The following is a 57,671-nucleotide window of genomic DNA, read 5'->3' on the forward strand; positions in this document are numbered from 1 at the left end:
AATGCGTATTTTACACCTGGTTTATGGGAGAAAGAAGGGTTTTCTTTCCTTTTTGCCTTTTTATTTGAAACACCCTTTGCTATCGGGCGCTTTATCCCACCATGGCTATTTTTAGTAACTTGTAGTATTTACATCACACTGTATTATCGTTATCGTAAATCCATATAGCAATTTTTATAGCAAATAACAAGGAGCCTCTTACGTAGTGTAAGGAGGCTCCTCATAGTGTTGAAAAACAAAACAATCAATAGAATTTTTGTGAAAGGTGAAAATGGATTTCTGTTGCAGGCTACTTGCTTTCCTGTGGGCAATAAAGTGAAGGTGTTCATTACTCTTTATGAAGAGGTGTTGTCACGCATCACTTCTCCACCTTGGAAATAAGAACTTATCCCCTCTAAGAATACAGATAATGGGCTATTTGATCGCTATGCTAGTATGAAAAAGTAAAGACACTTTGCAGAATGGTTGATTGGAGTGGAGCCAGCGTCACGCCTAGGGGATTTAGCGTCACTGAGGAGACCCTGGAGCGAGCGCAAGTGAGTGAAGCGGCTCATCGGACGCCCCCTGGAAAGGACGCTGGCGGAACGGAAATCAACCTCTCACCTTGCTAAAAGGTCTTTTTCTGCTAGTGACATGATCTTTTTCAACAACAGGAGGAGCCCCTTACGTAGTAAGGAGGCTCATCTTTCCTTTATGCTTCTGGTTCAGCAGTATTTTGTCCTGTTGCTTCCATCACTTCTGGTGTATCGTCCACTGTATCATCTTCCTGTACGTTTTCAGCAGCAGGTGGTGTAATCGTCACGAGTGTGTAGTCATCCTCTTGTAAAATTTCAAACGAGAACTGTTGACGAATATCTCCGACGTATAGAGAAGTCCCAATTGCAACATTTGTAACATCTATTTCAATGGTTTCTGGAATGTCAGTTGGCTTCACTTTAATACGCACTTCACGATTAGGCTGGAGCAGGAATCCGCCATCAGCAACTCCTACTGCATCCCCAATTACAGTCACTGGAATATCCACTTCTAGCTCCTCTGACATATTGATGGATTTAAAATCCACATGCTTAACATTCCCTTTTAATGCACAACGTTGTACCTCTGTCAAAACTGCATTAATCCGTTTTCCTTCAACATCTAATTGGAAAACACTTTTTGTGCCGTGTGTAGCTAACATTTTTGCAAAGGCTCTCGCATCTAACATAATCGCCGTTGATTCCATTTGAAAGCCGTAAACTACACCTGGAATGCCCCCATTTTGTCGAAGCTGTGTTAAAGAAGATTGTTGTCCCTTTTGACGTTTACTGGCAGTTAAAACCATATTCATCGAATATTTCCCCTTTCATGGAAACTAGTCTCATAAAAGGTTTTGCCTTTTCTATTGTATTTTATACATAGCAAGCAAGCGATTATTTGGTCAGCCTGGTAGTAATAATTTAAATTTTATTAGCGAAAAAACATAAAAAAACACCTCCTCTGTTCATGGAACAAAGGAAGTGTCTTTCTGTCTTAATATAGTGCTATTTTTGTATGCAATAGCTCATGTAACTCATGCAATTTTTTAATTTCATAATGTGGTTCAATACCACTCGTATTTTCAACATTGCGGATGTTAAACCAGCATGTATCAATGCCTGACAGCAATCCGCCTTTAATGTCTGATGTCAAAGAATCGCCGATTATAAGCGTTTTAGCTTTATCAAAATGCTCAATCCGCTCAAATACATAATCAAAAAAGGCAGGCATTGGTTTTTGATAGCCCGTTTGCTCGGAGATAAAGATGCCTTTAAAATATTGTGCTAAATCGGCATCCACTAGTCGTTTATTTTGTGTCAACGTTACGCCATTTGATACGACATACAAATGATAGTGATTGGCTAGTTGAGCGATGACTTCATAAGCTCCCTCTACATAATGATGTGCTTCCTGTAAGTATTTTTGGAATAACGATTCAAAGTAGACACCATCGACCTCCATCCCAAATTCCTTTAAAGCAATCGCAAATCTTGTATTATGTAGTGTATTTTTGGTCACTTCCCCACGCTCAAAAGCTCGCCACATCGATTCATTAATTTCTTTGTAACGCGCTATCATCTCGGGCGTAGTGGCTATCTTTTCCTCGCTGAACATGCGGTCAAGTGCTGCATTTTCAGCTAAATCAAAATCTAGTAATGTATCATCTACGTCAAACAATAATATCTCATATTTCGTCATGTTCATTCCCACTTTCTTTAATGCATTATGACTTTTACTCTATATCATGATAACGTTTTTTATGAAAAATAACAGTAAAATGTCCTATGACAGAATATTAGAACATGTATGCGCTTTATACACATGCTTATCCGTCCATTGAAACGAGGGAACTTTTTCGATAATGGAAAAAAATGTTCGTCTAGCCCTAAAATAGCCCGTTCTGCAATTTCATATTTGAAATTATCGTTGAATATGAGACAATAGAATGCTAGAAAGGAAGATGTACGAAAGATGACGACCTTACAAAAACGAAAATGTTAGAGTAATTGCTTCCGTTGCAGGTTTTAGTATGAATGAACAATTAAGAGGTACTGGTGATTGGTATTTTAATACAAAGCCATATTAAGGAGGTTTATAGGTTTGCAAAAGTCTAGCATATTTAATAGAATTGCGTTAGTAGTGCTGTCTATTATGGTTATCGGGGTTCTTTATTCTTTCATTTGGCATAAAGAGCGTTTTGATAGACCAATTTGGATACAAGTTGTGATGACTTTTTGCTTTTTAATGTTGAGTATAAATAACTTCAGACTAAGGAAATACGCTATGGGTTGGGTTTTTGCTGGAGTAGTAGTAGCTTTTGGAATCAGTATATTTTGGGGCACTACTGCTGTTTAATCAAGCAACACCATGTCAGTAAACTTAGATCAGCCAACGATTTCTTGTTAATTTTTATGACAAAACTTCAAATTCAGATAAAGAGTAAAACGACTGTTTAAAAAGAATGGTCTTACAAAGACAAAGGCTCAAAGCTGTGAATAACAGGCTATAGGCCTTTTTCTTTGTATTAAGGTACAAGTAAATTGTGTTTTGACAAACTTTTAAATTTAAACTGAGTAGAAAAATTATATAGTATATATCGCTAAAAAACCTCCAATGGTTATTCCAATGGAGGTCTTCAATTCATTATTTAACTGAGCCACTAATAAATGTTTTATCAGGATAATACATATTCTTTACAATTACATTTGGTCCTAAACATTTGACTGCTGGACAGTGGCAATTAATTGATTTAGAAATATTGGAATCTAACCACCGTTCGTAAATTTGAGGTAATGATTCATTTTTTATATTTCCGAAAGCCGAACCGTCATCTGAGAAATCCGTAACCGATATATCCCCTGTGAAAATATTTAAATTCATTCTTGATCGTCCATCAACATCATTTCTGATTGTTATATTATGTTCACTATTGATTCGCTTGATTAACGCTAAATCTCGCTCATCTTGACTACAAGGGTAAAATGGCAATGTACCAAACAATACCCATATGTCTTTATTTCTATAATCAAGAATTTCATTCACAACTTTTCTGTATTCCTCCAAACTAATAACTTCTAAATTTTCAGCGAAGTCACTAGCATACATAGGATGAATTTCGTGTCGCTTACATAACATTTCGTTAGCCACTTCATTATGAATTTTCTCCATATAGGGTACAGTATTACGATTTAACATTGTTTCTGCTGATACAAACATCCCTCCTTTGGAAAGTTCCCTTGCATTGTCGAAAATATTACGATATAAATTGCCTCTATATTCAATTGAAGGTTGCTTTTCCATCATAGCGAAGCCTGTTTCAACAAATTCTTTTTCATCACACCAGTTATGTGATATGTGCATAACATCTAGATAAGGAGCAATTAATTCGTAATGAGACATAGGCAAAGTTAAATTCGAATTAATTTGCGTCTTAATTCCCCTACCCTTAGCGTATTTCAAAAGTGGTAACAAATTTTCCTTTATACCCTTTTTAGTCATTAAAGGTTCTCCACCTGTAAAACTCATTGTACGTAAAGTTTCCACCTCATCTAACTTGTGGATAATTTCTTCTGTAGGTAATGCTGGTAATTCTTTGGTTAATAATGTGTAGCCAACTGCACAATGCGAACATCTCATATTACATAAATGTGTTGTAGTAAATTCAATATTTGATAAAGTTAATTTCCCATACCTATCAATGTCATGGTAACTTTCCCATTCATCATGAGTTTTCTGTACTGTAAACATATAAAAAACTTCCTTTCCATGCTTATAATTTTCGCACAGATAAAATAATTTTTAAAGTGCATTTATTTATAAATTATCTCGGAATCGAACTTAATCTTTATTATAACTTTTTTATTATTTTGTTTACATCTGCTCTATTTCTGACAACTCTATCTTCGTATCCTCTTTTATCTTCTATACAATTAATTTTTCTTGCGCCACTGTAATTACAAGGAGTTTAAATTATATGCTTTTATTTTCGATTTACAGTAAACAGGCGATGTGATTGTTACCGACTTTGGTGACACACCAGCCCTCGGCACTATTGTACATGACGAACTACCATTGATTTTTGATAAATGGATGGCAACCGACTTGGCAAAATCACTTAACTGCCACTGTCCAGCAGTCAAATGCTTAGGGCCAAATGTACTTGTAAAAAATATGTATTATCAAGATGCCGCGTTTGTGAGTGGCTCTGCTCGTGTATACGTTCATCGATAAAGAAAGAAACTCCATGTTGAACAAAGACTGATCAACATGGAGTTTCTTTTATATATGGCGTTATAGATTGTAGGTTGTCCTTATACCTGTTCTTTAAGGCATTATATATAATTGTTCGATCGTAAGTGAGGAATCCGCCTCTTGATTTTTCTTGTCTTCGGAAATGATTTTCCCTTCATAAATCAATCCACCTGTACGTAAATCAACGATAGACAACCACTGTCCATCAGAAACACGATATATTAAATAAAATTTTCCCTCTGCTATACGTAAATATGGAGCATCATTCTCATTCGTAATGCTTGAATATTGAAGGGTTAAGGGGTCTTCCCACTGTTTCTTTTCAATATGATATCGATTCAGCGTTAAACCATTGGCTGAATATACAGGAATGTATATCGTTTCTTTATGAATAAGCATTGACTTCCGATAGGGTTTTAATTCTTCTGGCATAGTCCATTCCTCTGCTTCATTCTTGGCATTATTATAGAGATATATTTGACTAGAGATAATTTCTGGCTCAGTACCTTCTTTTCGATCACTATATTTTTCTACCATATATAAATAATAATTTTCGTTTTGAGTAGTAGTATTGTTTTCATTAAAAATACGGATACTGGAAGTGCCTCTTTCTTCTGACACTAATTCTGCAAGGATGTCGTCCTTTACTAATTCCTTCTTGTTCTCATCAATCGTATAGACATGCAACTCTTCCCTACCTTTTATAAGATAGTTGGCTGATAAATAGTTTGTTGTTAATATATTTATTTTTCCATTCCCTACGTAGACGTCATTTACATTAATCCAATCATAGCTTGCTTTGACTGGTATATCGATCTTAAAGGAAGAACTATCATTTGTTTTTTTATCAAGTGTATCAATTTGAAGCGTTATAACATTGCCTCTAGCTTCTTTTCGACCATCATCTAGAAATATTGTGTAAGTCAAATGTGATTTGTCTTCATAATATTTTCTTGGATCAAATTCTTTCCCACGCATAAAATTACGGTGTTCCTCAATATATTTTCGAAGAATCATAGGTTCATTCGGTGCCATCAAATCTCTAAAAAAAGACTGACTATTGGGATTCGTGGAACCATCCTTTGATATGTACAACATATGATAAAGATCATTACTTTGATAACTTGTTTGAAGAATAAGATTTTCGATTTCTTCCTTATTTCCGCTGATCGTTTCAATTTTATAGGTTCTATCATTTTTAGAAGCCATTGCTGTTTTTTGGATATAGTAAGAACTGATAAACACCACGATGAAGAAACTAATACTGATTGTTTTCCAATATTTTTTCATTGTTATACCTCCTCTAGACCCTGATTTTATATTTTAGTAAATGATTCGCAATCCAAATGGCACTGCCTAAAACAATCGTGCTCGTAACCAGTACCATTAAGAAAATTTCAAGTGGGTAAAAGTAATTTGTATAAACATTAACTAATAGGATTGGAGCAAAAAATACCCCAAGTGACAGTAAGCCATAAAAAATAGCGTAAAAAATCCCTTTTAAACCATAACTCCGCTCAATTAAAATCGCGGTAAATATTACTGCCACGAAAAGTAACCCAAGTGCATATACCAGAATAAACTCTGTAAAGCTAGTCGGATACAGCCACCTCCACATATTTAAAGTAGAACTAGCATAAATTGAGAAATTTGATTGGAGGTCTATTGGTATAATTTTATTCACTATTTGTTTTTCCATCAAAATTAGCAAGATTTGCAAAGCAATCAAGCCAAGAACTAAAAGCATAATCGTCGTTAATTTCGCAAAATAAATGGCGATTCTTTCAGTTGGTAACATGAATAATCTGTAAATAAATGTATTTTTACCAAACCAATCTCGATACCAAATAAAGAAAACATAGATCATCAACATGGCGATACAAAAAAAGATTGGCAGCAGAAACCATTCTGAATCAGTGAATCGATCGAAAGAAAAAGTCCCGTATTGCTCCACATACTGGTTCATGGATAACTGGTTTTCTGCCATCAACTGTTTAGCATTTTTCATATAGGTTTGTGAGATAATTCCCGCTCCTATAAGCTGGCTGAGCATGGTCAAGCCTATTAAAATCAAATACAATTTAAAAAATCTATTTACTTCAAAATTAACAAGTTTTAAATAGTTTTTCATGCTCGATATACCTCCCTCATCACATCAACCACTGATTTCCCTTCATTTTCACGTACTTCCTCCACGCTAAATTCCCTCAATACTGCACCGTCATCCATAAGGACTGCTTTATCAATCAAATGCTCAATATCACTAATTTCATGCGTTGTTATAATGACACCACGTTCTTCAATTAAATGGCTTGTAAACACCTCTGCAATCTGCTCACGAGAGAAAATATCAATGCCAGAGAATGGTTCATCCATCAGTAAATAATCGACATCAAGTGACAATCCCAGTAGCATATTCACTTTTGCTGTATTTCCTTTCGATAAGTTAGCAATACGTTCATTCGGATCAAGTTTAAAAAATTGTAATAATTCTTCTGCCCTCTGAGGATTCCAGCTTTTATAAAAATCAGCCATGAACGCAAAAGCTTCATTGATTTTCATTTGTGGCAACATCGTTATTGTGTCTGGGATGAAGGTTATTTTTTCAAAACTTTCTTTTGTGATTTTTTCTCCATCCATTAAAATTTCACCACTATTAATTGGGGTGAGCGCCATAATAGCTTTCATAATGGTCGTCTTACCTACACCATTTATTCCTATTAAACAAGTAATCTCTCCTTTTTCTGCAGTAAAAGAAATGTCTTTTAAAACCTGTTTCCTGCCGTATTTCTTGTTAACATTTTTTACTTCTATCATTTCGATTCCTCCGCTTCTCCGCTTTCGGCATCATGTTTTTTCTTTACAAGTTCCAATACTTCGGCTAAAGGCACATCGATAGATTTAATAGAGCCTAAAAATAAGTCAACCGCTTCGATAATCAATTCCTCACGGACATTTTTAAGGACTGCTTCATCTTTCGTAATGCAGCTAGGCATATTCCCCTCTGTAAAAATCAATCCTTGTTCCTCCATTTCCTTATAAGCTCGTTGTGCAGTATTTGGGTTAATCTTTAACTGATTGGCTAATTCCCTTCTGGATGGAATCTCCTGACCTGGCTCATAAAATCCCTTGGCAATTTGTTCTTTCAAATGCCGAATCACTTGGACATACACCGGGTCCCGATTATTAAAATTTATAGTCAAATAACTCAACTCCTCAAAAATTAATTCCGCGTATTAAACACTTAATACACAGTATGTAGAATGATGGGTTGCACCTATCAACATGGACATATTTTTTCTCACGTTAACACCTCATCGTATTAAGCACTTAATACACCGACAATAAAAAAATGTATTAAGCATATAATACACTTCTTGAAATGTATTATATGCTTAATACACATTTTAAGTCAACCACATTTATGGAAATATCTATCAATAATTAAAATCACAGCCAGTTCTAGCATGTACATCATGGATGCAAATATACTTTTCTTCAAACAGACGAGTGTTTTTATTTTCATTGTTAGTTAGTAATAAATGTATGTTTTCTTGTATTTACTTCTTTAGCACAAAAAATTAAATTTTATGGTCACTAGAGGTATAAGAAATAGAGGTAGGGCTATACTATTAAAGATTTCACTTCAAATCCAATGACTAGGAGGGTTAACCCGATGAGTGCGATTGATCGATAACTCAGAAGGACCATCAAAACTGAATAAGCTAAAGTACAGATTTCTTAGGAATATCTTAAGATCCTATGCGGAAGCGAGGCAGTGTGTCATGGAGCAGAAAATGTAAGTGGTAATCAGACCCGGAAGTAAATTTCCGGGTTTTTCTAATTGTAAAATCGCTATTCTATTTCAGCTAAATACATAAAAGCCATATTCAGATGAATATGGCTTTTCCTCTTATCTGATTAATTCCTTCGCAAGGAATCTATAGGTATTTAAACGACTTTCTAATGCATATTGATTGCAATTTAGCATCACTTCATCAAAGCCATAGCGTTCTTGCTCAGCGCTTAAAAAAGCAGCAATATCTTGGGGTGTCCCGACAAGATTCGCCTTGCGATTATTGTCAATCGTCAATTTATCCATTTCAGTTAATGGATAATCTTTCGCTTCTTCGGGTGACATTGTTTGAATGATTTGCCCTTTCATTAATTGAAGACGAGAAATATCAATCGGTTTAGCTAAATATTCCGCTTCTTCTAGGGTTGGGGCAACTGTTGCTGCATATGTCACAATGATTTGTGGTTTATCCATATAATAAGAAGGCGTAAAATAGGCTTTATAGGCATCAAAGATATCCTTTGACATATTGCCCGTGAAAAATTGTGCATACGAATAGCCTACTCCCAGCTGGCCAGCCTGCATTGCGCTCTGACCACTAGAACCTAGTAACCAAGCCTCTGGTAATGAAATATGAGCAGGAGCTGCAACGACTTGATCATAGACATGTTCACCTGTTTTTTGATTATTCATTAGCTTTAATATGATTTCTAGCTTATCATACTGTTCTGTGAAGCGTTGTCGTCTTCCCTCTGCCAAGGCATAGATAGCGGCATGATCACCACCAGGAGCTCTCCCCACACCAAAATCAATACGATTGGGTGCCAGCCCCGATAATGTTTTAAAGACCTCTGCTAGCTTATAGGGTGAATAATGCATCATCATGACACCACCCGTACCAATGCGAAGCCGCTGTGTTTTAGCAGCTAAAAAAGCAGCAGTTACTTCAGGAGCTGAACTCGCCAATGACTGGCTATTATGGTGTTCAGCAAGCCACATACGGTGATAGCCAAGCTCTTCACCTAGCAATGCCAGCTGTTCTGTACGTTGGAAGGCCTCTTCTGCAGAATGACCTTTTGGAATCGGCATTTGATCTAAAATACTTAATCTCATGTAAAACATCCTCTCTGTCTCTAGCTCCCCCTTTTACTGTAATACAGTTTGGATGATTTACAAAATAAAAAACCTTACTCATAAGCTAGTTGTTTCTTTTCCCAAGTGTGATAGACCATGCCAACAAGCTTTTGTTGTTGTTGCTGGTTTAATACGACTTCTTTAAATTTCATTGCCTCTAGGGAAAATTGCTGCGTTTGTTCGTTCACGACAAATTGGAGAATAGCATGTCCTTTTTCGTCTTGAAACGTAATATCACCTGACAATTCTACAACTTGCTCCCCAGTTTTTGCTTCATAATAGCGCCAGTAAGGTTCATAAAAAGCGTAATTAAACGCATTTCGAACTGTGACATCTGAAAAATTCTCCAAATAGCCTTCCTTTACGGTATCAATATACTCATGATCTGTTATATCTTTTTTTGCATTAAAGACATACCCTACAAGTACGCCCATAAACACAACACAGAGAAATACACGTATATGATTTCCTAAACTCATGTCATCACGTCCCCTTTACGTAAAAACACCATTATCTACATAATACATCAAAATAATGACTCCAAGTAGAATTTTTTTGAGTTATGTAGAAATTGTCGTCATTTTCTATCGGATCACTTCACTTATTTCTATTAAAAAATAGCAGCTAGAGTATTTACAGCCTATCCTCAGTTCGCTACTATCAGATTATTATGATAGAAAAGAGATGACCTTTTGTGCCTTTTGATTTAGATGTAAATATTTTATTAATTTTAATCCTCTTCGGTTTTTTAGCAGCCTTTATTGATTCAGTGGTTGGAGGAGGTGGGCTTATCTCATTACCAGCTCTTATGTTCGTTGGTCTTCCTCCCTCTGCTGCAGTAGCAACCAATAAATTGGCAGGTACAATGGGTTCCCTTACTAGCACAGTGACATTTTATCGCTCTGGTAAACTAGATATAAAAGCCGTCTATAAGCTATTCCCCTTCGTCTTTTTTGGCTCTATGCTGGGTGCTTGGATTGTCCACTTAATGGACCCAAGTGTACTGAAGCCATTAATGCTGATTATGCTTGCAGTCGTTGCCATTTATACCATCTTTAAAAAAGACTGGGGCAGTATGACCACCTTTAAACAATTAACCCCTAAGCGTTCTATTATTTTTGTTTTCGTGATTACACTTATTGGCTTTTATGATGGCTTTTTAGGTCCTGGGACAGGCTCGTTTCTACTCTTTGCTTTTCTCATAGTTGGCTATGATTTTTTACAATCAGCAGGAAACGCCAAATTTTTAAATTTCGGCAGTAATGTAGCTGCCCTCCTTATGTTTATATACTTAGGACAAATAAATTATGCCTATGGACTACCAATGGGTCTTGCGCAAATTGCAGGAGCTATTGTTGGTTCAAAATTTGCCATTAAACGCGGCAGTGGCTATGTACGTAAATTATTTATCGTTGTGACCATTCTATTACTCTTGAAAAATACATATGACTATTTTTCATGATCAGCCGTTATACTAACGTATGCCAATACTATAGAAGGATCAAACTTATCTCAATTGGGGTAAGTTTTTTCATGGTATCAACTTTTTCCCTCTCCTCGTACGTCTAGTAAATGTATACAATTTGACAATGTTAAAAAAGGAGCTTCTTTGGACATGAGAACAAGAAATGCATTTCAACATGAAGAGGTGTTTGTCCAATTCATTCGAGAACAAAAAGAGCGTTTTTATTTGCTCGCGTATAGCTATACAAAAAATGAACAGGACGCACTAGATGTTGTACAAGACAGTATCCAAAAAGCCATGCTTTCATTAGATCGACTTGAGAATGTGACCTATATGAAAAGCTGGTTTTATAAAATAGTTGTCCGTACAGCCATAGATTTTTTACGTAAGCATAAACGCTTACAAGTGACAGATGATGATACATTACAATATTTAACACCTGCTCAAGAGGATGTTTATGAGAATGTTGACTTGGAGCATGCGTTGGATGAACTCCCGCAAATGTATCGAGAGGTTGTCATTCTCCATTATTTCGAGGATTTAAAACTCGCTGACGTGGCGAACATCCTCGACATTAAATTGAGTACAGCCAAATCGCGTCTTTATAAAGCATTAAAACTATTGAAAATCCAATTGGAAGATGTGAAGGGAGAAACTGCACATGGATAAAAAATTACAGGAGTTAGAAAAACAATATATGAAAGTCCCGATTCCAAAAGAGCTAGACTTCGTGGTTGAAAAAGCACTTAAGCAAGGTCGAAAAAAGAAAAAAAATCGTACACCTCAATGGGTCCTTGGATCTGCCGCTGCAGCCATGCTATTTACAGCTGGTTTAAATGTAAGTCCTGCAATGGCACGCACACTCTCAGAAATTCCCGTGGTTGGTAGTGTGATAAAAGTATTGACTTGGACAGAATATGAAGTGGCTGAAGATAATTATGATGCCAACATTAAAGTACCTTCTATTGAAAACTTAGAAAATCAAGATCTGGCGAATACATTAAATGAAAAATATCGTGCAGAAGGTAAGACACTTTACGATGAATTTATGGCAGAAGTGGGCGATTTAAAATTAAATGGCGGTGGTCATTTAGGTATTGATAGTGGCTACGAAATCAAAACTGATAACGAACAAATTTTGTCGATTGGCCGCTATGTAGTGAATACCGTTGCTTCTTCTTCAACGGTGATGGAATACGATACGATCGATAAAGAAAACGAAATTTTAATTACTTTACCTATGCTCTTTAAAGATCAACACTATATTGAAACAATTAGTGAAAATATTAAAGAACAAATGCGTACACAAATAGCTGAATCGAATCAAGATAAAGTTTATTGGGTAAAGGGTGCTGGCCTTGCCGATGAAGAGTTAATGGAGGAATTTACAACTATTAAACCTGATCAGCAATTCTACATTTCTGATAAAGGCAAGCTTGTGATTTCCTTTGATAAATATGAAGTGGCACCTGGCTATATGGGCGTTGTAGAGTTTGAAATCCCAACAGATGTCTTAAAAGAAGATCTTGTAAGCACAAAATATATTCATTAATTTAGCTTACTTTTCCTATGACGAGGTATTGGATGATGGTGTCATCCAATACCTCGTTTTTTCATGAAACCATACCATTTTCTGCTTATAAAGCCGACTTTTTTTGTCAAAGCTAATATGTATCAATCAATGTTAGAGGGTTTTCAACATGAAAAGTGTAGGATCAATCAGTATTTTACATGTCATCTTCCTATCAATGACTGTTATTGGCTTAAAAAATCATGTAACCATTATTCCTCCACTACTAGATGTGGCCAAAAGAGATGGCTGGCTATCGGTATTGTTTGCTGGAGGAATTATTTTCTTTTGGCTATTTTTATTAGTATATATTCAATCAAAATCTAATCAAGAGCCCATCCGAGATTGGCTCGATTCAAAAATCGGGAAAATTGGCTCTACTATTGTTATTTATACAGTTGCTATTTTTTTAATGATTATCGCAGCTTTTACAATGGTTGAAACACTGCAATGGATTAATACTACATTTTTACCGCAAACCCCTGTAATTATCTTACTATTTATCTACGTCATTCTGTGTATTCTTCTTGTGACGACTAGCTTACAGACGCTCGTCATTTTAAACGTTTTCGTATTATTCGGAGTAGTTATCTTTGGCTTTTTCGTGGCCTTTACGAACATGCAGGTAAAAGATTATGAATTATTACGTCCATTTTTTGAACATGGACTCCAGCCTGTCTTGCGAGGCATGATTTTTCCTGCATCAGGGTTTATTGAGCTTTTAATGTTGCTATTTTTACAGCATCAATTTAAGGAACGTATTCGCTGGTACCACTTTGCTATTATGCTGGCTATTTTAGTAGGACTGACATTAGGACCTTTAATTGGAGCCATTACAGAATTTGGACCGAATGAAGCGGCTAAGCAACGCTATCCCGCCTACGAAGAATGGGGATTAGTGACAATCGGTCGCTATATCGAGCATCTTGACTTTTTCTCCATTTATCAATGGCTGACAGGAACCTTTATTCGTGTTAGCTTCCTTTTGTACATTGTGGCAGATTTATTGAAGATGACAGGAGATCCCAAGCGTATATGGCAAATGCTTGCTCCTCCCTTCTTTATTCTTTGTTTACCATTAATCATGCTAAATGAAAGCCTATTTTTAAAAGTAAAAGGAAATTATATTCTGGCAGCCACTTTTATTTTTTTCTTTTTACTGTCAATATTTTTCGTAGTCGTAGCTTTCTTGTCGGATAAATCTTCTAAAAAGGGGAAAACTGAAAAACAAGATAAGAAAAGTGGTGAATCATAATGCCTCAGCAAGAACAAGCGCTAGATCTTAGTACGCTCAGAAAATTATTTCAAAAATCAGCAGATATTCAATTTCAGGAATATATGTTTAATCAGCAGAAAGTACACTTTATTACGTGTGATGCTATGATTGATCAACAAATGCTTAATGAAGTGATTATTCAACGTATTCAATATTTATATGATCATTTGGATGAGGTTCCCTTTGAAGAGAATATCGCAAGGCATCTTCATGTTCCAAGTATTCAAAAAGTACAAGACAAGGAACAGCTGATAACTTTTGTCTATAGTGGCTTCTTGTTGTTGTATTTTGACGAAGACAATCTTTTATATGCAAGCAATATTGCCCAAAAGCCGAATCGCCAGCCTGAAGAAACGCGCATGGAGGTTCTTGTTAAAGGGCCCAGAGATAATTTCATTGAAGATATTCGCGTCAATATCGCACTCATAAGAAAACGCTTGCCGACCAATTCATTTTGTGTGGAAAAAGTGGAGCTTGGGAAACGATCAAAAACTACGATAGCCATTCTTTATTTTGATGATATTGTGGATATGGATATTTTACATGGCATCAAAAAGCAGCTTGCTGCTGTGGATACAGATATTGTTTTTAGTGGCGATTTATTGATGGAACGGGTGAATAAAAATTCCAAGCTTTTTCCGAAGTTTGATTATACTGGACGACCTGATTATGCGGTTCAGGCCTTAGCGAGAGGACGTTTTATTATTTTTGTAGATGGCGTCGCCTATGCTATCGTTACCCCTGTCAATTTGTTTCTCTTACTGAAATCAGCTGAGGATAATGAATATCCTATTATTTTCAGTTCACTCGAACGATTATTAAGAATATTTGGTATTTTAATCGGCTTACTACTTCCTGCATTCTGGCTTGCCTTGACAACCTATCACCAAAACCAATTGCCGCTTCAACTACTCGCAACCGTCGTGCAAGCGAAGGCTGGCTTACCGCTCCCCTCTTCACTTGAAATGTTGCTGATGCTGCTGATGTTTGAATTATTTCGTGAAGCAGGCTTGCGTCTCCCTTCCGTTATTGGTGGGACCATCAGTGTTGTAGGTGGATTAATTATTGGGGATGCAGCCATTCGAGCAGGTGTAACGAGTCCTGAAATGATCGTTGTCATCGCTATTTCTACCATTGCTTCCTTTACATTAGTGAATCAGTCACTTGTTACTTCAGTTAGCATATTACGCGTTGCCTTTATCTTTGCTAGTGCCTTTTTCGGGTTATTTGGCTTCTTTGTTTCTTTATACCTGACACTGCTTTATTTAAGTAATATTCGAATTTACGGCTACTCTTACATGAACCTAGCAACAGATCTAAATTGGGCAACCATTAAAAAATCCATCTTTCGATTATCACCCAAAGGCTATACAGAGCGGAACAAAGCGCTTGCTCCTCAGGATTATACACGAACTTCAAAAGGGCATGAGAACAAAGATTCTCCACATAAAAACAAATAGCATCCTTATCCATTGTGAAGGGATGCTATTTTTATTCGCTCAACTATTTTGGACTCTTTCTTTTATAAGGTTCAGTACACTTTCCCAATGACCTTTCATTTCTTCTCGTACTGTCTGATCAGAAAGATGTTCTTGATGAAAGCTAATGGTTGTTTTATTACGCTCTTTGGGTAAAATACGGATTTGTACGGTAGATGGTTTTGACCACTCTTCCTTTTGCCAAGTCAATCGAAGCTGCTCTAATGGTTTAACAATCCTGATTTCGCCTGTCCCTGTCTTTGAATGGTATTTGTACCCAGGTTCGAATATAACTGAAGTGTCTTCCCCCAGCCATGTACGTACTCCTTCTGTTGTCGTAATCAATGCCCATGCTTGCTCCTGCGAAATTGGAAATGTCCTTCTAACCCCGATTTGAAAACCCACACTTTTCGTTTGACCGATAATTTTTTCGTTATCCATTGCTTCACCTCTATTTTATGACCTTTATTGTGAACTGTAATGTTCTATTCGATTTACCTGCTAAACATTCCTTCTATGATTCATAAATGAATGTTCCATTTTCCATATTAAAGATTTGACCTGTTACCCTATGCATATTCGATGGCATTACCTTCAATCGATTCCCTCTTTCCACATAAACCTTCACTATGCATGTCAGTGTCCTTTGGCTACCACATAAGCAGTAGGACAAGTAACTAAGGGAAGCAATCAAAAAAGGGAAATTGTTTAAAAAAACAATCTCCCCCTCCTTCATTTACGTCAATTCCACAAACTCTTTCTGAACGCTTTGTTCTGTTTGTCCCTTGCGAAATTGAATATGATGAAGCTTTGCAAAAATCCCATTTTGAGCCACTAGCTCATCATAGGTACCATCCTCTTCAATGCCCTTCGGTGTCACAACTAATACACGATCAGCATTGCGAATAGTTGCCAGTCGATGGGCAATAACTAGTGTTGTACGATTTTCAGCAAGCTCTGTTAACGATTGCTGAATAATCATTTCTGTTTCTGTATCTAAGGCAGAGGTTGCCTCGTCTAAAATTAAGATAGGCGGGTTCTTTAGGAACATACGAGCAATCGCTAGTCGTTGCTTTTGTCCTCCTGATATTTTTAAGCCACGTTCACCTATTTGTGTATCATAGCCATCGGGCAGCTCTGCAATAAATGCCTCTAGATGTGCTTTTTTCGCTGCCTCTCGAATTTCCGCTTCACTTGCATCTAATTTTCCATAGGCAATGTTTTCACGAATCGTACCTGTAAATAAAAAGACGTCCTGCTGTACGATACCAATTTGAGCACGTAATGACGCTTGTGTCATATTACGTATATCGATACCATCAATCGTAATAGCGCCTTTTGTCACCTCATAAAATCGAGGAATCAATGAGCAGATTGTAGTTTTACCAGCACCCGAAGGCCCTACAAAGGCAATGGTTTGGCCAGCTTTTACATCAAATGATATATCATGTAAAACCTGTTTGGATGCATCATAATTAAAATGAACGTGATTGAAGGCAATATTTCCATCTAAATGTTTAATAACCTTTGCATCCTCACGATCTTGAATTTCTGGCTCCTGTTCAATTAATTCACGGAAGCGCTTAAAGCCAGCCATTCCTTTCGGATAAAGCTCTAATAAAGCACTAATTTTATCAATTGGTTTAATCAGGACATTCGTATATAAAACAAAGCTCACTAGCTCCCCATAAGATAATTTCCCATTAAAGCTTAGCCAAGCCCCGACCACTAACACCATTAATGTAAGGAGGCGCGTCATCATGTAAATACTGGAGTGTGTCCCTGCCATAATTTTATAGGCATATAATTTAGCCGTACGGAAAAATCCATTTTGCTCCTTAAAGCGTTTAATTTCAAAATCTTCATTTGTAAAGGATTTCACAACACGGACACCAGACACACTATCCTCTACACGTCCGTTCACATCAGCAATTTTGCCATACATCGTTTTCCAAGCATTGTTCATTTTTATATTACTAAATGTCACAAGCCATGTTAAAAATGGCACCATAATCGCTGCAATCAAAGCGAGTGTTGGATTGACATTAAACATAATGGCAAAGGCCCCAACAAAGGTCATGATTGCAATGAAGAGATCCTCTGGTCCATGATGGGCAAACTCGCCTATATCAAACAAATCATTGGTAATGCGACTCATAATATGACCTGTTTTCGTATTATCAAAGAATCGGAAAGATTGCCTTTGTACATGCGTAAATAATTCCTGACGCATATCCGTTTCGATATTTATGCCTAGTTTATGCCCTAAATAGTTAACGATAAAGTTCAATAATGTACTAATAGCATAAACAAGCAGTAATAGGACACTTATTTTCACGATCATGCCCCAATCCCCTGTTGGCAATAACTCATCGATAAACCATTGAACAGCCAATGGAAACGCAAGCTCTAAGATTGCTACAATAATGGCACTCGAAAAATCGATGACAAACAATCGTTTATGTGGCTTGTAGTAGGAAAAAAATTTTCTATACATGTTTGTCTCCTCTCTAAGTTGTAAAAATTTTGCCTATCTTTTAATAGTACCATTTGTGCAAACGTAACGGAAAAGTATTTTTTCTCCATAGCAGTATATTTTTATTTACTTTTAAAATGTTGCATGTTACTATGTTAGTAAGAATTGAATAGCTTTTGACTTTATTGTCAAAGGGGAGTAGCTAGCAGATGCGATCGAAGCATCTGATTCACATTCGTCATTACATGGTATATTACCATCGGGTGTGATGGCATTTCTTGTCACACAGAACACTTTCTGTGCAACGAACAGTTAATTGCTTAGCAAGACCTTTGCCTATTTTTTAGGCAGGGGTCTTTTTCTTTTGCTTAAAATAGGGAAAGAATAAGTTAGCAAGCCATTCATTTCTGTTCAACAATTAAAGGAGGCAATAAATTTGGAGGCAATATTTTTAGAATACGCATGGGTACTTGTCGTATTAATTGTACTAGAAGGTTTGTTAGCAGCAGACAACGCCGTCGTAATGGCTGTTATGGTTAAGCATTTACCAAAGGCACAACAACAAAAAGCTTTATTGTATGGATTGGTGGGGGCATTTGTTTTCCGTTTTGCCGCATTATTCCTTATTACAACGCTCGTTAATTTCTGGCAGATTCAAGCAATAGGTGCCGCTTATCTACTGTTTATGTCTATTAAGCATATTTATGATTCGCGGAAAGCATCTCAAAACTCCGAAGAAATTCAAGAGCCTAAAAAACAATCTGGCTTCTGGATGACGGTTGTAAAAGTAGAACTTGCTGATATCGCATTTGCTGTGGATTCTATTCTTGCGGCGGTTGCCATTGCTGTCACACTTCCACATATCGGTGATTTTGATATTGGCGGTATTAACGCAGGTCAGTTCGCAGTAATGTTCTTAGGTGGTATTATTGGTGTCATCATGATGCGTTTCGCAGCTCGTTGGTTTGTAAAGGTTCTCGACAAATTCCCATCACTTGAAACAGCTGCTTTCCTAATTGTCGGCTGGGTTGGTGTAAAATTAGCTGTATTAACATTAGCACATGAAAAATTGGGTGTGATTCCACACGAATTCCCCCACTCCACTCTTTGGAAAGCTATTTTCTGGATTGTCTTAATTGCTATCGCATTAGGTGGCTACCTAATCGGTGTCAAAAATCAAAAGAAACAAGAACAATAATAATGAAAAATCGCTTCGATTATGATCGGGGTGATTTTTTTATTTTCTTAAAAATATAAAAGAAGTTATTTTCTAATTGAGAACGAATATCAATTATTTTTTTGCATGAATTGCTTTAAAAATTAAATTTTTTGTATGTTACTGCCTCTACGCTGTATACTAGTAAAGAAGTCATTTACTGCAAAAGGAGGAAAACTTTTATGTTATCTGAAAAACTACACACAGCTCTTAATGAACAAATGAATTTTGAATTCTACTCTGCGCATGCCTATATGGCAATGGCAGCCTATTGCACAGATCAAGATTATGATGGCTTCGCTAACTTCTTTTTAGTACAAGCAGAAGAAGAACGCTTCCATGCCATGAAATTTTATAATTTCTTAAGTGATATGGGCTACCGCGCAACAATTCAAGGTTTTGAAAGCCCAAGCAATCATTTCGAATCCATTTTAGATGCCTTTAAAACGGCTCTATCACACGAAAAAGAAGTAACACGCCGTATTTACAATTTATCAGACATTGCTTTAGATGAACGTGAGCATGCGACAATGGCCTTCTTAAAATGGTTTATCGACGAGCAAGTAGAAGAAGAATCTACATTTGATACATTAATTCGTAAAATCGAGCGTATCGAAACTGACTCAAACGCAATCTTTATGCTAGATGCAGAGTTGGCTACACGTACATTTACACCAGATACAGAAGCATAATATTTCTTATAAAAAAATCTGCCATGAAGGCAGATTTTTTTAGGTATCTATCTTGCTTGTGGAATTTTCAAAAGATGCAATAAAAGAGAAACGTTGAAAAATCAACGTTTCTCAGGTTCTTTATGGTTCTCTTACCACTCCATCAAAGGCAGCTTGATAGATTTGATAGATATCTTCGCGCTCTAATGGCATTGGACTTCGCGCTAAAATACGCGTTTGTTTTGTAGCATCCTCTGTTAGCTGTTCAAGTGCTGATGCAGGGATATTGAATCCTTGTAATGTTGAGGGAATTTTCACATCTTGAACGAGTTGTTGTAAGGCATCAACACATTTATAGGAAGCCTCTTCTTGCGATAAATAGGATGATGATATTCCCATGGCATCTAAAATATCTTTCATTCGTTTTTCACAGCTTTGACGAATATACCCCATGACATATGGTAATAGTACTGCATTGGAATCACCATGAGCTATATGGAACTGACCTCCCAGGGGATAGGCTAAAGCATGGACGCCTGCTACACCGGCATTGAAAAAGGCTAATCCTGCTAAATAGCTGCCATAACTCATATCTGTGCGCGCTTGCTTGTCTTGTCCATTATGGACAGCTGTTCGGATTGACTGGCTAATTAATCGGATAGCTTGTAGTGCAAGTGCATCCGTTACTGCATTCGCATTTACTGATACGTAGGCTTCTATCGCATGAGTTAACGCGTCTACCCCAGTCGCCGCTGTCACCTTCGATGGTAAGGAAATCGTTAAGGCAGGATCTACAATCGCTACATCCGCTAATAAATAATCATGTGTCACAACATCCTTGGTTGTATCCAGTGATAGCACAGAAATATTTGTTACCTCCGAGCCTGTCCCAGAAGTGGTAGGAATTAAGATTTTAGGTAACCCTTTATTATCTAATGTTTTCGTTCCTGTTAGGTTTAAATAATCTGCAACTTTTCCATCATGTTTTGCTAATACGGCGGCAAGCTTTGCTAAATCCAGTGCACTGCCCCCACCTACACCAATCACCAAATCAAATGGATGCTTTCTCGTAAAATCAACCAGTTTTTCGCCAATTGCAAGCGGAGGCTCTGGTGCAATATCCGTATAAATGGTTGTTGTATAGCCTTTCTCAATCAAAGGCTTTTCAACATTGTCCGTTAGACCTATTTCTTTTAATAATGGATCTGTCACGATCAAAATATTGTGAGCGTTAAACTTCTTTACCTCTAGCAGAAGCTGACTCAAACAGCCCCAGCCAGTATAGCTAGCAGGCGTAAAGGTTAATTTATGCATGGTTTCTCTACTCCTATCTATTCATAATAGCCTTCCGTTGATTTCCTAAATGATTTAAATTGAATAGGATCATGGCCAAACCATACCTGTGAATTTGTTTCATTTGCTAGTCTTCGAATCCGTTCCACTGTTGTATTATAACCTACAGAATCGTAGATAATGCCTGGTGGCTTGACAGGAGGCCCAAAGCTTTCTGCCGTATAAATGGCATCTGAAGCTAAAATAATACCACCTGTGTCAGGCATTTGAATATGCAAACCTAGCATTCCCCAAGCATGACCACTACCAAAATTTAATACTTGTATCCCTTCAGCTAGTTTTACATGATCCTCGCCACGTTTGATTAAGCGCCATTGTAGATTGTTTTTAATCCACATATCAATGTCACCCCAAACATAGGCACCGTCTTTCACGTTTCTAGCATATGTTTGTAATGTGCCATTAAACTCATCTTCCTGTACAATAATTGTGGCATTTGTAAAGAGTTCTAAGCACCCTGCATGGTCGAGATGCAAATGGGAAGCAACAACATATTTGATATCCTCTGGACGAACATTTAATTCTTCTAGACGATGATGTAAATAGCATTCTTCTGGCATATTAATAGGAAATGCTTTTTGCGTAAATTCACCCCATCGCCCTTCTGGACCCATCGAGTTTGGATTGCATGCAGTATCAAATAGAATTTTGCCTTCTGGATGATCAATCAATACTGTATAAACAGGGAATTCAACAAATTCATTTGGCTGATTTGGATGATCGATGGTTGCGGGATTGTGCATCGCAATCATATAATTTTTATCCATTCGCATCGTACCATTGTCCATCACATACAATTTTGGATGTTGTTTAATCATTTTCATTTTCCCATCTCCATTCGTGATTATTAGTTATTGGTTATTCCAAATTACTAGCTTCATTTCCGTCATTTCTTCTAACGCATATTTAATGCCTTCACGGCCAGTGCCGCTTTCCTTTACACCACCATATGGCATGTGATCTACTCGATAAGTAGGTACATCATTAATGATGACTCCACCAACGTGCAGTGCTTTTGTAGCCTGAAAAGCTGTCTGAATAGAAGGAGTGAAGATGCCTGCCTGTAGGCCATAGTGAGAATTATTGATAGCCGCTATCCCTTCATCAATGGTGGATACCGTATTGACGATAACAACAGGTGCAAAAATTTCTTCACAGGATACACGACTCTGTGGCTGAACATTATATAAAACAGTAGGCAATAAAATATGATTGTCAATGTGACCACCTGTAATTACTTGTGCCCCTTCAGCTACTGCCTCTTCAATCCATTGATAAGCACGCTGTTGTTCAGCTTGTGAAATCATCATAGCAAGATCTGTTTGATTATCCATTGGATCACCAATTGTAAGCTGCTCTATTTTTTCCTTCAGCCGTATTAAAAATTCCTCCACCATACTTTCCATGACATAGATACGTTGTAAAGAAATACAGACTTGACCTTGGTTGGAAAAGGCCCCCATCACAATGCGATCCATAATACGCTCTAGCTGTACCCCTTCATCGATAATTACGCCTGCATTGGAACCTAATTCTAAGGTTACTTTCTTCAAGCCTGCACGATTGCGTAGAGAAATCCCTACCGCTGGACTTCCTGTAAACGTTATCATCTTAACATTTGGATGTGCTAAAAATGCATCGCCTACTAATTTACCTTGTCCAGTTACAAGATTAAAGGCACCTGCTGGTAAATTTGTTTGCGCCAATAATTTTGCCAAAAAATGGGCGGATAGCGCTGTTTGTGTGGCAGGTTTCAATACAATCGTATTGCCTGCGGCTAATGCTGGCCCAACTTTGTGTGCTACTAGATTTTGCGGAAAGTTAAATGGTGTAATCGCTGCCACAACACCGATTGGCTCTCTTAATGTATAAGCAAAGCGCCCCTCTCCATTTTTTGATGCATCCATTGGAACCATTTCACCAGTAAGTCGCTTTGCTTCTTCTGCCGCAAATTTATAGGTTTCAACTGTGCGATCAATTTCAGCGTAAGCATACTTTAACGGTTTAGCTGATTCCATTGCAATGATACTTGCTGCTTCATCTCTATTTTCTGCAAAAAGGGTGGATAACTGCTCTAATATCTCTGCTCGTTGAAAAGCAGTTAATGCAGCCATTTGAGGAGCTGCAGCATGCGCACTTTCAATGGCCTCCTGTACATCTTTTTCAGTGGCCATCGCAAAGTGTGCCAATACCTCTTGTGAATAGGGAGCATGGATCTCCATCCATTCAGCAGTCATCTTCCATTCTCCATTAATCCATAAGCCCTTTTTCAATCGTAATTCACTCCTTTCTTTTTATGGTTACGTATTCATTTCAGAAAATAAAGAAATGAATACGTAACCATTTTGGTGTAAAAAATAAACTGATGGTCTATCAGTTTATTTTACACGTTGTATTTCTTGGGAAAATCTTAACAGACTCTGTTTGTCTAATGCAAGTACTTTTTTTCTCCATTACCTCAAATAATTTTTCGATAGCAATAAAACCTAAGTTCTCTTCTGATGTTAAACCTACTGTTGTTAAGGCAATAGAGTGATGTTTACTAAGCTCTACATTATCAATACCAATGATATTAAAATCTCTCGGAACCTGAAAACCTCTCTCTAAACAAAGATTCAATATTTCAATGGCAATGGCATCCGTAGCAGCACAAATAGCTGTTGGTCTTTTTTCGAGTTGTAAAAGCTCTGCAAACGCATGTTCAATATCCATTTTATTGGTGTTCGTTAAAAAAGTAGGCACTAATTTTGCATCTAGCCCATAATCCTGTAAAGCTTGTTCAAATCCCAGATAGCGTCCATAGAAGGTACTCATTTGATGTGGACCCCCTATCCAACATAAAGAGTCATGCCCTAATGATAGGACATGCTTGGTCGCAAGGTAACCTGCTTGAACATTATCAATTTCTACAAAATGTCTATTCTCTTTATGCTTACGGTTAAACATAATAAATGGAATAGCTAGTTTTTCTAGTTTATAAAATAAATCATCTTGATACAACATAGAAGACAATATAATTGCGTCTGCTTTCGTTTCTAAAACTGCATTGTAGATTGAATTAAGATTATCCTCTGTGCCAAAATAGACATTAACTTTATAGCCACGTGCATTAACATAATTCACGATGGCTGTAGTTGTATCAACAAAAAAAGGGTTGTGTAAGGGCCCCGAAATCAATGTAATAATACCTGTTTTTTTCTGAACAAGCGATCTTGCTATATCATTTGGCACATAGTTTAGTTCCTCTATCGCCTGCATTACTTTTTCAATTGTTTTTGGCTTTACAAGCTCTGGTGTATTCAATACTCTAGATACAGTTGTTTGTGAGACACCAGCATGCTTCGCCACATCTTTTGAAGATACCAAAAAAACCACCCATTTCATCATTGTGAAGCTATATTATATCATCTATAGAATAATGATTATAGTGATGATTCCTTCTCGACCTTAACGCTTTCGCTCATATGGCTTTGTAGCTTCACTCGCTTTAAAGTTATAAACAGGTTTAATAACTTTGACAATATCTACAGTTTCCCCAATCGCAGAAGTAATTTCTGTCATCGGCTTATAGGCCATTGGTGCCTCATCCAATGTTTCTTCATTGACTGATGTTGTCCAAATCCCCTGCATCGTATCTTTAAAATCGGCCATATTCAAAGCTTTTTTCGCTGCGCGTCGTGAAAACATGCGTCCTGCTCCATGGGGGGCTGAATAATTCCATTCCGCATTGCCTTTCCCTATACAAATCAGAGATCCATCCCGCATATTCATTGGAATAACTAGCTTTTCATCTTTATTTGCACGAACAGCCCCTTTGCGAAGCGTCATCGTTTCTGTATCGATATAGTTATGAATCGTATCAAACGTATCTGTAAAATGCCAATCCATCTGTTTAGCAATGGTTTCTGCAATGGTCCAACGATTCATCCGTGCAAATTGCTGTGCAATCTTCATATCATGGATATAATCATGGAAAGCTTCACCCTCTAAATATGACAAGTCTTTCGGAACGAACGGTGTTTGTTCTTTATAGGCTTGTATCATGGATTGAATCTCTTGTTGTCGTCCTTGCTGTTTCATTGCCTCTATTTTTTCTGTCAAATCTTCTCGACGTAAATTTTCATAAGCTCTTTTTTGATGCCAATTAGCAACCTTTGCCCCTACATAGCGTGACCCCGTATGGATGAGCAAATAGTGCTGATCATCTTCATCTTTGGCAAGCTCAATAAAATGGTTGCCTCCCCCAAGTGTACCTAATGACAAGTTCGTATAGTCGTCTTTCAAGCCGCTTGCTCGAAATTGTTTACCTTCAAACTCTACAAAATGTCGGCTTGGCGATACTTCTTTATGAATATCCTGCCCACTTGGTACATATGTGCGAATGATGGCATCGAGTTGAGCAAAATCAACTGTTGTTACGTCAAGTTGTGCTACAAATACACCACACCCCACATCAATGCCGACAAGATTGGGTACAACACGGTCTTGCAATTGGATGGTCGTGCCAATGACACATCCTTTACCCGCATGATAATCTGGCATAATACGTACTTTAGTGCCTGCCATAAAAGCCTGGTCTGTTAATTCTTGAATCTGATCAACAGCTGTTTGTAATGCTGTTTGCGCAAAGATTTTTGCATTCGTGAAGCGTCCATTTATTTCAATCAAGTGTATCCCTCCTTACTACTTATACGTAAAACTGGAATGATTTGTTTCATATCATAAAGAAAACGTTCTAAAAGCATGCTACTTTTAGAACGTTTGGTGAAAACCTAATCTTCATATTGTACAACTAATTTTTTAGGTATTTCGGGTATATCATTTGATTTTACATCTTCTTCCCTTAAGTCAAGCATTTGCAGGGGATATTTTTCTTGCACCTCAAAAGGTATTGCAATACTTTCCATTTTATTATTCATTTGACTTCTTGCGAGTAAGCCATTGTTTGATAAATCAATGGCTAAAATAGCCTGCACAGTTTCCTCAAGCATGGCAATATCCTTCGATTTCAACGGCATTTGCTCATTCATTAAAAATGGTTGAAGATGCTCTTTTATATAACCCTGTGCTTCGATTAAGCAAGAAAATTCATTTAATTTTTCAGCATAGCGCTTTAACTGACGCTTATCTTTTGCACGCTGTTGATTTAGTTTCTGTACTTTTTGTTCAATACGGCTCATGCGTACTTTCACTAAATCAATCAAAAAAGGCTGTGTATCTCGAATCGCCTGTAGCATTGAAACCTCTGCTTGTTGTACCTTGGCATATTGGGCGACACAAACCTCTTGCTGCTCATTGAGTTTTTGAACACGCTCTTTGAAAAATTCATTTTGCGTATGTTGGCCAAAGAAAGCTTTCATAAGACCTTTACCATGAATTTTTTTATGTTGTGCATCTAAACGCTCATATTCGCGTAAATACTCACTGTGCATGTTGCGGTATTCACGCAACATTTGTTGATAGTGCACAGCAATTTCAGTAAATTCTTCCACCTTGGAATCGTGTAAATAATCATGTTGCGCTATCGTTTGTAATAGCTGATACAGTGTTTGAACCTGTTTAAACGTGTTCGCTACCTGTTCATATTCTTGCTCATATTCTTTGACAATTGCTAAGTCACGTTGATAGCGAGAATATTCATATTGGGTATCGCCTGCGTATTTTTCAATATTCTCTACAGCAGATTGAAATGGATCTCGTTGTGGAATTACAGTTAATTCGAAGCGGAATCGTTCAAGCCATTGTAAGAAGCGAATTAGGATGGCATATGTTTTTTTATCACTATTTTCAGCCACACGATGAATGTGAGCAATTAATTGATCATACTGACTTTTTTGCCAAAGCTCATGACTGTCTGTTTGTTTGGCTACTAGTGCATTAATTGCTGAAATCCCTATAAAATCACTCATCAAATGACCAATACGTTGTTGTTCAGAGTCCATAAATGCCGTAGCATGTTCCTCATCATCGATGCCGTTGATGACACATAAAGGTTCAACACCTTTATTCTTTAACGTTTCAATCAAGAGAAGTTCAGCATCCATTGCCATTGAACCAGCGCGTAACACCCAGAAAATTTCATCAACACGGTTCATAAGCGCCTCTGAAAAATAAGCCATTTCTCCTCCGCCTGCTTCTAATGACACAGAATCAATTATTGTCACGGATTTTAATAAATCATTTTTCAAATAGACTTCTAGGTAATCTAAGTGTTCACGTAAAATCTGGGAAGCAAACGTATCGCCAGTTGTTAGTAGCTCTAATTTACTGAGATCAAATACAGCGACAACACCATCTAAAAAATAAGCTTTAATCTCTTCTTGTTCGCCGTAGCGTATAAACGTATTTACACTTGTTGGATGCTGATCATCTACCGATAATATTTCGCGTCCTAGAAGTCCATTCACAAGTGTTGTTTTGCCCACCCGCTCTTTTCCAACTATTAAAATCATCGTCTGGTTATTGGCATCTTGAATGATTCGATTTAAATGTTTTGCTGTATCTTTCACATATGTATTTTGGACGATGATGCCATACAAGTGTCGTAGTTGGTCAACAAATTGCGGCAAAATATTATTCGCTGAGGTTGTATTTTCGATTGGCGTATTGTCAATGTTCGTCATCCTCAAAACCTCTTTTCGTATGTATCTATAAGACCATTATAAATGAAACTATGGCTTTTCTAATACATGGATTGATGAAAAGAGGACAATATACTTATACGTTTATACGACAAATAGGAATTCATCCTTACACCTATTTCCTGTCTGCTTCATATATGATTGCTACACAGACTAAAGGGAATAGTCCCAGCTATGAGTTTAGAAGTATTAGGCTTGGAGATTTCTCTCCAAGGTTGCTGAATAGCTGACCTTTGTCCTATTCCTCCAAACCAGCCATACGTGCATAAACAGCTCCAAGTAATGGCATTCCACCTTGGGCACCTAGTTTCTCTACAGATAAGGAAGCAGCGATATTAGCAAAATATACAGCCTCATCCAACGATTGCCCTTCTACTAAAGCATAGGCTAAAGCACCATTAAAGGTGTCACCTGCGCCCGTTGTATCCTCGACTGTTGTCATATAACCTGGAACATGAATTGGATAGGAGCCATCGAAATAACGTGCACCGTCACTTCCTAGCGTCACGATTAATTTATTAGGATATTTTTCTAAAACTTGTTCCACTGGCTCGTTAAAAATTTCAGCACATTCTGTCTCGTTAGGTGTTAAATAGGTAATATCGTCCATCCACTGCACATCAAAATTGGCTGCTGGAGCAGGGTTTAACAGTATCGGAACACCCGCTTCTTTACATAAATGAATGGCATGGGCTGTCGTCTCTTTAGGGATTTCAAGCTGTATAATTACCAAGTGACTTTTTTGTATCAACTCTTTTGAAGCTTCAAGATGGGATATGCTTAGGTCATAATTAGCTCCAGGTACGACAACAATTCGATTATCGTTATTGTAAATAAGTATATTAGCAATTCCTGTAGGAGCAGTGGTGCTTTTTACAATGGCGTTTGTCTGAATCTGCTCTTGCTGTAAAGCAGCATGTAATGTCTCACCAAAATGATCATTCCCTAAACAGCCAACCATCGCCACCTCACTGCCAAGACGAGCTACGGCAACTGCTTGATTAGCCCCTTTTCCTCCTGGAACTGTTTGAAACGAGTTACCTAGAATGGTTTCCCCCTGCTTTGGAAAAGCATTCATTTGTACAACTAAATCCATATTTAAACTTCCTATAACTGTAATCATGGAATTCCACCTTTCATCTTTTGATCAAACAAAAAACAACTGAAATGAGCAGTATCATTTCAGTAGCTTAACAATAGAAAAATTCGTATAAACTAAAAACCTATCGACTGTTTTAGGGATGCCCTAAATTCTTTCACTTACTGTAAATCGATACGAGCTTCTTTTACTCGTTAAATGAAAACGATCTAGTCACTCAGGCTCTCTTCCTGTTATGGAAACAATGCTTGAGATGACGCTTTCAAAAGCTGGCTGAATTTGTCCTTTAATATACAAATATTTTTATAATGATAACATAGTGCCACCTTCGCATTTGATGTTTCCTTTATTATAAATAATTTCATATAGGAAATGCACTACAAACACAAAAAAACTGAAGACAACATAAAACTTGTCTTCAGTCATATCAATTAATAGGCTAGTCGCTTCGCCTCATATGCGGCAATGTGGTCCTCATATTTAAAGGTTAAGGCGATTTCATCCCAGCCATTCAGTAACGTTTCTTTATAGTATGGGTCAATTGTAAAATGATAGACTGTACCATCTTCCCCTGTTACGGTTTGCTCTGCAAGATTTACTTCCATACTATAGGGCTTTGCTAAGCCTTTTTCTAAAATAGCATCACATTCCGATTCTGTTAGCTTAATCGGTAAGATACCGTTTTTGAAGCAGTTATTATGGAAAATATCTGCAAAAGAAGGTGCAATCACAACGTTAAAACCGTAATCTAAAATTGCCCATGGTGCATGTTCACGAGAGGAGCCACAGCCGAAATTATCTTGCGCCACTAGAATTTTAGATTCTTTAAATTCAGGTTTATTTAATACAAAGTCAGCTATTTCATTCCCTTGTGCATCGAAACGCCAATGGTAAAATAAAAACTGTCCAAAACCTGTGCGCTCAATACGTTTTAGAAATTCTTTTGAAATAATTTGATCGGTATCAACATTTTTTCGATCAAGTGGTGTGATGACACTATTTACGATATTAATTGGTTCCATTTTTCAATCATCCCTTCCCGAGTAAAGCAAGACTTACACTGTTTCCTTCACAAATTCACGTACATCGACGAAGTGACCTGCAATCGCAGCGGCTGCTGCCATTGGTGGTGACACTAAATGTGTACGAGCTCCAGCGCCCTGACGTCCTTCAAAGTTGCGGTTTGAGGTAGAGGCACAGCGTTCTCCAGCTGGTACGACGTCATCATTCATCGCAAGACACATCGAGCAACCAGACTCTCGCCATTCAAAGCCTGCATCCATAAATATTTTATCTAAACCTTCTGCCTCTGCTTGTTTTTTCGTTGTATGTGAGCCTGGGACAACGATGGCTGTGACCTTGTCATGCACCTTACGCCCTTTGATGACATCAGCAGCTGCACGCAAATCACTAATGCGTGAGTTTGTACAGGAGCCAATGAAGACATGCTGGATGTCAATGGATGTTAATGGCTGGCCTTCCTCTAAGCCCATATAGGCAAGTGCTTTTTGAAGTGCAGCCTTGTCTGATTCATCCTCATAATCTGCTTGTGTTGGAACATGCCCAGAAACACCAGTACCCATCGATGGGTTTGTTCCCCACGTAATGATTGGTTCAATTTCTTCAGCTTTTATAATACGAACCGTATCGTACGTTGCATCTTCGTCTGAAGCAAGACTTAACCAGTAAGCGGCTGCTTCTTCCAATTTTTCTCCCTGCGGTGCATATTTGCGTCCACGAATATAATCGACTGTTGTTTGGTCAGGTGAGATAAGCCCTGCTTTTGCGCCTGCCTCAATTGACATATTACAAATCGTCATGCGTTCTTCCATAGATAGTTTGTGGATAGCCTCTCCAGTGAATTCCACAATATGTCCTGTACCAACACCTATTCCGAACTTGGCAATGATGGCTAGAATAATATCCTTTGCCGCTACCCCAACTGGTAGCTCCCCTTCAACACGAATCTCCATCGTTTTCGGCTTATTTTGCCATAATGTTTGCGTCGATAATACATGCTCCACCTCTGATGTTCCAATACCAAATGCAATGGCCCCAAAGGCACCGTGAGTCGATGTATGAGAATCACCACAAACAATGGTTTTACCAGGCTGTGTTAATCCAAGCTCTGGCCCAATCACATGGACAATCCCTTGGTCAGGGTGACCCATGCCTGCTAACTCAACGCCAAATTCCTCAGCATTTTTAGCTAATGTTTCGATTTGATTGCGCGCAATGGGATCATGGATAGTTGGTAAATTTTTTGTTGGTACGTTATGATCCATTGTCGCAAAGCTTAAATCAGGACGACGCACTTTACGTCCGTTCATGCGTAACCCTTCAAAAGCTTGCGGAGATGTTACTTCATGAATTAAATGAAGATCAATATATAACAGGTCCGGTTTGCCCTCTTCCTGATAAACAACATGTTTATCCCAAATCTTTTCAATTATATTTTTACCCATTGTCTTCACCTATTTCTTTAAATATATGTTGTCATAATACTTTGTGATACAAAGCTAGTATCAATTTCGTTAATTACCTTATCTGTCCATTCATTAGTTGATAAAATACGACTGCCGTCACGAGCAAGATCTGCTGTAAAGTAGCCATCATCAAATACTGCACTTACCGCGCGTTCAATTTCTGCTGCTTCTTCTTTTAAGCCAAATGAATATTGCAGCATCATCGCTACGGATAAAATGGTTGCAGCAGGATTTGCTACACCTTGCCCTGCAATTTCTGGTGCGGAGCCATGTACTGGTTCATATAAGCCAAAATTATCACCACGAATGGATGCTGATGGTAAAACACCTAGAGAACCAGTAATAACAGATGCTTCATCACTTAAAATATCACCAAACATATTTTCAGTAACGACTACATCATAGTGTCCAGGATTTGTAATAAGTTTCATTGCGACAGAGTCTACTAGGTTATGTTCTACGATTACATCTGGATACTCTTTTTTCTTTGCTTCTACAACTTCACGCCATAAGCGACTTGTTTCAAGCACATTCGCCTTGTCAACAGAGCATAATTTGCCACCACGTAAACGTGCTAGTTCAAAGGCATTTTCAACGATACGCTCTACCTCTGCTTTAGAGTAAACCGTTGTATCAATTGCGCCATTTTCAGTACGCATACGTGGTTCCCCGAAGTATACGCCGCCTGTTAGTTCACGTACAATCATTAAATCAACGTTTTCAGCCACTTCACGCTTTAATGGTGAAGCATCTAGTAAACTCGGGAACGCCTTTACTGGACGTAGATTGGCAAATAAATCGAAGTGTTTCCGAATTCGTAGTAACCCTTTCTCTGGGCGCAATTCAGGAGGGTTTTGATCCCACTTTGGACCACCTACAGCTCCTAATAAAATCGCATCACTATTTTCACACATCTCGATTGTTTCATCAGGTAATGGATTATTATGCTGGTCAATCGCAGCACCACCAATTGTTGCATATCCTAAATGAAATGTATGATTAAATCGTTTACCAATCACCTGTAATACACGTACAGCAGAAGCAACAACCTCTGGCCCAATTCCATCACCGGGAAGTACTGTAATTTTTCTCTCCATCGTCAAAACACCTTTCTTTGTATAGCGTATTCGCTAATTTAGTAAAGACGCTCACCTACCTTTTATCGAGGTGAGCGTAGTCATTACGTCTAAGCGTAATTTTTGGTTAATTGATACAATACGCCATGACATCATTGCATCCGACTTGTGAATGGTACTTCATACAATTCACTACCTCAGAAACCTATACAGGATGTGCGCGAAGGCTTGCTTGAATTAAATGACGGTTAATAGCATTTAAATAAGCTTTTGCCGATGCTTCTAAAACATCTTGAGAGGAATTACGGCCTGTAGTCGAAACCTCATCATAGCGAATATTAATAACCGCTTCACCCAGTGCATCTCGTCCTTTGCCAACCGAAGTCACACGGTAATCAATGACATGTACAGCTCCAGGTACAAGTTGCTCCAGTGTATTAAAAATTGCTTCTACAGAACCAGAGCCAGTAGCTACAACGGTTTTTTCTAGTCCCTCAGGTGTAAGCACAATGGCTGTAGCTGTAGGAATATTTTCAGTACCATATTGCACCTGCACCATTTTCAACTCAAAGAGTGGTACATCTTCTACTTGAACTTGTTGCTCAGTAAGTAAAGTAAGTAAATCTTCCTCTGTAATTTCTTTTTTACGATCAGCCAATTTTTTAAATTCCACAAATGCTTTGTTCAACTTTTCATCAGAAAGATGGAAGCCCATTGTTTCCGCACGATCACGGAAGGCTGCACGACCAGAATGTTTCCCGAGAACTAATGGAATCTCACCTTCGCCGATTAAAGCAGGTGAAATAATTTCATAGGTTTCTGGATTTTTTAAGACACCGTCTTGATGGATGCCCGATTCGTGTGCAAAAGCATTTCTTCCTACAATCGCTTTATTTGGCTGAATCACAACATTTGTCAATTTACTGACTAATTGAGACGTACGTTTAATTTCTTGCAACTGAATGCCCGTTTGCACCTGATAAATATCCTTGCGAATATGAAGTGCTACAGCAATTTCCTCGAGTGCCACATTACCTGCGCGTTCGCCGATACCATTGATTGTTCCTTCGACTTGTGCAGCACCATTTTCTATTGCGGCAATCGTGTTAGCTGTTGCCATCCCTAAATCATCATGACAATGGGCAGAGAATTTCACTTTATCAGCACCTTTGACATTTTCCAGTAGGAACTTAAATAATGCACCATATTCTTGCGGGGATGCATACCCTACAGTGTCTGGAACATTAATCGTTGTTGCACCAGCAGCAACCACTTCGTTCATAATTCGCACTAAAAATTCACGATCAGAGCGGAATGCATCCTCGGCAGACCATTGTACAAGTGGGAAGTACTTTTTAGCGTATTTAACAGCCTCTACCGCTTGCTCCACCACTTGCTCAGGGGATTTTTTTAATTTGTATTCCATATGAATAGGTGATGTGGCTAGAAAAATGTGAATATGTGGCTGTTGTGCTACTTTTATCGCTTCCCATGTAGCATCAATATCCTTTTGGATACAGCGAGCTAGCCCCGTCACAATGGAATTTTTTACTGTACCTGCAATGCGATGGACTGCATCAAAGTCACCGGGTGACGAAGCAGGAAATCCTGCTTCTATAATTGTCACACCAAGGCGCTCTAATTGTTTGGCAATTTCAATCTTCTCGGCTGTGTTTAAGTTGATCCCAGCAGATTGTTCACCATCGCGAAGCGTAGTATCGAAAATATCAATTTTTCGCACTTGTCGCCACTTCTCTCACAACTTTTTCTTTACCTTCGTTGATGAATGGCATCATAGCACGTAGTTTTGCGCCTACTTCTTCGATTTGATGGTTCGCACCAGCTTCTTTGAATTTTGTATATTCTGGACGACCATTTTCATTTTCTTGAATCCAACGACGAGCAAATGTACCATCTTGGATATCTGTTAATACGTCTTTCATACGAGCTTTTACAGACTCATCGATAATGCGTGGTCCTGCAACATAATCTCCCCACTCTGCTGTATCTGAAACTGAGTAGCGCATTGTTGCCATACCGCCCTCAAACATTAGGTCAACAATTAATTTAAGCTCATGTAGTGTTTCAAAGTAGGCTAATTCTGGTTGATAACCAGCTTCTACTAATGTTTCGAATCCTGCTCTTACTAGCTGTGTTGCACCACCACAAAGTACCGCTTGTTCACCGAATAAATCTGTCTCTGTTTCTTCTTTGAATGTTGTTTCAAGAAGCCCACCACGTGCAGCACCGATTCCTTTACCATACGCAAGTGCTAAATCTTTTGCTTGGCCTGTAGCATCTTGGTGAATAGCGAATAGTCCTGGTACCCCAGCACCTTCTTGGAATTGACGACGAACTAGATGTCCTGGTCCTTTTGGTGCTACTAAAAATACGTCAACGTCTGCTGGTGGTGTAATTTGACCGAAATGGATATTGAAGCCGTGTGCAAACATCAATGCTTTACCAGCTTGTAAATGTGGCGCAATTTCCGCTTCATAAACTGCTTTTTGGCGCTCATCTGGTAGTAGAATTTGGATAACATCTGCTTCTTGTGCTGCTTCAGCCACTGTTTTCACGTCAATACCATCTGCTTTTGCCGCATCGAAGGATCCACCTGGACGAACCCCTACTACCACGTCAAAACCTGATTCTTTAAGGTTTAAAGCATGTGCATGACCTTGTGAACCGTAACCGATAATTGCGATTTTCTTTCCTTTTAATACGTCCTCGTTGATATTTTGCTCATAGTACATTGTAGCCATTGTTAATTTCCTCCTAGAATATGTTTTGTTTTTTATAGCTTTAGATACTTGCTCTGTCTATAAAGCTATTCATTTTTATATGCAAACTATTTTAAAATAGAGAGCTGCGGGTTTGAGACTTTTTGTGTTTCACGAACGGAGGCAGTTGCCCCTGTACGTGTAAGTTCTTTAATGCCATATGGTCGAATGAGTTCGATAAAGGCATCAATCTTCTCTGGATGCCCTACTACTTGATACGTCACAACATTTTTGGCTGTATCAATAATTTGGGCGCGGAACGGTTCAACAATTGAATTCATTTCCAAACGTAAATTTGGTGGGGAAATCACCTTTACTAGTGCTAGCTCTCGCAGAACAATCGATTTATCGGTAATGTCATTGACCTTTAACACATCAATTTGCTTGGATAGCTGTTTCACTAGTTGCTCAATTTTGCGTTCGTCCTCTATGTTGACAACGAAGGTCATCTTTGAAAAATTCGGTTGCTCCGTATGACCTACTGTAATCGATTCAATATTGAACTGACGCTTCATCAATAAACCTGTCAAACGGTTTAATACACCACTTTGGTTAATCACAGTTACGGTAATTACTCGCTTCAATTTTTTTTCACCCCAATCATTTCATGTAAGCCTGTGCCAGGTGCTACCATTGGGTAAACACATTCAAGCTGTTTCACTCGACAGTCAATTAATACTGGCTCATCAGACAACAGTGCCTCACGGAAAATAGACTCTGCTTCATCGATTGTGTTAATACGATAACCTTTAATGTTATAAGCATCAGCTAACTTAACAAAATCTGGTTGGATCGGCATAAGTGATGATGAATAGCGCTCTTCATAGAATGTTTGTTGCCATTGACGTACCATGCCAAGACAGCTATTATTCAAAATCACTATTTTTACTGGTAAGTTAAATTCCTGTAGGATGGATAGCTCCTGTGCCGTCATTTGGAATCCTGCATCTCCTACAATCGAAATAACTTTTTTGTCTGGCTTCGCAAATTGGGCGCCAATTGCGGCCGGGAAGCCGAAGCCCATCGTACCAAGTCCACCAGACGTTACCCATGAATGATCATTATTTAAATGATAATATTGCGCTGCCCACATTTGATGCTGCCCAACATCTGTCGTCACAATGGCATTACCTTCAGTTACCTTGTGCACTAATTGCAATGCCTCTTGTGGTAGGATTTCTTGCGTATTTGTATCCTTGCAATACCATAATGGATATTCCATCGCATGATTCCTTAAATAAGCTAACCAATCGGCTGTATCAGGACCTTGGAAATCCTTTTTCAATAGTGCTTTTAAAGCCTCCTTGGCATCAGCAACAATTGGAATATCTGTCGGTACATTTTTGCCAATTTCAGCAGGATCAATATCGATATGGATAATCGTTGCATTTGGTGCAAATGTAGCTAGATTACCTGTTAGACGATCATCAAATCGTGCCCCAATATTGAGTAATAAATCCGATTTTGTGATCGCTGTATTTGCTGTAGCTGTACCATGCATCCCTGCCATCCCAAGGAATAAGTCATGTTCACCATGGATGGAGCCCAATCCTAGCAATGTGTTCGTTACTGGAATACGATATTTTTCTGCGAAAGTCGTTAATTCCTCACGTGCATCCGCAAAAAGAACACCTGCACCCGCTAAGATGATTGGGTTTTTTGCCAATGAAATGGCTTGAATCGCCTTTTGGACTTGTAGATAATTTGGTTTATATGTTGGCTGATAGCCTGGTAAATAAATTTCATCAGGTGCTTGCGGTGGATTCTCTACATCAAACAACATTTGGGAAACGTTTTTTGGGAAATCCACGACAACTGGTCCCTTACGACCTGTGCTAGCGATATGGAAAGCTTCCTTCACAATGCGGGGAATATCATTGACATCCTGCACCTGATAGTTGTGCTTTGTAATCGGTGTTGTAATCCCCATAATATCGGCTTCTTGGAAAGCATCTGTTCCGATCACAGATGTCGCAACCTGTCCTGTAAAAACAACCAATGGAATAGAGTCGATCATGGCATCCGCAATACCTGTTACAAGGTTTGTTGCACCAGGTCCACTTGTGGCAATAACAACGCCCGTTTTACCTGAAACACGAGCATAGCCTTCCGCCGCATGAATAGCACCCTGTTCATGTCTTGTTAAAATATGGCGAATTGGGTTTTTATACATCGCATCATAAATTTGTAATACGGCTCCTCCTGGATAGCCAAAGACAATTTCAACCCCTTGATCGTGCAATGCCTGCACTAATACATCTGCACCGTCCTTCGCTTGATAGGTTTGTTCAGCTGTTGCTGTTGTAGCTAATTGTTCTTGTTCATTGATTGAAACATTCGCACTCATCAAATTATGCCTCCTTCATTTCTTTCAAACTCACACATCAGTGTTGTAGATTAGTGAAGTGTCAATAGCTGGATTGACTATTCCTCTCATCCTTTTCGTTGAGAGGCTGTTCAATTGCATCGTGAAAATAATAAAAAGCCTTTTTCTCCACACGCAAAGAACTACCTTACGTAGGGATGAAAAAGACTTTCCATGGTACCACCCTTTTTTATAGCAAATAATTGCTACCTCGCGAATAAATGACTGCATTTATGCACCAATGCGAAAGACATCGCATCCAATATAGTGCCATAAAACATTTATTCATTAATAACGAGCACTTTCGACTATGCCCGGAGCTATCTAATGGTGTTAACACGTTTAATAGCCCACTCCGAGGGGATGTCGGATCTAGTTGTATCGCCGGCTTCCAGCACGACCGGCTCTCTGGTAGATACAAGGCTCTAGAACCTTTAACCTCATCAACGTTTTTATTTATCTAGTTGTTAAATTTTCATTACGCCTCCAGTGGAAGCGCTCGTCACTAATTTTGAATATCTTGCTAACCAACCACGTTTGATTTTTGGCTCAAAGACTGGTAATTTTGCACGACGTTCAGCTAAAACTTCATCTGAAACTTGTAAATTAATCGTACGATTTGGTAGATCAATTTCGATAATATCTCCGTTTTCTACTAAAGCGATTGGACCGCCTTCAGCAGCTTCTGGTGAAATATGGCCAATTGAAATACCACGAGATGCACCTGAGAAACGACCATCTGTAATTAATGCAACCTTTGTACCAAGGCCTCGACCTTGAATGGCAGATGTTGGTGCAAGCATTTCTGGCATCCCTGGGCCACCCTTAGGTCCTTCATAGCGAATGACGACTACATGGCCCTCTTTCACCGTTCCATTATCAATGTTTTCTTGTGCTGCTTCTTGTGAATCAAAGACAATTGCCTCGCCCTTGAATACTTTGATAGAAGGATCAACGGCCCCTACTTTAATAACAGAGCCATCTGGTGCGATGTTACCGAATAAAACTGATAATCCACCTACAGCACTATATGGATTGTCTTTTGTTCGAATGACTTGATCATTCGTGATGTGATAATCTTTGACAAGCTCACCCATTGTAACGCCTGCTACGGTTGGACGGTCTGGATGAATAGCACCTGGAATAGATGTTAATTCATTAATAATGGCACTTACTCCACCCGCTTTATTAATATCATCCATTGAAATATCTGAAGCAGGCATGATTTTTGCTAAATAAGGCACTCTTTCCGCTACTTTATTAATATCTTCAATGTTGTAATCTATTTCGGCTTCATTGGCAATTGCTAATGTATGAAGAACTGTATTTGTGGAGCCCCCCATTGCCATATCAAGAGCAAAAGCATCATCAATTGCCTCTTTTGTAATAATATCGCGAGGTTTAACGTCTTCCTTGACCATGCGAATTAATTGCTTAGCTGCTTCTTTAATCAACTTGTGACGCTCTTCAGAAGTGGCAACGATTGTACCATTTCCAGGTAAAGCAACACCAAGCATTTCCATTAAGCAGTTCATTGAATTTGCTGTAAACATGCCTGAGCATGAGCCACACGTCGGACAAGCATTATTCTCAATATCCAACAGCTCTTCCGCAGACATTTTTCCTGATTTGTGTGCTCCTACACCTTCAAACACAGATGTTAAGGAAAGCTGTTTCCCTGCTGCAGAAGTTCCTGCCTCCATTGGACCACCTGAAACAAAGATAGATGGTACATTCGTACGAACTGCTGCCATAAGCATTCCTGGTGTAATTTTGTCACAGTTTGGAATATAAAATACGCCATCAAACCAATGTGCATTAATAACTGTTTCAGCAGAGTCTGCTATAATTTCACGACTTGGTAAGGAATAACGCATACCAATATGCCCCATTGCAATACCATCATCGACACCAATTGTATTAAATTCGAATGGAATACCACCCGCTTCAATAATAGCTTCTTTCACTACATCAGCGAACGTACGTAAATGAACGTGACCTGGTATTATGTCGATATAAGAGTTACAAACCCCAATAAATGGTTTGCCTAGATCTTTTGCTTTTACTTTGCCTGTTGCATATAAAAGACTTCGATGTGGCGCTCGATCTACGCCTACTTTAATCATGTCACTTCTCATTTTAAACGCCCCTCATTGCTATCCATACTATGTTCGTTGCTATAGACAAAATGTTCTGTCTTTTTAATTTTTGTTTATAGAGTAATAGCCTCTTAGACGACTACTGCTGTAACGAACGTGTTAAATTGTTGTTATCATAGTACGAAAAAAAGGTCTCGTCAACACTATTTTTTGAATTGTTTAAACAATTCAAAAAATCTGTCAAAATTGAAATCGTTTACATGCTGATTAAGCATCAGTTTTATCTCGCTTTGATAAAAATTTTGACATTTCGTTCAAATTTTAATTTTTTAATAATAAACAAAAATGGATAAATAAAAAATTCCCATATATTTGAATAAGCTAAGTTATCCAATCCTAGAGATAACGCTTACAATAGAAACAACTTTTTTAAGTATCCTGTAAAAAATATTTGTTCAGGATCGTATTGGTGTCGAATGCTTAAAAACTTTTCAATCTCTGGATACAACGCATAGACCGTTTGCGCTGTTAAATGATGTTGTTTTCCCCAGTGAGGACGACCTTCATATTTTTGCATCAATGTATGCACCCATTTAAAGTAAGGCTCTTCTGCCATTCCCTTATACATATGAAAGGCTATAAAAGCCGACTCACGCCCTTGTGTTGGACTTAAAAAACCTGCTTCGCCTGCAGTTGTTCGACACTCTAAAGGAAAATGAACATTAAAAGTCCCTTTTTTAAAGGTTGCATGGATTTCCTCCAAACAAGCTTCAAACTGTGATAAAGGGATGGCATATTCACTCTCTTGAAACTTCACGCTACGAGGTGAGGGATAAATTTCATAGCTTATCCCTACTTTTTCACTTTCTACCACATTGGCAGCCGCTATCTTGCTCATGGCACTACTTAAACCAGGTTTCCACTTACAAAGCTCTGACATCGCAAAGAAAGCCCCGTTTTCTACTATTTGTAGCTTTAACGTTTCTATTTTTTTATTCCATTCACTTTGATAAACAGGCGCGACCGCATTCATCCGTTTTACTTGAATTGTTTCACTACCAGGGAAATAAAACCACTCCACATGACGATGTTGACGAATATCCTCCGCAAATAACGAGAGACCATTTGTCAATGTTTCTCTTGCCCCCACATAATGCAAACCATATAGTGGTATGACCTTAATCGTTACTTTGACCAGAACACCTAGCATCCCAAGAGATACATGCAGCGCTTCAGATAAATCATCCATACCTCTCCTATGTTCCTGATAAGTACCAGTACCGTCTACAAATCCCCATGCCTGGACAGCTGACGATAGAGAACCAAGTGTAACCCCTGTGCCATGTGTGCCAGTTGACACTGCCCCTGCAATGGTTTGCTCCTGTATATCGCCCATATTGATTAACGCAAAACCGTGTTTCGCTAGCATTGGTCCAATTTCATATAGGTAGGTCCCCGCCCATAATGTTGCCTCCTGCCTTTCCTCATTCACAGCGATTAATCCACGCAGATTATGTAAGGAAATTGCTATATGCTCAGGCATAGCCACAGCGCTAAAAGAATGAGCAGCGCCTGTGACACGGATTGTCTTTCCTGATTGACACGCATGCTTCACAATTGCTGAAACTTCATCAATAGAGTGTGGTAAATACATTTCACTCGGATAGGAAATAACATTCCCAGCCCAGTTTGTCCACTTTTCACCATTTCGCCATTTTTCTATAGAAAACATTGTCCATCCCCCCTATATGTTGTGTAATGTCCTGCATACTTGTCCCCGCGAATAGCATGCAGGACCTGAAAACGCTCACAAAGCTCTCCAGCCTTCGCATGTCGAAAATAAATGGTATCGCCAATATTGATACTCTTTCCTTTGACCTTAATAGGTGTTTGCACTTCCCCTGCGCCTTCTAGGCTAAGATATGCAAAAGTGGTAGGGTCATAGAATACAGGCAAACGATCCATCCCAATGGCTCCAGAAGCCGTATAGCCTCCCCCATGACAAACAACGATATTTTTTTCAGGCATTCTTGTTACACGTAAGGCAAATCCAGCAGCCTTTTCTAGCTGTAAATGTGTAAATTGATCGAACAATGCTGGTGCATAAAAAGCCGAGCCAACTGTAATTTCCGTTACTTCCTTCTGTTGATTGGTGTACGTCATACTTCCTGATCCTCCACCATTAACAAAGCGTAGATTTGGAAAATAAGCCTTGATATGGGCGATCGCTAATCGACGAAACTGCGTTACTTGCTTTTTGGCTTGTACTTGCATGGCTTCTATGACTCTACCTTTTAAAACATTTGCAGGACGATTGCCAACCCCTGCTATTTGAGCCTCATAGCCCATCGCTCCTACCACTTCAATTACAGGGGTGTTTTGAATGGTTTGTAAAAAAGGTGTCAACGTTTCAAGAGAAGACAATGACGAACGTTTTGTTCCAAAATACAATACTTTAAAATCATTAGAAACATTAAGATCAATGCAAACCTGTACACGTACGCCAATCTCTTGTCCTAATTTCGCCAATAGTTGGATATGTTCTGGTCTGTCTACCATAAAGGTGACGATTTTTCCTTCCTTTACAAAATGCAACAATCGACGAATCGTTGCTTCCTCCATTACTGGATAGCCAAGCAATAAGTCATCAAACTGCTGCTCTAATAAAAAAAGGGTCTCTGCTGCAGTAAATGTCATAAACCCCACAACATTCACAAGTTTTTTTTGTATATAACGAAGGACCTCAATAGAACGAATCGATTTTGTTGCAATACGAATTTGTTTTCCCCCACAAGCATCTTGAACCATTTGTATATTTTTATCTAGTGCATCTAAATCTAACCATGCAAATGGTCTTTCCAAATCACAAAATGCTTGATCCAATCTTGACGTCATTTCATCACTCCCTTGTATAAACTATGTATTTGACATTTAGCAGAATAATTCCTTTTTTCAGTTAATTAAGCATAATAAAACAACCGTGAGCCTGTTTTACAATAAGACTACACGGTTGTTTTAATATGGGATAAACATTTCATTCACCTTTCTATTAAATTGGTTACGATGCGAATAAGAAATCAGCTGCAAGATTTAGCATTACTAATAAATGCAAACCAGCAATTAAAAAGCCTTGACGATTTAAACGTTTCATAACAGCCATATTCATATGACCACGCTCCTTTTCTACATTATAATCCCTTTATACAGAATTTTCAAACTATTAAAAAGTGGAAATTTACCCATTTTTCTTTTTCTACACAAAAAATTCTCCCAAAGAAATAAGGAATCGCACATAGAATTGACATTCTGTTTCAATAAAAAATAATGTATTTTTTCACGAATGAAAAGGTTATTGTAGTAAATAATTTAGTTAAATGGCTGTTTTTTATTGTTACTGGCGATTGGGCGTTGCATGCATTTCTGGTACGAATTGAATACATGAACATACTATAGAAGTAAGCGATAATCGGTGTATGTACAATATAGAAGTAATTGTAGTTAATGTGGACATTTTCACGGTAGTTTATGCAGTTGGATTAGCTATAAAGTGAGCACAGCAAAGGAGCTGCATTCACTTGTCTACAGCCTTATTTACAACATGTAATAATTACTAAACAAAATCACAGTGTTTAATCTACTCCATTCAGGGTATAACTAAGTAATCGCCATTATATCTTAAATTTAAGGAGATGAAAGTAATGATTAGTTTCATTTGGTATTTAATTATTGGAGGAATTCTTGGATGGCTAGCTGGCGTCATTTTAGGTAAAGATGTACCAGGCGGCATCATCGGGAATATTATTGCAGGGATTGTCGGTTCTTGGATTGGTAGTATGGTTTTAGGGAACTGGGGCTGGAGAGTAAGTGATTTCTACGTGTTCCCAGCACTAATCGGTGCCATCGTGTTGATCTTTATCGTCAGCCTTATTTTAAAAGGTATGCGTAAAGCAACTTAAATATGTAATGAAGAGCCATCCAATGTGATGGCTCTTTATTTTTTTTCATGTAAGAGAACAGCTGCTTGGAGTTCATCGTGAAAATCATCATACAACTGGTAGTAATATAACACATCCTCAACATATTTCTCGCTATGGTTGTATTGATAAACAGCTTTCTTAATATTCCCTGTCGCAGCACCGTATTTGGATAAGTAATTCGCAGCACTAAATACTGCATCCTCAATATCATAGGGATCAGCTATTCCATCCCCATTTGCGTCAACGCCATATCCTCCATATTTAGCAATCGTCTCAGGACTCATCAATTCAGTTTTTGTGATGCTTCCTTTTCCCAAACCTGAGCATGTGGGATGCTGCCAGCCAACGAATGTACAGGGCATGAATTGCATATGCCCCTCTGCCCCAGCAGATGATACCATTGATTTTACCGTAGAAAACCGTGTTTCAATACGATGATGCGCAGCAAGTAATGTCCAGGGTACACCATATTTTTCTTCTGCAGCTACATAAACGGGAATGTATTGCTCAGGAATTTTCATATCGAAATGCTGTTGAATCTCCTCAATTGCCTTTTGCTGGACAAGCTTTTCGAATATCGGTAATGTTTGAAGCTCCTTCCAAGCAAAAAATGTGAGAACATACACGGTAATTGCAATTGGAATCAATAATGCTATCATACCCAATTTTGTCGCGGGTGATAACAGAGGTTTGTTATTCTTTTTCTTTGCCATACGTCACACCTAATCTAGTATTCTTTTTCTATATTACCAAATTTTCCGTAATGTGCAGTATATCTTTTCATTTTGAAAGAATGAAGTCTTCCACATCTATGAAAGTACATCATTTCCACCATGAAAGCAGTTGAAAGGTTTGCTAAAAATATAGTAAAATACAGATTGATTCGTTTATTGGATAATAATAGGGAGGAATTTATTTTGTGGAAAGACTTTAAAGAATTTGCGATGAAAGGCAATATTGTCGATCTAGCAGTAGCAGTAGTCATTGGTGGTGCTTTCGGTAAAATTGTTACCTCCTTAGTTGAAAATATCATCATGCCATTAGTCGGTGTTTTAACAGGTGGTATTGATTTAACAAAGAGTTTTGTTTTTGGCTCAGGTGAAGCCCAAATCAATTTTGGTGTATTTCTACAATCCATCATTGATTTTTTAATCATAGCATTTGCCATTTTTATGGCCTTACGAATTATGACAAAGCTCACACGTAAAAAAGAAGAAGCAGTCGTGGAAGAACCAGCACCTGAACTCGATGCCAAAGAAGAGCTTCTCAAAGAAATTCGCGACTTGCTAAAAAAAGAACAAGCCTAACATGTTGTTAAAGCATCTGTCTCTCAAAGGAGGCAGATGTTTTTATTTTGTTTCCTTTATTTTTTGTGTTCTAACCGCTACTTCAGAACCTATCCCCCACTTTGACTGCTCTATCCACCACTTTTCACGTTGTATCCGCTACTTTTCATGTTCTAACCGCTACTTCAAAACCTATCCCTCACTTTGTCCGCTCTATCCCTCATTTTTCACGTTGTATCCGCTACTTTTCACGTTCTAACCGCTACTTCAAACCTATCCCCCACTTTGTCTGCTCTATCCATCACTTTTCACGTTCTAACCGCTACTTTCTATCTTGTATCCGCTAACTTGAAACTATCCTCTCTTTAGCTCTATCTTTATCCTGGAATCTCCTACTATTCCTAGGTGATTAACTATAAATAATCTAGCTAATTTTCAGAAATCACCTTGTTCTTCTTTAGTATCCATGTTAAATTGGTAACAATTATTGAGAATACTATTAAATTGAAAGCAAAAGTTGTTGCTTTTAATAATATTGAAGAAAAGAGTGACGTCATGACATTAAACAGAAGTATTGAAACAAAGCTTGTACAACTTGGTAATTTAAGTGACCCAGCAACAGGAGCTGTGAGCCCACCCATTCATTTATCGACTGCTTATAAACATACTGGGATTGGTGAATCTACTGGTTTTGACTATACACGTACAAAAAATCCAACACGTGCTCTTTTAGAAGCAGGAATTGCTGATTTAGAGGGTGGCGATATGGGCTTTGCCTGTAGTTCCGGGATGGCTGCCATTCAATTGGTGTTATCCCTATTTAAACCAGGCGATGAATTAGTCGTGCCAGATGATTTATATGGTGGTACATATAGACTTTTTAATTTCTTCCAAGATACTTATAATATTAAGCCTGTTTATTCAAAATTTGAATCGGTTGAACAGGTGGAAGCATTAATGAATGAAAATACACGTGCAATATTTATTGAAACACCAACAAATCCACTTATGCAGGAGTTTGATTTACAAGTGTATGCGGAGTTAGCACATAAGCATGGGGCATGGCTAATTGTGGATAATACATTTTATACGCCATACTTCCAACGCCCTATTGAATTAGGCGCAGATATTGTGCTTCATTCTGCAACGAAGTATATTGGTGGTCATAATGATGTTTTAGCTGGGCTAGTGGTTGCTAAAGGCACAGAATTAGCCGAACGCATTGGCTTTATTCATAATGGTAGTGGCATGGTGCTAGGAGCTATGGATTCATGGTTACTTATTCGTGGTCTAAAAACAATGCATCTACGCTTAAAGCAACATGATGCCAATGCGAAGGCGATTGCTGCTTACTTAGAGGAAGAAGAGTTAGTGACCGATGTCCTTTACACTGGAAAAGGTGGCATGCTGTCATTCCGCTTGCAAAAGCCTGAGTGGATTGACCCATTCCTTCGTAACTTAAAGTTAATTACTTTTGCTGAAAGTCTTGGCGGTGTCGAAAGCTTTATTACGTATCCTGCTACACAAACACATGCAGATATGCCTTATGAAGAGCGTGTGGAGCGTGGCGTTTGTGATCGTTTATTACGCTTCTCTGTTGGCATTGAGGAAGCAGAAGATTTAATTGCAGACTTACGACAAGTGTTTGATATCCTTAGAAAAGAGGCGTAATTGATGAAGCAACGTATTGAAACAAGCCTCATTCACGCAGGTGTTCGTGATGGCTATAGTAATAAAAAAGGGGCTGTTAACGTCCCGATGTATCTGTCGTCTACTTTCCATCAAGAAAGTATAGATGAATTTGGAGAATATGATTATGCTCGTTCAGGCAACCCTACAAGAGATGCGTTAGAAAAAGCTGTAGCAGAGCTTGAGGGAGGCGTTCGTGCCCATGCATTTTCATCTGGTATCGCTGCCGTATCAGCAGCATTAATGCTGTTATCGCAGGGAGATCATATCGTCATGACTGAGGATGTTTATGGTGGAACCTATCGTTTTGTAACAAAGGTGTTGCCGCGCTTTGGGATTTCCCATACATTTGTAGATTTTACGGATCTAGCAGCTGTAGAAGCAGCAATCACGCCAGCTACAAAACTACTTTATATGGAAACACCATCAAATCCAACGTTAGGCATTACAGATATTCGTGGTGTAGTGGCGCTTGCCAAGCAACACCACTGCCTTACATTCTTGGATAATACTTTTATGACACCGTTACACCAACGCCCACTAGAACTTGGTGTAGATGTCGTCATTCATAGTGCAACGAAGTTTTTATCTGGACATTCTGATATTATTGCTGGCTTAACGGTTACTGCCGATGAAAAGCTAGGTCAGGATCTCTACTTTATCCAAAATTCATTCGGTAATATTTTAGGTGTACAGGATTCATTCACACTACTACAAAACATCAAAACAACAGATGTACGTTTTAGTCGTTCTGCTGAATCTGCACAAAAAATTGCTGTGTATTTGGCTAGCAATCCACTAGTTGAACAGGTCTACTATCCAGGGCTTGCTTCACACCCAGGCTACGCTATTCATCAACGTCAAAGCACAAGTCCTGGGGCCGTTTTATCCTTCCGACTACCAAGCTATACAGCTGCAAAGGCATTGGTTGAGGCGATGACAATTCCAGTATTTGCGGTCTCTCTTGGAGGAGTAGAATCTATCCTTTCTTACCCCGCAAAAATGAGTCATGCGGCTATGGAGCCTGAAGAGCGTGCTAAACGAGGCATCACAGATGGTCTTCTACGTTTTTCTGTAGGACTTGAGCATGTTGATGATTTAATTGCTGATTTTGCACAAGCCCTAGAGATTGCTGCCAAGGCTTAATTGAATCAACATAAAAACCGCGTCCAATTGACGCGGTTTTATTATAATAGGTTCAATTTCTCACCTTTGCTAACAATCGGTATAAATAATCGCCATGCCCCTTTGCTAGCAGGGCATCTTGCTCAGCTGAAATCCAATAGAATGAAAAGATTAAATCCCCTTCGTTTAAGCCTGTTGGATGATGTTGCCATGCATCCCGTGTTTCATCGGATGTTAAATGATAAAAATACCGTTTCTGTAAAACACCTGATGGATGATTAAAATAATCCTGTGCTATTAGCGCTTGAACGACAAGTGTGGTTAGACCTGTTTCTTCTAGCATTTCCCGTTTCACAGCATCTAAAGGTGTTTCCCCTTCCTCAACCGTACCTTTGGGCACCTGGATACCTGCCCCAACTGAATTCTGTTCAAATACGAGTACCTGTAATTGATCCTCATGCGTTCTCGTGATATAGCCAAAAGCTTTTTCAATTACTTGCATGAAAGTGACCCCCTTTGAATGATTGAATGTTACAATAAAGAGAAAAATTGGAATAGAAGGTGAAAAGTGTTGACACTTATTATACGACAGATGCAAGAAAATGACATTACTTTTGTACAAGAAATTGCTAGAATAAGCTGGCATCATACATACGAAGGAATCATTCCACGTGACATTCAAGATCGTTTTTTACAACTAGCTTATAGTCGAGAACAATTAATCGAACGTCTTATCAATAGTCCGTTTCTCGTTGCAATTTTTGATGAATGGCTAGTAGGCTTTGCTAATTTTTCAAATGTAACACAAGGTGAGGCGGAGCTACATGCGATTTATTTACATCCTGATATGCATGGTAAGGGCGTGGGTACTGCACTTTTACAGGAAGGACTACGCATGCTCCCAAATCTATCGTCTTTATTTGTTTGTGTAGAGAAAGAAAATAAACTTGGTATGCATTTTTATCAAGCAAAGGGATTTGTAGCAATAGAAGAATTTGATGAACAATTTGATGGCCATCTACTTAAAACAGTTAAATTGGTTAAACAATATGAAAAAGTGTAACGGTTCTTGCAACTACCGTTACACTTTTATTTATGTAAGATTTATCTGCTCCGCTTGGATAACAAGTGCTGTTAAGCCCGTTATACTACCAGATTCATGTGCCTGTCCTTGATGCCATAGTACTCCCTGTCCTGTTTTTATCGTGATTTTTTCACCATCTTCACCACTAATCCATCCCTCTCCATTAATAACGATAAATAGCTGTGGAATGGGGGCTTCATGCAAACCAACCACACCGCCAGACTCAATATAGATGAAACCGATCGTCGTAGGTACTTCCGTTTTCGTGATTTTTCTATAAAATGTATCGATGGATTGGTATTGATGAATTGGATTTGCTAAATCTTGTGTAAATTGTATGAGTTGCATTTCGCGAAAATCCCTTCCTATTAGGCTAGTTCTTCTTCAGCAAATGCTAAAAGTGTTCCATCTTCTTTTTTAAAATAAAAAGCAAATGCATCATAGCCATTTCTTTTAATCGTTTCCCAGTTAGTGGTTTCTCCATTTATAAGTTGAACATTTTCTTGTTCATCTACCTCATAGTCGTCTATTTCTTCGTCATAGTCGATGTTATAGAAAAATGATAATACGACTTTTGTTTCGGGTAAATTATATTTTTCTAGTGGACGGTTGTCACGGTGATTCTCTGTATACGCCTCACAAAATAGCGCATTATAACCATGTAGAGTCGCATCAAAGAGCAAAATTTCCTCGGCGGATAAAGGATCTTTAGCAACGATTCTAGCGGTTGAGCCTGTAATATAAGGCATTTCCTCCCCTTCAATCATTAGCAAATCACCGTAATACCAAATTTCAAATTGTTCATTGCCTGCACTAGAATGAAGCTGAAACTGGGATTCAACGTCATCTATAATTTGGACGTTTCCTGCAAATTGCTGTAGATAAATGGGAATAGGATTAATCATAGCTTTCCTCTCCTTTTCTGTTAGATATTACTTTCTTACAATATAATACATCTTTCTTAGTCATAAAGAAAAACCCAGAATTTTTTCTGGGCTTGATGACACTTACTTTTCTAGCATGATTAAAACTGACGGGCCTTTGCTTCACTTCGCAAGAGACGGTTATGGAGAGTAATCTCCGTTTCACCATTTACTTGCGATTTTGATCGCTTAATCCTTGACCAGTTGCGGTGGATTTTTTGAGATTTGGGGTCTAGTTGTTCGAACCTACTCATTTTTCATCCTCCTCATCATTATAGATTTCATAAGTGAAATCTTCTTTATTATGACCCGCTAAGGTGAATTTATACTAATTTCATAAGAAGCTTAGTTACTTCACTTTATTAGTTTTCGCTTAACCAAGTTAATGCATATTGTACATATAATTCGGCTCCAACGCGCAAACCATCTTCATCGATATTAAAATGACCGTTATGATGTGCCCAGCGTGTATCCTTTTCTGTATTGCCTGAGCCTACTAGAGCAAAACAGCCAGGTACTTCATCTAAGTAAAAGCTAAAGTCTTCTCCACCCATTGTCGGATCATCAACATGATAAGCATCCGCGCCAAAATGTTCAGCTGCAAGGCGCTCGACTAAGCTGGCACTCGCCACATCATTGTTGACGGCTTGTGTACCATATTCATAAACGACCTCTGCTGTGCCACCATAAAGTGAGGCAATCTGGTCAGCATAATGACGAATTTGCGTTTCGATATGTGAACGAACCTCTTTATCAAAACAACGCACAGTCCCTTCTAAAATGGCATCTTCTGCAATTACATTAAAGCGTGTGCCAACCTCCATTTTTCCAATTGTAAGAACGGCAGGTTGAAGTGGATTGACTGTACGTGCCACAACTGTTTGGACATTCAAAGCAAACGTTGAAGCAATCATCACGGCATCAATGGCATCATGTGGGACTGCGGCATGACCGCCCTGCCCTTTAAAGCGCACTTTGAAAATATCAGCAGAGGCAAAGGCAGGACCTTTATTACACTGAATTTTCCCTGTGTCAATTTGTGACCAAATATGAATACCAAAGACGTTATCTACACCTTTCATTGCTCCTTGCTCTACCATTGCTTTTGCGCCTGTAGCTACTTCTTCCGCTGGCTGGAAAATAAAACGAACTGTTCCCTCAATTTCTTCTTGTACCGTATGTAATGTCTTAGCTGCAATCAGCAACATGGCTGTATGCGCATCATGACCACAGGCATGCATCTTACCATCCGTTTTAGAGCGATACGGAATATCTTCTCGTATTTCATAAACTGATAATGCATCCATATCTGCACGTAAGGCAACGGTTTTTCCTTCCTTGCCCCCTTTTAACTCCGCAATAATGCCTGTTGGCTCTGTTCGTCTATACGGAATACCAAGGTTCTCTAAATATGCTGCTACATAATTCGTTGTTTCATATTCTTCCCAAGAAAGCTCTGGCTCACTGTGCAATTTTTGACGAATTGCCACAAGCTCACTATTTAATTCCGCAATAATTTCTTTCATTTTATTCATGCTGACTCTCTCCTTCTTTATAGCCAATTGACAAAAATACCCGCTAAAATCACAGATGTTATCGTTACACTAATGAAACCTCCCACAAGCATCGGTGGTAACATATGACTTAACAGCATTTCTCGTTCTTTTTGATCGGCTGTGGACGATTTCACTACTTCATTCGTTAAAATATAATCTGCTGGGAACCCATAGAGCGCTGTTAAGGATACAGCAAACGCTAAATTCGGGCTGACCTTTAAAACTTTTCCTGCGATGAAAGAGAAAATATACATACCAATGACTGCTAAGACAATAGACACTACTAATGGCACAATAATACGCATCAGCATTTCAGGGGAAGCCTGTTTTAAGCCATCAAATATAAAGAGCATTAACCCCATAATGGCAAAACCGAAGCCATTTGCTTTTTGCAATGGTTGTCTTTCTAAAAAACCAAATGTCGATGCAAGGACACCAAACACTAGGCATAGCACTAACGCATTGACTGTCACAACAGGTGCTAATGCTGTAGATGTACCATACGCTAATAATCCAACAAGCGCTAAACGGAAAAATTTAAAGTATTCTGTATTGTACTTGGTAGGAATTTTCCTAAATAATTTTGGTTGCTCAGATGCCTGTTCAACATCTTCCTCTACCTGTGTTACCGATTGTATATTCCCTTGCTGATGTTCTTTTAATAAACGTTTTGCTTCACGCTTCAATACAATGGACGTGATGGGATATCCTGCAAAACCTTGAATAACATAAATTACAATGGCAAAGACGGCTAAATCCTCTAAGCCAGCTGCAGAAGCGCCTTCTGACATCACTAGCGCTGCCACAACACCACCGACTAATGGTGGAACTGCAACTATCATCGTTTTTAAATCAAATAGCAAGGCACCAATTGTAAATAATATGGCGATGATGCCTACAATACCAGCTAAAGAAATAACGATGGCTTTCCACTGGTTTTTCAATTCCTTAAGGGACAGAAGTGTACCCATATTCGTAATTAATAAATACATTAACATCGTGGCAACGACTGGACCAATCCCGGCAATACTAACAATATCTTTCGGGAAGAATGTCCAATAGCCAATTAAAAATAATACCGCACAGACGAACACAGATGGAATCCACGCCTTCGTTCTTGTTGCTACGATATCTCCGATGTAAAGAATAGCAAGTACTATCGTCAGTGCTAACATTTGCGACATATCAAAGAATTCTCCTAACTTAGTAATTTTTTAATGTCATCTATAATAATACTAATTATTCTTAAAATTCTATTTTTACAGAAAAGAAGAAAAACAGCGCATGAACGAGCATATTCGTGACACTAAAATTACGGTTTTCCAAATATTTAGATTTTAAAGAATTTTCATAAAGCGCTTGCAAAAAAATAGAACCATTATAAAATGGTTCTACTTTTTCTTACATGCTATTTTTTGAAACGATTACCTGTGTTCGCATAGATCAATAAAAATATCGTAAGGGCGACAAAAAGTACAAGACCTACATGAAATAACCATTGTGTATGGAAAAATTCGTTTAGTATCCATAAAAGGACACAAAAACAGTAGCCATACATCATTTTTCCCATAAATCTTGCCAGTGCCTTTTCATCATATTGTTCTTTATCTTCCTGTGCCATCGTATGAAAGCCTTCAAGTAGAAAAGCTCCTTTACCTTGCGATAGAACAATGGCCAAGATGAGAAACGGCAGCATGATTATTAAATAGACAAGTACTCCCAAGGTTAATCATCCTACTTTTCATTTTTAATAAATTGCTCAATTGCTGGTAGTAATTCTTCATGCAGTGGCAGCGAAGGGTCTGCATAGGTTGCTAAGTTTTTGGCGCGATCTGCCGGTGCCTTTTTCAATACGTGATTCATACCCGCTAGATAAAGTAATTTTGAGTCTTGTTTGCCTTTCTTCAATGCCTCAGCATCGGCTTCCTTCACTTGTAAATCCGTTGTTCCTTGTACTAGCAATACACGGCTTTTTACTTTTGCAAGCTCATTAGCAGGTTGATATTTTAGCAAGGAAATCAGGAAAGGCTGTACAGATGGACGGAAAAGGGCCTGTAGCTCTGGCGAAATATTTTTCACTTGCTCCCCTTGCTTTAAAGCTGTCAAAATATTCGTGGATTCATTAAAAAGCTTTGGTGCTAATTGACCTTTTAATTGCTCTAAAAGCACTTCATCTAACGATCTACCTGCACCGGCAATGGAGACAAAGGATGCTACGCCTGTCTTTTGAGCCGCGAGCAAACCAATGAGTGAGCCTTCGCTATGACCAATCACATGGACACTTGTGTAGGCTTTATCAGCCATCAATGTTTGGATAATTTGTACAGCATCATCAACGTATTGGTCAAACGTTCCATCCTCTTCCTTTGTTAAGAGCGCTTGATTGTCACCAAGTCCTCGCTTATCATAACGCACCGTCGCAATGCCCTGTTGTGCTAAACCTTCGGCCAACATTTTCAAGCTATTATTTTTTCCAGCCAAAGCGGAATTACCATCTTTATCAGTTGGCCCCGATCCTGCTATTATCAGTGCCACTGGTGATGGAGATGGAGAAGCCTTTTGTACAGCTACCGTTAAGTTACCGTTTTGAACGGGAATTTTTAATGTGTCATAGGTAACAGGTTGCTCTTTATAAGCCTTTAGTATTAAAGGAAATTTCCCACCATTTTGTTGAAATGTAGCCTCTATTTGTTCATTTTTGATTGTGCCATTAATGGCAATAGCAGAGCCGTTTAAATTTATGGACACTTTTACTTTATCACCTGTATACGTCACACTTTGAAATGGAAAATTAGATAAGCCCTGTGCTGGCACGGATAATGTACCACTTTCCTTCTTTAAATCGATAATAATCGGTAATGGTCCATTTGGCGTTTCAATAGTTCCTTCCCATTTTCCAATAAACTGTTCATTCATTGCATTTGTCCCCTTTGATCCTTGATGTTGTGCAGTGACCTCTTTTTGCCCACAGGCAGCTAAAAGTAAAATTGTACAGCAAATCAATAACCATTTTTTCATCTAATCTTCCTTTCTATATGAAAATCACCAATAAAATTGGCAGTAACGTAATCGCTATTAAGATGTAACACCATTTGTTCGCGAAATTTACAGTCCAACCAATCCCGAACTTTTTAGGCACTAATAAGGATGGATCATTTTTATTGCAATAAAAAATACCCCATTTCCAGTATTGATCATCTGTGGCAGCTGTTTCATTTGTATGTACCTCATCAAAACGTTCATTACTTTTACTGAGCTTCCAAATGAACACTAGTAAACCACCCAACGTAACGACATTAAAGACAAGAAAAAGTGGGAAGAAGTAGGGAGCCGTTTGGTCTTGTAAAATAACAGTTGTATAGTGTAAAACAACAAATAGAATTGTCATACTAAAATTAATGGCTGCCAGGTACCAGCTTCCGTATTTACGCTGAGTTAACTCCCGATGAATGGATGCTTCTTTGGCCTGTGCACTTAATTGAATTTTGGCACTTTTCATACCTTGACTCATCATGAAAAAACTAATTTGTATTGCCAATAATATAAGTGGCATACTGATGACTGAGAGCCGCGATTTTTGAGTCCAACCATCGACCTCCCCTGCTCCATTCCAATGTGTTGCGAAAACCTCAGGGATTGACTCATAGTTCATGTACGTAAAAGCGATTAATGCAAGTGTGATGATAATGGGTACACTAAAAAATATAGGTGATAATGTTTCCTCTTTCTGACGGATAGACAAATCTGTCACATATACTGTTTTTATTTGTACCTCCCACTGCTCCTGCACCTTTAATTTTTTCGTTTTAGCATGATAACTCATGTAAAGACCTGATGATAAAAGGAGCATGACATACAAAAGGATAAAGGAAATTAAAGATACCTTCTCCTCTTGTATAGGTGAAAGATAGAGAGCGATTTGACCTACTAAGAATAAGCCAGCAATCCCTGCGATGATTTGGCTATAATGCTTCTTCCACAGCTTTAATTGTGGATGTTTGACATAAGGTTCGGGTATGGAAACACCAAAAACAAGTGTTTTTCTTGTTAAATGTGGTGTCATCATTTCCATAATTCCGACAATGATAAAGATGCCTACAATTATAAGCATACTACCCCTACTTCCATTGTTTTAAAATTCGCTGGAACAAACTTGTCATTTGCTCTTTCTCGAGGCCACGCGCAAAAGCCTCCGCCATGATAGGCTTCAAGGCATTTTCGACTTTTTCAACCTCCGTTTCTTCCAGCTCTCTCTTTTGACCACCAATAATGACCGCTTTTGCTTTCGGCTTCAATTCAATTAAGCCCTTCTCTTCAAGCTCATGATAACTTTTACTGACCGTGCTAACATTGATGCCTAGATCTGTAGCCATCGAACGTACAGATGGTAAAGTATCACCATTTTTCAGCTCACCTTGCGCAATGCATTCTATTATTTGATTGGCCAATTGTTTATATAGCTGCAATTCACTGTTTGGATCTAATTGTATTTGCATAATAACCCTCCAATCTGTATTGCTTGTAACCAAACAGAAATCTGTTATGTATAGAGTAATACAGATTTTCTTTAATGTCAAATGAAGGAATTTTTTATGGTGTTGAGTAGAGGTTTTTTCACAATAAGAGCGGGAGCCTTCCCTTAGTAGTGCTTTGAACTTCATTTAGAGCGGGTTCTCCTTCCTTATGAGCGCTTTAAATTTCATTTAGAGCGGATCTTGAGTACTTTAGACCCCAAATAAGAAACAAAAAGGACCCAGAATAATTCTGGATCCATGGACACTTATTGCTTCTATTTGATTTTTAACTGATATGGTTTACACTTCTTCTTAATCTATAGCAAAACAGAATGTTCTGTTTCACCTTTAGGCTTAAGATTTATGAAGCTTCAACCTTCAACAGTTGTGGCGGACTTTCCTGAGATTCTTGGTCTTTGGGTGTTTGACTATTACTACTCATTCTGCATCCTCCCCATCAGATTAGATTAATAAGTGGTTCCTCTCTTATTATGAACCTTCTTCTATTTTTTATACATGCTTTAGCTTTTTTCTGCAAAGACCTGTTGGGCTATCGTTAAAGCATTTTGCACTCTTGGAAAACCGATGTAGGGTGCTAATTGTAAAAGTGCCTCGACCACTTCTGTCTGTGTCAAGCCTGCATGTAATCCACGCTGAATATGCGTTTTGGTTTGTGGTGCAGCACCTTGTGTAACTACCGCTGTTATCACGACGAGTGCTCGACTCTTTGCATCCAGCCCAGGCCGTGCATAGACATCACCGTAAGCAAATTCAATAATCATTTTGCGTAAATCGGGTGCTATATCGGCTAATGCATCGGATTCAATCATCCGTGCTGCTTCTTCTTCTGTCACATATTGTTTAATTGTTTCGAGCCCCTTTGTAAAACGTTCATTCATTTCTTCATCCCTCCTACATTTACTTATACAAAAACCCCAATTCCGCGTCTCCAGAATTGGGGATTGTCCTTCACATATGTAAGGTTCTCTTCTTCACGTCACCCTCTGGCTCAGTGAAAAAGGATAAAGGTTTTCATAGTGCCTCACAGGACAGCTTTAATGAATATCTATGCAAAAAGTCACAAGGACATGCACGCAAAAATTAAATGGCTACAAGACAGGCTTTCGCTTTTTCAATTTGGATTTTTACTTGTTCAAAGCCAGTACCACCTAAGGAATGGCGGCGGCGAACAGCAGCTTCTGGCGCTAGTACATCATAAATATCCGCTTCAATTAACGTACTTTCTTGCTGCATTTCTTCCAATGGCAAGTCTAATAAATAAATGCCCTTTTGAATACATGTAAAGACAAGCTTACCAGTCACCTCATGTGCCTCACGGAATGGCATCCCCTTTGTAGCGAGGTAATCTGCTAGCTCCGTTGCATTTGAAAAATCAGCGTGAACAGCCTGATGTAAGCGTTCCGTGTTGACGGTCATTGTACGAACCATACCTTCAAAGATTTTAAGGGAACCAAGAATCGTATGAACAGTGTCAAACATCCCCTCTTTGTCCTCCTGCATATCTTTGTTATATGTTAATGGTGTGCCTTTTAACACCGTTAATAAGCCCATTAGATTCCCATAAACACGCCCTGTTTTACCACGAATAAGCTCTGCCATATCTGGGTTTTTCTTTTGTGGCATAATCGAAGAACCTGTTGAGAAGGCATCATCCAGTTCGATAAATTTAAATTCATCTGTAGACCAGATAATAATTTCCTCAGCAAAGCGTGATAAATGCGCCATAAGTAAGGAGGAATGACTTAAAA

The 57,671-nt window shown here is 38.4% G+C and carries 56 protein-coding genes and 1 pseudogene (2 of these 57 cut by a window edge); 16 read left to right on the top strand and 41 right to left on the bottom strand.

The window, feature by feature from the left end:
• Window positions 1–168: the final stretch of a DUF2812 domain-containing protein gene (locus tag NY607_RS10390; protein ID WP_259419639.1), read on the top strand. The gene continues 426 nt to the left of window position 1, outside the view; the window shows 168 of its 594 coding nt (coding positions 427–594); its start codon lies beyond the left edge, outside the window; it ends in the stop codon at window positions 166–168.
• Window positions 169–225: 57 nt separating this feature from the next.
• A complete protein-coding gene (locus NY607_RS10395) occupies window positions 226–381 on the top strand; it encodes a hypothetical protein (RefSeq protein WP_193767392.1) in 156 nt (51 codons plus the stop codon).
• A gap of 310 nt (window positions 382–691) precedes the next feature.
• On the opposite strand, the gene NY607_RS10400 is transcribed toward NY607_RS10395, so the two are convergent.
• Window positions 692–1,327, bottom strand: coding sequence for a 50S ribosomal protein L25/general stress protein Ctc (locus tag NY607_RS10400; RefSeq protein WP_048392414.1), 636 nt, complete (start codon window positions 1,325–1,327; stop codon window positions 692–694).
• A 182-nt stretch (window positions 1,328–1,509) separates the two neighbouring features.
• Complete coding sequence (locus tag NY607_RS10405; RefSeq protein ID WP_259419640.1) at window positions 1,510–2,214, bottom strand: YjjG family noncanonical pyrimidine nucleotidase; 705 nt, start codon at window positions 2,212–2,214, stop codon at window positions 1,510–1,512.
• A gap of 402 nt (window positions 2,215–2,616) precedes the next feature.
• Here NY607_RS10405 and NY607_RS10410 point away from each other — a divergent pair, with 402 nt between their 5' ends.
• Complete coding sequence (locus NY607_RS10410) at window positions 2,617–2,871, top strand: hypothetical protein (protein WP_131521482.1); 255 nt, start codon at window positions 2,617–2,619, stop codon at window positions 2,869–2,871.
• 288 nt (window positions 2,872–3,159) lie between these two features.
• On the opposite strand, the gene yfkAB is transcribed toward NY607_RS10410, so the two are convergent.
• Window positions 3,160–4,263, bottom strand: a complete 1,104-nt coding sequence (gene yfkAB / locus NY607_RS10415) for a radical SAM/CxCxxxxC motif protein YfkAB (RefSeq protein WP_237898171.1) — start codon at window positions 4,261–4,263, stop codon at window positions 3,160–3,162.
• A gap of 252 nt (window positions 4,264–4,515) precedes the next feature.
• Between yfkAB and NY607_RS10420 the strand changes: the two are divergent.
• Window positions 4,516–4,746, top strand: a pseudogene (locus NY607_RS10420) (radical SAM/CxCxxxxC motif protein YfkAB); the annotation flags it as partial.
• Between the two features lie 93 nt (window positions 4,747–4,839).
• Here the strand turns inward: NY607_RS10420 and NY607_RS10425 are convergent.
• From NY607_RS10425 to NY607_RS10450, 6 genes are all read right to left on the bottom strand, one after another.
• Entirely contained in the window at window positions 4,840–6,057 is a 1,218-nt protein-coding gene (locus tag NY607_RS10425) for a hypothetical protein (protein WP_131521484.1), read from the bottom strand.
• Window positions 6,058–6,070: 13 nt separating this feature from the next.
• A complete protein-coding gene (locus tag NY607_RS10430; protein ID WP_237898172.1) occupies window positions 6,071–6,898 on the bottom strand; it encodes a hypothetical protein in 828 nt (275 codons plus the stop codon).
• Window positions 6,895–7,584: an ABC transporter ATP-binding protein gene (locus NY607_RS10435; protein ID WP_048392404.1), complete on the bottom strand. Its 690-nt coding sequence runs from the start codon at window positions 7,582–7,584 to the stop codon at window positions 6,895–6,897. Before NY607_RS10435 ends, NY607_RS10430 begins: the two co-directional genes overlap by 4 nt.
• On the bottom strand, window positions 7,581–7,970 hold the full coding sequence (locus NY607_RS10440) for a GntR family transcriptional regulator (protein ID WP_004230719.1): 390 nt from the start codon (window positions 7,968–7,970) through the stop codon (window positions 7,581–7,583). Before NY607_RS10440 ends, NY607_RS10435 begins: the two co-directional genes overlap by 4 nt.
• A 710-nt stretch (window positions 7,971–8,680) precedes the next feature.
• Complete coding sequence (locus tag NY607_RS10445; protein ID WP_131521487.1) at window positions 8,681–9,676, bottom strand: LLM class flavin-dependent oxidoreductase; 996 nt, start codon at window positions 9,674–9,676, stop codon at window positions 8,681–8,683.
• A 74-nt stretch (window positions 9,677–9,750) separates the two neighbouring features.
• Window positions 9,751–10,176 (bottom strand): hypothetical protein, encoded by a 426-nt coding sequence (locus NY607_RS10450; protein ID WP_048392403.1) that lies wholly within the window; start codon window positions 10,174–10,176, stop codon window positions 9,751–9,753.
• A 215-nt stretch (window positions 10,177–10,391) separates the two neighbouring features.
• Here NY607_RS10450 and NY607_RS10455 point away from each other — a divergent pair, with 215 nt between their 5' ends.
• The 5 genes from NY607_RS10455 (at window position 10,392) to NY607_RS10475 (ending at window position 15,468) form a co-directional block, all read left to right on the top strand.
• The gene (locus tag NY607_RS10455; RefSeq protein WP_066037790.1) at window positions 10,392–11,159 is read left to right on the top strand and encodes a sulfite exporter TauE/SafE family protein; all 768 of its coding nucleotides are present in this window, start codon (window positions 10,392–10,394) and stop codon (window positions 11,157–11,159) included.
• Between the two features lie 153 nt (window positions 11,160–11,312).
• Entirely contained in the window at window positions 11,313–11,831 is a 519-nt protein-coding gene (locus NY607_RS10460; RefSeq protein ID WP_004230723.1) for an RNA polymerase sigma factor SigV, read from the top strand.
• Window positions 11,824–12,714: an anti-sigma-V factor RsiV gene (gene rsiV / locus NY607_RS10465; RefSeq protein WP_054550465.1), complete on the top strand. Its 891-nt coding sequence runs from the start codon at window positions 11,824–11,826 to the stop codon at window positions 12,712–12,714. The genes NY607_RS10460 and rsiV overlap by 8 nt, the downstream gene beginning before the upstream one ends.
• A 148-nt stretch (window positions 12,715–12,862) precedes the next feature.
• Window positions 12,863–13,987, top strand: coding sequence for a GerAB/ArcD/ProY family transporter (locus NY607_RS10470; RefSeq protein ID WP_054550466.1), 1,125 nt, complete (start codon window positions 12,863–12,865; stop codon window positions 13,985–13,987).
• The gene (locus NY607_RS10475) at window positions 13,987–15,468 is read left to right on the top strand and encodes a spore germination protein (protein WP_054550467.1); all 1,482 of its coding nucleotides are present in this window, start codon (window positions 13,987–13,989) and stop codon (window positions 15,466–15,468) included. The genes NY607_RS10470 and NY607_RS10475 overlap by 1 nt, the downstream gene beginning before the upstream one ends.
• Window positions 15,469–15,507: 39 nt before the next feature.
• Here the strand turns inward: NY607_RS10475 and NY607_RS10480 are convergent, their stop codons facing one another.
• On the bottom strand, window positions 15,508–15,927 hold the full coding sequence (locus NY607_RS10480) for an SRPBCC family protein (RefSeq protein ID WP_259419642.1): 420 nt from the start codon (window positions 15,925–15,927) through the stop codon (window positions 15,508–15,510).
• 295 nt (window positions 15,928–16,222) lie between these two features.
• Window positions 16,223–17,983: an ABC transporter ATP-binding protein gene (locus NY607_RS10485; RefSeq protein WP_259419643.1), complete on the bottom strand. Its 1,761-nt coding sequence runs from the start codon at window positions 17,981–17,983 to the stop codon at window positions 16,223–16,225.
• A gap of 415 nt (window positions 17,984–18,398) precedes the next feature.
• Here NY607_RS10485 and NY607_RS10490 point away from each other — a divergent pair, with 415 nt between their 5' ends.
• A complete protein-coding gene (locus NY607_RS10490; RefSeq protein ID WP_016994674.1) occupies window positions 18,399–19,160 on the top strand; it encodes a TerC family protein in 762 nt (253 codons plus the stop codon).
• A gap of 200 nt (window positions 19,161–19,360) precedes the next feature.
• Entirely contained in the window at window positions 19,361–19,870 is a 510-nt protein-coding gene (locus NY607_RS10495; RefSeq protein WP_259419644.1) for a ferritin, read from the top strand.
• Window positions 19,871–19,990: 120 nt separating this feature from the next.
• Here NY607_RS10495 and NY607_RS10500 read toward each other — a convergent pair whose 3' ends face one another.
• The 17 genes from NY607_RS10500 to NY607_RS10580 form a co-directional block, all read right to left on the bottom strand.
• Entirely contained in the window at window positions 19,991–21,163 is a 1,173-nt protein-coding gene (locus NY607_RS10500) for an iron-containing alcohol dehydrogenase (protein ID WP_048392395.1), read from the bottom strand.
• A gap of 17 nt (window positions 21,164–21,180) precedes the next feature.
• A complete protein-coding gene (gene ahlS / locus NY607_RS10505; protein WP_115673339.1) occupies window positions 21,181–22,026 on the bottom strand; it encodes an AhlS family quorum-quenching N-acyl homoserine lactonase in 846 nt (281 codons plus the stop codon).
• A gap of 27 nt (window positions 22,027–22,053) precedes the next feature.
• On the bottom strand, window positions 22,054–23,475 hold the full coding sequence (locus tag NY607_RS10510) for an aldehyde dehydrogenase family protein (protein ID WP_259419645.1): 1,422 nt from the start codon (window positions 23,473–23,475) through the stop codon (window positions 22,054–22,056).
• 100 nt (window positions 23,476–23,575) lie between these two features.
• Entirely contained in the window at window positions 23,576–24,577 is a 1,002-nt protein-coding gene (locus NY607_RS10515) for a LacI family DNA-binding transcriptional regulator (RefSeq protein ID WP_259419646.1), read from the bottom strand.
• Between the two features lie 72 nt (window positions 24,578–24,649).
• Window positions 24,650–25,870, bottom strand: coding sequence for an RtcB family protein (locus NY607_RS10520; protein ID WP_259419647.1), 1,221 nt, complete (start codon window positions 25,868–25,870; stop codon window positions 24,650–24,652).
• A 104-nt stretch (window positions 25,871–25,974) separates the two neighbouring features.
• The gene (locus NY607_RS10525; RefSeq protein ID WP_048392390.1) at window positions 25,975–27,825 is read right to left on the bottom strand and encodes a dynamin family protein; all 1,851 of its coding nucleotides are present in this window, start codon (window positions 27,823–27,825) and stop codon (window positions 25,975–25,977) included.
• 256 nt (window positions 27,826–28,081) lie between these two features.
• Complete coding sequence (gene rbsK / locus NY607_RS10530) at window positions 28,082–28,966, bottom strand: ribokinase (protein ID WP_259419648.1); 885 nt, start codon at window positions 28,964–28,966, stop codon at window positions 28,082–28,084.
• A 407-nt stretch (window positions 28,967–29,373) separates the two neighbouring features.
• The gene (gene leuD / locus NY607_RS10535; RefSeq protein ID WP_259419649.1) at window positions 29,374–29,964 is read right to left on the bottom strand and encodes a 3-isopropylmalate dehydratase small subunit; all 591 of its coding nucleotides are present in this window, start codon (window positions 29,962–29,964) and stop codon (window positions 29,374–29,376) included.
• A 33-nt stretch (window positions 29,965–29,997) separates the two neighbouring features.
• A complete protein-coding gene (gene leuC / locus NY607_RS10540; protein ID WP_048392387.1) occupies window positions 29,998–31,407 on the bottom strand; it encodes a 3-isopropylmalate dehydratase large subunit in 1,410 nt (469 codons plus the stop codon).
• A 17-nt stretch (window positions 31,408–31,424) separates the two neighbouring features.
• Entirely contained in the window at window positions 31,425–32,525 is a 1,101-nt protein-coding gene (gene leuB / locus NY607_RS10545) for a 3-isopropylmalate dehydrogenase (protein ID WP_004231422.1), read from the bottom strand.
• Between the two features lie 184 nt (window positions 32,526–32,709).
• Window positions 32,710–34,245: a 2-isopropylmalate synthase gene (locus NY607_RS10550; protein WP_048392386.1), complete on the bottom strand. Its 1,536-nt coding sequence runs from the start codon at window positions 34,243–34,245 to the stop codon at window positions 32,710–32,712.
• On the bottom strand, window positions 34,232–35,266 hold the full coding sequence (gene ilvC, locus NY607_RS10555; protein ID WP_016991908.1) for a ketol-acid reductoisomerase: 1,035 nt from the start codon (window positions 35,264–35,266) through the stop codon (window positions 34,232–34,234). Before ilvC ends, NY607_RS10550 begins: the two co-directional genes overlap by 14 nt.
• An 86-nt stretch (window positions 35,267–35,352) precedes the next feature.
• On the bottom strand, window positions 35,353–35,868 hold the full coding sequence (ilvN, locus tag NY607_RS10560; protein ID WP_016991907.1) for an acetolactate synthase small subunit: 516 nt from the start codon (window positions 35,866–35,868) through the stop codon (window positions 35,353–35,355).
• Window positions 35,865–37,631: a biosynthetic-type acetolactate synthase large subunit gene (gene ilvB / locus NY607_RS10565; protein WP_054550476.1), complete on the bottom strand. Its 1,767-nt coding sequence runs from the start codon at window positions 37,629–37,631 to the stop codon at window positions 35,865–35,867. Before ilvB ends, ilvN begins: the two co-directional genes overlap by 4 nt.
• Before the next feature lie 485 nt (window positions 37,632–38,116).
• Window positions 38,117–39,787 carry a dihydroxy-acid dehydratase gene (gene ilvD, locus NY607_RS10570; protein WP_004231412.1) on the bottom strand — a complete coding sequence of 557 codons (1,671 nt, stop codon included), beginning with the start codon at window positions 39,785–39,787 and terminating at the stop codon, window positions 38,117–38,119.
• Between the two features lie 370 nt (window positions 39,788–40,157).
• On the bottom strand, window positions 40,158–41,480 hold the full coding sequence (locus NY607_RS10575) for a D-arabinono-1,4-lactone oxidase (protein WP_054550477.1): 1,323 nt from the start codon (window positions 41,478–41,480) through the stop codon (window positions 40,158–40,160).
• A complete protein-coding gene (locus NY607_RS10580) occupies window positions 41,468–42,643 on the bottom strand; it encodes an amino acid deaminase/aldolase (protein WP_259419650.1) in 1,176 nt (391 codons plus the stop codon). The genes NY607_RS10575 and NY607_RS10580 overlap by 13 nt, the downstream gene beginning before the upstream one ends.
• A gap of 803 nt (window positions 42,644–43,446) precedes the next feature.
• On the opposite strand from NY607_RS10580, the gene NY607_RS10585 reads away from it, so the two are divergent.
• The gene (locus NY607_RS10585; RefSeq protein WP_004231402.1) at window positions 43,447–43,704 is read left to right on the top strand and encodes a GlsB/YeaQ/YmgE family stress response membrane protein; all 258 of its coding nucleotides are present in this window, start codon (window positions 43,447–43,449) and stop codon (window positions 43,702–43,704) included.
• 35 nt (window positions 43,705–43,739) lie between these two features.
• Here NY607_RS10585 and NY607_RS10590 read toward each other — a convergent pair whose 3' ends face one another.
• Complete coding sequence (locus NY607_RS10590; protein ID WP_016995260.1) at window positions 43,740–44,438, bottom strand: lytic transglycosylase domain-containing protein; 699 nt, start codon at window positions 44,436–44,438, stop codon at window positions 43,740–43,742.
• A gap of 204 nt (window positions 44,439–44,642) precedes the next feature.
• Between NY607_RS10590 and mscL the strand changes: the two genes are divergently transcribed.
• From mscL to NY607_RS10605, 3 genes are all read left to right on the top strand, one after another.
• On the top strand, window positions 44,643–45,032 hold the full coding sequence (gene mscL / locus NY607_RS10595; protein ID WP_009370295.1) for a large conductance mechanosensitive channel protein MscL: 390 nt from the start codon (window positions 44,643–44,645) through the stop codon (window positions 45,030–45,032).
• Window positions 45,033–45,566: 534 nt separating this feature from the next.
• Complete coding sequence (locus NY607_RS10600; RefSeq protein WP_026023403.1) at window positions 45,567–46,682, top strand: methionine biosynthesis PLP-dependent protein; 1,116 nt, start codon at window positions 45,567–45,569, stop codon at window positions 46,680–46,682.
• A gap of 3 nt (window positions 46,683–46,685) precedes the next feature.
• Complete coding sequence (locus tag NY607_RS10605) at window positions 46,686–47,846, top strand: aminotransferase class I/II-fold pyridoxal phosphate-dependent enzyme (protein ID WP_259419652.1); 1,161 nt, start codon at window positions 46,686–46,688, stop codon at window positions 47,844–47,846.
• A 52-nt stretch (window positions 47,847–47,898) separates the two neighbouring features.
• Here the strand turns inward: NY607_RS10605 and NY607_RS10610 are convergent, their stop codons facing one another.
• Window positions 47,899–48,327, bottom strand: coding sequence for an NUDIX hydrolase (locus NY607_RS10610; protein WP_004231389.1), 429 nt, complete (start codon window positions 48,325–48,327; stop codon window positions 47,899–47,901).
• 69 nt (window positions 48,328–48,396) lie between these two features.
• Here NY607_RS10610 and NY607_RS10615 point away from each other — a divergent pair, with 69 nt between their 5' ends.
• Window positions 48,397–48,888: a GNAT family N-acetyltransferase gene (locus NY607_RS10615; protein WP_259419653.1), complete on the top strand. Its 492-nt coding sequence runs from the start codon at window positions 48,397–48,399 to the stop codon at window positions 48,886–48,888.
• 30 nt (window positions 48,889–48,918) lie between these two features.
• Here the strand turns inward: NY607_RS10615 and NY607_RS10620 are convergent, their stop codons facing one another.
• The 11 genes from NY607_RS10620 to argH form a co-directional block, all read right to left on the bottom strand.
• Window positions 48,919–49,257 carry a cupin domain-containing protein gene (locus NY607_RS10620; RefSeq protein ID WP_054549221.1) on the bottom strand — a complete coding sequence of 113 codons (339 nt, stop codon included), beginning with the start codon at window positions 49,255–49,257 and terminating at the stop codon, window positions 48,919–48,921.
• Window positions 49,258–49,277: 20 nt separating this feature from the next.
• The gene (locus NY607_RS10625; RefSeq protein WP_054549220.1) at window positions 49,278–49,814 is read right to left on the bottom strand and encodes a hypothetical protein; all 537 of its coding nucleotides are present in this window, start codon (window positions 49,812–49,814) and stop codon (window positions 49,278–49,280) included.
• Between the two features lie 119 nt (window positions 49,815–49,933).
• Window positions 49,934–50,086, bottom strand: coding sequence for a YpzG family protein (locus tag NY607_RS10630; RefSeq protein WP_004231380.1), 153 nt, complete (start codon window positions 50,084–50,086; stop codon window positions 49,934–49,936).
• A gap of 108 nt (window positions 50,087–50,194) precedes the next feature.
• Window positions 50,195–51,367 carry an amidohydrolase gene (locus tag NY607_RS10635; protein WP_259419655.1) on the bottom strand — a complete coding sequence of 391 codons (1,173 nt, stop codon included), beginning with the start codon at window positions 51,365–51,367 and terminating at the stop codon, window positions 50,195–50,197.
• 17 nt (window positions 51,368–51,384) lie between these two features.
• The gene (locus NY607_RS10640; protein WP_048392374.1) at window positions 51,385–52,572 is read right to left on the bottom strand and encodes a membrane protein; all 1,188 of its coding nucleotides are present in this window, start codon (window positions 52,570–52,572) and stop codon (window positions 51,385–51,387) included.
• A 224-nt stretch (window positions 52,573–52,796) separates the two neighbouring features.
• Window positions 52,797–53,111 carry a DUF3784 domain-containing protein gene (locus tag NY607_RS10645; protein ID WP_259419656.1) on the bottom strand — a complete coding sequence of 105 codons (315 nt, stop codon included), beginning with the start codon at window positions 53,109–53,111 and terminating at the stop codon, window positions 52,797–52,799.
• 11 nt (window positions 53,112–53,122) lie between these two features.
• Window positions 53,123–54,406 carry an alpha/beta hydrolase gene (locus NY607_RS10650; protein ID WP_259419657.1) on the bottom strand — a complete coding sequence of 428 codons (1,284 nt, stop codon included), beginning with the start codon at window positions 54,404–54,406 and terminating at the stop codon, window positions 53,123–53,125.
• Window positions 54,407–54,419: 13 nt separating this feature from the next.
• A complete protein-coding gene (locus tag NY607_RS10655) occupies window positions 54,420–55,499 on the bottom strand; it encodes a DUF1648 domain-containing protein (RefSeq protein WP_259419658.1) in 1,080 nt (359 codons plus the stop codon).
• Between the two features lie 7 nt (window positions 55,500–55,506).
• A complete protein-coding gene (locus NY607_RS10660) occupies window positions 55,507–55,884 on the bottom strand; it encodes a GntR family transcriptional regulator (RefSeq protein ID WP_009370283.1) in 378 nt (125 codons plus the stop codon).
• A gap of 539 nt (window positions 55,885–56,423) precedes the next feature.
• On the bottom strand, window positions 56,424–56,801 hold the full coding sequence (locus NY607_RS10665; protein ID WP_112118372.1) for a carboxymuconolactone decarboxylase family protein: 378 nt from the start codon (window positions 56,799–56,801) through the stop codon (window positions 56,424–56,426).
• A 202-nt stretch (window positions 56,802–57,003) separates the two neighbouring features.
• Window positions 57,004–57,671, bottom strand: the final stretch of a protein-coding gene (argH, locus tag NY607_RS10670; protein WP_009370279.1) for an argininosuccinate lyase. Its footprint extends 712 nt past the window's final position; only the last 668 of its 1,380 coding nucleotides appear in the window; its start codon lies beyond the right edge, outside the window; its stop codon occupies window positions 57,004–57,006.

Source organism: Lysinibacillus sp. A4 (assembly GCF_024919535.1).
GTDB classification, from domain to species: domain Bacteria; phylum Bacillota; class Bacilli; order Bacillales_A; family Planococcaceae; genus Lysinibacillus; species Lysinibacillus capsici.

Excerpts from the sequence above, each read along its gene's own strand:
- NY607_RS10400 (WP_048392414.1), bottom strand. The coding sequence starts at position 1,327 with ATGAATATGGTTTTAACTGCCAGTAAACGTCAAAAGGGACAACAATCT.
- NY607_RS10405 (WP_259419640.1), bottom strand. The coding sequence starts at position 2,214 with ATGACGAAATATGAGATATTATTGTTTGACGTAGATGATACATTACTA.
- yfkAB (WP_237898171.1), bottom strand. The coding sequence starts at position 4,263 with ATGTTTACAGTACAGAAAACTCATGATGAATGGGAAAGTTACCATGAC.
- NY607_RS10425 (WP_131521484.1), bottom strand. The coding sequence starts at position 6,057 with ATGAAAAAATATTGGAAAACAATCAGTATTAGTTTCTTCATCGTGGTG.
- NY607_RS10430 (WP_237898172.1), bottom strand. The coding sequence starts at position 6,898 with ATGAAAAACTATTTAAAACTTGTTAATTTTGAAGTAAATAGATTTTTT.
- NY607_RS10435 (WP_048392404.1), bottom strand. The coding sequence starts at position 7,584 with ATGATAGAAGTAAAAAATGTTAACAAGAAATACGGCAGGAAACAGGTT.
- NY607_RS10445 (WP_131521487.1), bottom strand. The coding sequence starts at position 9,676 with ATGAGATTAAGTATTTTAGATCAAATGCCGATTCCAAAAGGTCATTCT.
- NY607_RS10450 (WP_048392403.1), bottom strand. The coding sequence starts at position 10,176 with ATGAGTTTAGGAAATCATATACGTGTATTTCTCTGTGTTGTGTTTATG.
- NY607_RS10460 (WP_004230723.1), top strand. The coding sequence starts at position 11,313 with ATGAGAACAAGAAATGCATTTCAACATGAAGAGGTGTTTGTCCAATTC.
- rsiV (WP_054550465.1), top strand. The coding sequence starts at position 11,824 with ATGGATAAAAAATTACAGGAGTTAGAAAAACAATATATGAAAGTCCCG.
- NY607_RS10470 (WP_054550466.1), top strand. The coding sequence starts at position 12,863 with ATGAAAAGTGTAGGATCAATCAGTATTTTACATGTCATCTTCCTATCA.
- NY607_RS10475 (WP_054550467.1), top strand. The coding sequence starts at position 13,987 with ATGCCTCAGCAAGAACAAGCGCTAGATCTTAGTACGCTCAGAAAATTA.
- NY607_RS10480 (WP_259419642.1), bottom strand. The coding sequence starts at position 15,927 with ATGGATAACGAAAAAATTATCGGTCAAACGAAAAGTGTGGGTTTTCAA.
- NY607_RS10485 (WP_259419643.1), bottom strand. The coding sequence starts at position 17,983 with ATGTATAGAAAATTTTTTTCCTACTACAAGCCACATAAACGATTGTTT.
- NY607_RS10495 (WP_259419644.1), top strand. The coding sequence starts at position 19,361 with ATGTTATCTGAAAAACTACACACAGCTCTTAATGAACAAATGAATTTT.
- NY607_RS10500 (WP_048392395.1), bottom strand. The coding sequence starts at position 21,163 with ATGCATAAATTAACCTTTACGCCTGCTAGCTATACTGGCTGGGGCTGT.
- ahlS (WP_115673339.1), bottom strand. The coding sequence starts at position 22,026 with ATGAAAATGATTAAACAACATCCAAAATTGTATGTGATGGACAATGGT.
- NY607_RS10525 (WP_048392390.1), bottom strand. The coding sequence starts at position 27,825 with ATGACGAACATTGACAATACGCCAATCGAAAATACAACCTCAGCGAAT.
- rbsK (WP_259419648.1), bottom strand. The coding sequence starts at position 28,966 with ATGATTACAGTTATAGGAAGTTTAAATATGGATTTAGTTGTACAAATG.
- leuD (WP_259419649.1), bottom strand. The coding sequence starts at position 29,964 with ATGGAACCAATTAATATCGTAAATAGTGTCATCACACCACTTGATCGA.
- leuC (WP_048392387.1), bottom strand. The coding sequence starts at position 31,407 with ATGGGTAAAAATATAATTGAAAAGATTTGGGATAAACATGTTGTTTAT.
- leuB (WP_004231422.1), bottom strand. The coding sequence starts at position 32,525 with ATGGAGAGAAAAATTACAGTACTTCCCGGTGATGGAATTGGGCCAGAG.
- ilvC (WP_016991908.1), bottom strand. The coding sequence starts at position 35,266 with ATGGCTACAATGTACTATGAGCAAAATATCAACGAGGACGTATTAAAA.
- ilvB (WP_054550476.1), bottom strand. The coding sequence starts at position 37,631 with ATGAGTGCGAATGTTTCAATCAATGAACAAGAACAATTAGCTACAACA.
- ilvD (WP_004231412.1), bottom strand. The coding sequence starts at position 39,787 with ATGAGAAGTGACATGATTAAAGTAGGCGTAGATCGAGCGCCACATCGA.
- NY607_RS10575 (WP_054550477.1), bottom strand. The coding sequence starts at position 41,480 with ATGTTTTCTATAGAAAAATGGCGAAATGGTGAAAAGTGGACAAACTGG.
- NY607_RS10580 (WP_259419650.1), bottom strand. The coding sequence starts at position 42,643 with ATGACGTCAAGATTGGATCAAGCATTTTGTGATTTGGAAAGACCATTT.
- NY607_RS10585 (WP_004231402.1), top strand. The coding sequence starts at position 43,447 with ATGATTAGTTTCATTTGGTATTTAATTATTGGAGGAATTCTTGGATGG.
- NY607_RS10590 (WP_016995260.1), bottom strand. The coding sequence starts at position 44,438 with ATGGCAAAGAAAAAGAATAACAAACCTCTGTTATCACCCGCGACAAAA.
- NY607_RS10600 (WP_026023403.1), top strand. The coding sequence starts at position 45,567 with ATGACATTAAACAGAAGTATTGAAACAAAGCTTGTACAACTTGGTAAT.
- NY607_RS10605 (WP_259419652.1), top strand. The coding sequence starts at position 46,686 with ATGAAGCAACGTATTGAAACAAGCCTCATTCACGCAGGTGTTCGTGAT.
- NY607_RS10610 (WP_004231389.1), bottom strand. The coding sequence starts at position 48,327 with ATGCAAGTAATTGAAAAAGCTTTTGGCTATATCACGAGAACGCATGAG.
- NY607_RS10620 (WP_054549221.1), bottom strand. The coding sequence starts at position 49,257 with ATGCAACTCATACAATTTACACAAGATTTAGCAAATCCAATTCATCAA.
- NY607_RS10625 (WP_054549220.1), bottom strand. The coding sequence starts at position 49,814 with ATGATTAATCCTATTCCCATTTATCTACAGCAATTTGCAGGAAACGTC.
- NY607_RS10630 (WP_004231380.1), bottom strand. The coding sequence starts at position 50,086 with ATGAGTAGGTTCGAACAACTAGACCCCAAATCTCAAAAAATCCACCGC.
- NY607_RS10635 (WP_259419655.1), bottom strand. The coding sequence starts at position 51,367 with ATGAATAAAATGAAAGAAATTATTGCGGAATTAAATAGTGAGCTTGTG.
- NY607_RS10640 (WP_048392374.1), bottom strand. The coding sequence starts at position 52,572 with ATGTCGCAAATGTTAGCACTGACGATAGTACTTGCTATTCTTTACATC.
- NY607_RS10650 (WP_259419657.1), bottom strand. The coding sequence starts at position 54,406 with ATGAAAAAATGGTTATTGATTTGCTGTACAATTTTACTTTTAGCTGCC.
- NY607_RS10655 (WP_259419658.1), bottom strand. The coding sequence starts at position 55,499 with ATGCTTATAATTGTAGGCATCTTTATCATTGTCGGAATTATGGAAATG.
- NY607_RS10660 (WP_009370283.1), bottom strand. The coding sequence starts at position 55,884 with ATGCAAATACAATTAGATCCAAACAGTGAATTGCAGCTATATAAACAA.
- NY607_RS10665 (WP_112118372.1), bottom strand. The coding sequence starts at position 56,801 with ATGAATGAACGTTTTACAAAGGGGCTCGAAACAATTAAACAATATGTG.